The following is a 56,589-nucleotide window of genomic DNA, read 5'->3' as shown; positions in this document are numbered from 1 at the left end:
AAGCGTCCCAGGAGCAGCGGCTGCATGGAAACGGGCGGTTCAGCTACAATCTTTTGCAGGAGGCGATCCAGAACCAGGCGCTGCGCATTACGGGCATGTCCCGCGAGAGCTGGGACCAGGAGCTGCTGGCGACGCTTTTATGGAGCGACTTTCAACCGTTGCTGACATGGGAAAGCGAGGAAAATGGGACAAAAGCCTAGTTTTTGTCCCAGGCGTCTGCCTTCCTACTCTTTTGACAATTCACCCGATCCCGTATAATGGAAAAACAAGGCCATGAGGGGAAGGGTGTTTTTCTTTGCAAAAAAGATGGCAGGCAACATTATCGACAACAATCGCTTTGAGCATGCTGCTGGCAAGCTTGCCGGCAGAGGCCAGGCAGCAGCCGGGAGAGAGACGGGGACATATCGAGATCGAAGCCAAGGAAGAGCTGGCGATAGAGAAAACATCGTCGAGACGGAGCGCTTCTGACCTCGTCGTCATCCAGTTGTCCGGCCCGGTGCGCGAACAATGGAAAGAACAACTGGAAGATTTGGGTGCTACTCTGGGCGATTACATACCGGATTACGCCTTTTTGGCCAAGCTGGCTCGCGAGGAGCAACGCGCAGAAATCGAGCGGCTTTCCTTTGTGAAAAAAGTGATTCCGTATCATCCGCAGGCCAAGCTGGCTCCGCAGTTGCGATCCACCCTGGGAAAAACGAAAGCCGTAGAGGTAGCCGTAATTGGCTTCGACCAACAGGTGGACATGCTGCGCACCGTCAGCCGGCTGGCGGATGAAGCAGATATAAAAGAGATCGAGTCGCCAAAGATCGCGCCGCATATCTCCATCGTCACGATGAACGAAGACGCGATTGGACAAGTTATCGAATCGGAGGACGTCATCGCGATCGTCCCTGTCCCGGAAAATGAACTGCACAACGACATCGCAGCGACGATCATCCATGCGGACGAGCTGGCTTCTACAGGCTACACTGGCAAGGGACAGATCGTCGGCGTAGCGGATACAGGGCTGGATACGGGCGACCTGAAGTCGATGCACCCGGATTTTCAAGGCCAGGTCAAAAGCTTGTACGCCATGGGCAGAAAAGACGATGCCAGCGACAGGCACGGGCATGGCACGCACGTGGCCGGGGCTGTTCTTGGCACAGGCGAGGCATCGAACGGGCAGTACAAAGGGATGGCTCCCGACGCGAAGCTCGTCTTTCACTCGATTGAAGACCGCAGCGGCAAGCTGGTGACCGACGTGGAAACGATTTTGCAGGAAGCGTACGAGGACGGCGCCCGGATTCATTCGGATTCTTGGGGCGCCAATGACAAAGGAGACTACAGTTTAAGCTCGTTTTTGTTTGACCGATTTTTGTGGGAGCATCCGGACATGACCGCGCTGATCGCGGCGGGCAACTTTGGAGTGGCTGGCTATCAGAGCGTCGGCAGCCCGGCTACCGCCAAAAATGTGATCGCCGTTGGCGCGTCGGAAAACGTCCGCCCGAGCCTTGGCGACCACTCGGATAACAAGGACGAGGTATGGGAAGACAGCAGTCGCGGACTGACAGCGGACGGACGTTTGAAGCCGGATATCGTGGCTCCGGGCACGTCGATTTTGTCGACCCGCTCTTCGCTTGCGCCGAGCAAAAATTTTGACAAGCGCTTCAACGACTACTACGCCTATATGAGCGGCACGAGCATGGCGACACCGATTCTCGCGGGCGGCGTCGCGCAAGTCCGGCAGTATTTGGACGAGCAGGGGGAGAAGGAGCCGAGCGGTGCCCTGCTCAAAGCGATGCTGTTGACGAGCGCGGATGATCTCGGCGAAGACATGCGCAAGCAAGGCTTCGGACGGGCGAATTTGGAGCAGGCGATCCAGACGAGCTACAAAGACGTCAAGGACGGGTTGCGGACGCGCGAAAAGGCCGAGTACGCGGTCAAGGTGACAGACAGCTCGAAGCCGCTTGCGATCACGCTTGCCTGGACGGACTATCCGGCTTCGTTTGCCGCCCGGCGCACTCTGGTCAACGACTTGAATCTGAAGGTCACGACCCCGAGCGGCGAGCGCCTGAACGGAAACGACTTTTTCGAAGCGCCGTACGACGACCAGGAAGACAACCTGAACAACGTCGAGCAGATTTGGATTTTGCAGCCGGAAAAAGGGACGTACACCGTGACCGTGGAAGGCTACAACATTCCAAAAGGCCCGCAGCCGTACGCCATCGCCACGACCGGGAAATGGGCGAAGGTCAAGGATGAGGACGAAGACGGCCAGGAAGAGGATGACGACAACAGCGGCCAAGAGGGCAACGAAGACTATGAGATCAGAAGCGAATGGAAAAAAGGGACGCTGAACAAAAAGACTCCTTACAAGGAGTACGTCATCCGCAGCTTTGTAGCGGGAGAGATGAGCTTGTCGCTGGAATGGGACGAGGAAGCGGACCTGCAAGTGTACGTGTACGACAACAACAAGAAGGAGCTGGCTGTCGCGACGGGGACGGACAATCCCGAGGCGCTGTCGGTGAAGCTGCCGAAGTCCGGTCTGTACAAGGTGCGAGTGGAGCTTGCGGACGGCAAAGAAGCGAATTTTCGCATGGACTTGCGGTATCCGGGACGAACGAAAAAGCGCTAGTTACTCCCGACAGCGTGGCGAGCGCGATGAATAAACGGAAAAGACACAGCCTTTGCTCTTGACGCGAGCGAAGGGCTGTGTCTTTTTTTGTACAGATAAGAATGCATAAGCTTCTTATCCGGTATAAGGGCAAGTAAGGCAGCGCCTGGCCATTGGCGTAGCCAAGTTTTCTCATCCGCTTTCAGATGTGTGGTGGTCAAAATGCGTCTTTGCCCAAAAGGCGGCGAGAGCGTCGGCAAAAAGGGCGAATGCCTGGTTGTCCAACGTCGCTGCGCAAACGGTGAACGGCACGGGAGCTGGCCTTTTTTACGCAAGGACGCCTCCCTCTTCTTTTTGCAGCCATTCCCGCGCGCGCAGGGCGATCTCCAGACAGATGCGGCGCTCCGGGGAGGCGTAGTCGTCCCCGAGCAGCTCCGCGATTTTTTCCAGGCGGTGGTAGAGCGTCTGGCGGTGAATGAACAAGCGCTCGGCAGCCTCCTGCTTGGACAAGTTGGCGTCGAGGTAGACGCGCAGCGTGTGCACGAGGGCGGAGCCATGCTTTTGGTCGTGCGCAAGCAACGGGCCCAGATAGTCCGCGATGAAGCTCGCCAGCACAGGCTCGGTCGGGATATGAAACAGCAGGCGAAACAAGCCAAGGTCCGTGAAAAAAGGGCTCGTCGCTTCGCGCTGAAAAGCGAGGGCCTGCTCCGCTTCCGCCAAGTGTCTTCCGGCGTCAGACAACCGTTTGCCCACCCGCCCGATCCCGCAGCAAATCCTGGCGTCCGCTCCGAGCATTTGTCCGGCGATCCGCTTCATGTCTGCCCACGCCTTTTCCAGCGCCCGCCGTGCGTTCGCCGTTGTCTTTTGGTCGATCAGCAAAACGTAGAAGCGGTTGCCCGTGCAGCGGATGAACGGCCGAAAGCCTTGCCGCGTCAGCAGTGAGCGGAATATCGCCGTCAGATCGTGCGGCGGGAGGGCATCGTCTGTCTGGTCGGTGTTTTTTTCGCAAGACATGATGAGCGTGTAGTATGCAGGCGCCTTGCTGCTGCCGGACAGGCCGAGCAACGTGCGCATATGCTCCTCGGGCATCGCGCGGTTGGCGATGAGTTCGTCGAACAGACGGTTTTCCATGGCGCGCGTCTGTTCCTCGGCAAACATTTTGCGCAGGAAAAACTGGGCCATTGCCGAGACGGTGTTGTCCAGCGTCAACAGCAAATACTCGTCTGCCTCGCGCTCGTACAAGATCAGTCCGACGTAGGCCAGCAGGTGGCCCATTGCCATCACCGGCTGATAGATCAACTGCTTGGTCTGTGACAACGCGTGAAAGCGGACGCTGGCGTCGTTCGTGTCTGCTTGCGCAAAATGAGCGCGCATCAGCTCGGTCATCTCCAGTTGGACTGCGTGCGGCAAGGCCGGAACGTACTGGGCAGCGACGTCTGGCGAGTAAAACAGCACCTGGGTTTGCACTGCGGACTGGAAATGCTGGAGCAGCTTGGGGATGCCCGCCGCCTGCAGGCTGAGCTGCTGCAAGCCGCGGGAATACGCTTCGAGGTCGCGCAGCGCCTGCATTTGCCGATTGATGAGATGCTCGTGCAAATCTTGCGTAATATCGACGAAGCGCACAGGCTGATGGAAGACGATGAGCGGAAACTCGTGGTGGTTGGCCATCTCCAGCATGTCCGCCGGAATCGACGGGATGTACACTCCCAGCTCCACGCACAAGCCGGACGCTTTGCGCCGGATCAACTCGGCCAAATAGGCGAGCCGCTTTTCTTTCGCCTCGCCGAAGCCGAGTCCGGTGGAGAGAATCAGCTCGCCGCCATTTAAAAATTGGCCCGTATCGGCCGTCTCCAGAACGTGAACCCAGCGCACAGGCCGGGCCAGGCCCCGGTGGCCCGCCACGACCTCGGCGTGCCGAAACAACGGACGTTTGATCGCCTCGGCGATGGTCAGTCGCCAGTCATTGCTCATAAGCAGCCCCCTATCTGCCCGTCTTCCACAAACGATCCGAGGACGGGCAATTGACATGATGTATGATGAATCCTACCGAATGATTGTCATTTTGTCTAGTGATGAGCGGTTTTATTTTTTGATAAAATGGAATTGTCAAACAAATGATCGCAAGGAGTTGAAAGGATGAACACAGCCGCTGTTGGAAATCCATTGAAGAATTACGTAGGGGGACAATGGGTGGAATCGCAGGCAGCCCGCTTTGAGGACGTGCCCAACCCGGCGACGGGCGAACTATTGTCCCGCGTGCCGCTGTCGACGAAAGAAGACGTGGACAAGGCCGTTGCCGCTGCGAAGGAAGCTTTCGCAGGGTGGAGCGCGACTCCGGTCGTGGATCGGGCGCGCATCATGTTTCGTTTTCACAGCCTGCTGGTGAAGCACGAGGACGAGCTGGCGCGGATGATTACGCTGGAGAACGGCAAAAACCTCCCGGAAGCACAGGCAGAGCTGTTGCGCGGGCTGGAAATGGTCGAGTTTGCGTGCGGGATGCCGACGCTGCTCATGGGCGAGACGCTGCCCAATATCGCGGCGAATATCGACAGCCAGGCGATTCGCTTTCCGCTGGGCGTCGTGGCCGGGATTACCCCGTTCAATTTCCCTGTGATGGTTCCGATGTGGATGTATCCGATCGCGATTACCGCGGGCAATACGTTCGTCCTCAAGCCGTCGGAGCGCACGCCGCTGTCCTGCATTCGCATCGCGGAGCTGCTGAAGGAAGCGGGCTTGCCGGACGGGGTGTTCAATGTCGTGCACGGCGCCCACGATGTCGTCAACGGGCTGCTGGAACACCCGGATGTGAAGGCGATCTCGTTCGTAGGCTCGCAGCCTGTGGCGGAGTACGTGTACAAGACAGCCGCCGCCCATGGCAAACGGGTGCAGGCGCTGGCTGGCGCGAAAAACCACCATCTGGTCATGCCGGACACCGACCTGAAGCGGGCAGCGAAAACGATCGTCAGTTCGGCGTTTGGCTGTGCGGGCGAGCGCTGTATGGCGGCGAGCGCGGTCGTCGCTGTCGAGGACATCGCTGACGAGCTGGTGGCGCACCTGATCGAAGAATCCAACGCGCTTGTGATGGGCAACGGGCTTGAGGCAGGCGTCGATCTCGGTCCGGTCATTCGCGATTCGCATTTGGCCAAAGTGCACAGCTACATTGAAAAAGGGCTCGCATCCGGTGCTGCGCTCGTGCGCGACGGACGGGAGGATGCGAAGCAGCACGAAAAAGGCTACTTCCTCGGCCCGACGATTTTTGACCAGGCCGATGCGGAAATGGTCATCGTGCGCGACGAGATTTTCGCGCCTGTGCTCAGCGTCATGCGCGTGAAAAATTTTGAAGAGGGCCTGGAAACGATTAGCCGCTCCCGCTTTGGCAACGGTGCGACGATTTATACCAACAACGGAAAATGGGGCAGGGAGTTCGTGCAGCGCGTGGAGGCCGGCATGGTCGGCGTCAATGTGGGCGTGCCTGCGCCAATGGGCTTCTTCGCCTTCTCGGGCTGGAAAGAATCGTTTTACGGCGACCTGCATGCAAACGGCAAGGACGGCGTCCTGTTTTACACGAAGAAAAAGACGGTTACCTCCAGATGGTTCGAAGATGGCGATACGAGCATCGGCTCGCAAAAAGTGTTCGTAAAATAAAGGAGGCTTAGGCGATGGAGCAAGATCAACTGTTGCAAGAGTACGACAAGGACAGCCTGCTTGCGGCCGACCGCGAGCACATGTGGCATCACATGTCGCCCTACAACCCGAATCCGATGATCGTGACAGGCGCAAAAGGCTCCTGGATCACCGATATCGACGGCAACCGCTACCTGGACGGCATGTCCGGCCTGTGGTGCGTCAACGTCGGGTACGGTCGGCAGGAGTTGGCAGATGCCGCCTATGAGCAGTTGAAACAGCTCGCCTACTTCCCGCTGACGCAAAGTCACGTGCCGGCCATTCGCCTCGCGGAAAAAGTGAGCGAGTGGCTGGGCGAGGAGTATCGCGTCTTTTTCTCCAATAGCGGATCGGAGGCAAACGAGGTCGCGTTCAAAATCGCCCGCCAATACCACCACCAGAACGGCGAGCCGGGCCGCTACAAATTCATCTCGCGGCACCGCGCCTACCATGGCAACACGATGGGCGCGCTCGCTGCCACGGGCCAGGCTGTGCGCAAAGAAAAGTACGAGCCGCTCGCGCCAGGGTTCCTGCACGTGCCGCCGCCTTATTGCTACCGCTGTCCTGCGGGCAAGTCGTACGGCAAATGCAATCTGGAATGCGCGCAATACTTCGATCAGGTCATCAACTGGGAAGGCGAAAAAACCGTCGCCGCCGTCATCATGGAGCCGACGATTACAGGCGGGGGCGTGCTCGTGCCGTCGCCGGAATACATGCCGAAGGTGCGGGAGATTTGCGACAAGTACGGCGTGTTGATGATCGTCGACGAGGTCATTTGCGGCTTTGGCCGCTCCGGCCAAAAATTCGGCCACCAAAACTTCGGGATCAAGCCGGATATCGTCACGATGGCCAAAGGCATTACGAGCGCCTACCTGCCGCTGTCGGCCACGGCGGTGCGCGCCGAAATCGCCGACAAGTTCAACGAGCAGGGCAACAACCTGCATTTCCGCCACGTCAACACGTTTGGCGGAAATCCGGCGGCTTGTGCGCTCGCATTGAAAAACTTGGAGATCATGGAAGAGGAAAAGCTGGTGGAGCGCGCCGAGCAGTTGGGGGACGAATTGCGTGCCAAGCTCGCCTTCCTGGCCGATCACCCGAATGTAGGCGACATTCGCAGCTTCGGCTTTTTGATGGGCATCGAAATGGTCGAGGACCGCAAAACGAAAGAACCCGCCGCGCCTGCGAAGCTCACGCAGGTCATCGGCGAGTGCAAAAAGCGCGGGCTTATCATCGGCCGCAACGGCGATACCATTCCGGGCTTCAACAACGTGCTGACTCTTTCGCCGCCTTTTTCTACAACCAGCGATGACATCGACTTTATCGCCCGCGTCATGAAGGAAGCGTTTGACACGTTGGAATAGGAGTTTGAGATAGAGCCTTTTGGCAAAAAATCAGCAGACGCCCCTTGCAGGTACCTGTGTGTGACTTGCAGGCCGGGGCGTCTGCTGTCATGTTTGGCTGTTCGCGACGGCGGAGGCGAACAAACCGTTCCGTCCGCTACTCGTACCGCTTCTGCAGCTTCGCTTTGTGAGCGTCGAGAATCTCTTCAAACGGAATGTTGTACTGGTTGGCGAGCAAAATCAGGTTGCCCAGCACGTCGCCGAGCTCTTCCACCAGCTCCTGACGCGCTTCGTCCGCCTGTTTTTCCCCTTCGTCCGGCCGATCGCGCCCGATTTCGATGGCGCGCACGGCGCGGGCAAGCTCGCCGGCTTCTTCCATGAGAAAGCCTACGCGAATAAACGGCCCGTACTGCGTCCAGCCCCGCTCCTCGTAAAAATCTCCTACCCATTTCTGAAATTCCGTGATATTCACATGTATCTGTCCCTTCTAGATTTTTGTATAATTGTACTATACACCAAAAAGTGGTGACGAAAGCCACTCAACTTTAATGGATCCAGGAGGATGGCATGAAACGTATCTGTGTGTTTGCGGGTTCCAATCCAGGCGTAAATCCGGCTTATGCCCAATATGCAGAAGCGCTGGGGAGAGAACTGCTTGCAAGAGAGCTGGAACTGGTTTACGGCGGCTCCAACATGGGGCTGATGGGACGAGTGGCGAATACGGTGCTCGAAGGCGGCGGCAAAGCGATCGGTGTCATGCCGACCGGACTGTTTCGCGGCGAGATCGTACATACGGGTCTGACAGAGCTGCATGAAGTCGTCACGATGCACGAGCGCAAAGCGAAGATGAACGATTTGTCCGATGGCTTTATCGCCTTGCCCGGGGGCTACGGCACGTTTGAAGAAATTTTTGAAGTGGTGAGCTGGGGGCAGATCGGGCTTCACTCGAAACCGATCGGGTTGTTGAATGTGGACGGCTTCTATACGCCGCTGATGGAAATGGTGCAGCACGCTACAGAGGAAGGCTTCATCCCGCGGATGCAAGGAGAGCTGGTCGTGTGCGAGAGCGATCCGGCTGTTTTGCTCGACCGTCTGCGCGACTACAAGCCGCCCGTCAAAGTGAACAAATGGTCGGAGTTGACCGAGAAGTAGTTGCGTTGAAAAAAAGCAGTTCGCATTGGAAGATGGAGCGAGCTGCTTTTTTGCTTGGCGGAAGGGCGTTTTTGCGTTGAACTAGAAAGGATTGACACACAGTAAGAACAGGTGATAAGGTAGATGACAATATATCCTAGTGAACGCATAGGAATAGTAATAATATGTTTGGGCTTCATACATAAGGAGGAACCGTCATGATGAAATCGAACAAGTGGCTTCAGCTTTCCCACAAAGCGGCGCTCATCGCTGCGCTGGTTCTCCCGGCGACAGCGGGAGCAGCGGCTGCGAATCAGCCTGTGGCAGTCTTGGCCAAAGAAGCGGCGAGCGCATCGGCCGAGGCAGAGTACGGCAGCTTTTTGTTGCAGCAATACGGCATCTCGCTTGACAAGGCGGTGACGCGCGGGCAATTTTCCCAGGCACTCGCCAAGGTAGTTGCGGCTACCCAAAGTATAACGGAAAAAGAAGCGAGCGCGAAAGCCTACGTTCCCGAAGCGCAGGCGCAAGCGACGAAAATCGCAGCCTGGGAAGCCATCAGCGCGGCTGTGAAGGCAGCGGACTTGTCCGAGCTGGCTTACACGTACAGCGAGGATAAATTGGCAGCGTCGCTGAAAGCGGCGGGCATTTCCTACCAAAAGGGTGGAGCGCTCTCCCTGCAGGCCGCACAGGAAGTAGCGGTTGCCCTTGACACCGGGCTTGTGTCCGCGAGCAGGCTGGCCGCGATCAAGGCAGACGGGGACACGACCGGAGAGCTGGCTGTCCAACTATTGGGGAAAGTCGTGGAGTTCCACGGCGACTACAAAAACTACCTAGGCAGCGTGCAAGAGGCGGACATTTACGGCAAGCTCGCGCAAGCCTGGAGCGAATCGTCGATTATCAAGGCAGGAGAGCTGCAACAGATCATCGACACGGGCCTCAAGCAAAACCTGATTACCGGCTACAACCTGAAGGATGCTGCCTTCGATCCGCACTTTGATCCGGAGCGCACCATTACTTACGGACACAGCGATATCGCGCACGCCATTCAACTGATTGGCCTGTTGAAAAGCGAAGGCATCGACGCCAAAGTCCAGTTCGAGCCGAAAACATCCGCCTTCATCTATTTGAAAGAGTGGGGCGAGCCGACCGAGTCGGATGACTACCAGGTCGTGCAAATCGAAAACGGCAATTTTATCGCCTATGCAAAAGAATACGACCTGAGCTTCGAGTTTGCGAGCAAGGAGGAGAAGGAGCGCTTCCAGCCATTGGTGCTGAAATACGCGAAAAGAAACCAGGAAGACGTAACGGGGCTGTTGAAAGCGTCCTGGTGGCAGCCGCTCTACCACTCCCGCACGGAGCTGGCAGACTATCCGATCATTACGAACAACGTCATCAAGGAAGGCCGCTACATCGTCCAGTCGTTCTCCCTGAACGAAGAGTCGCCAAAAGTGGTAGCGGGCCTGAAAAAACTGAGCGACAAGCTGAACGTGGAAACGTACAAGTTCTGGGTTGACCAGCCATTCTACAACTACCTCCACGGCGAATCGAAATAAGCCTGTCCGTCAACGGAGAGGATCGGATAAATAGCGAAAAGCCTTGCTTTGCCCAAGCAGTGGGAAGCAAGGCTTTTTTCGCTCGCCCGCTGATCCGGATGGAGCACTAACGTATAACCCGCTGGCAAAAGCTTCAGGCTGTCCAGCAGTGGCCATTTTCACAAGGGACAAACAAAGAGAAAATGTTCGCAAAAATCCGGCATGTTTTGCTAAACTGGGATAGATAGACAAGGAAAGGCTGATCGGGGAGGGACTACCGTGTTCGCGAAATATGTGTTTCTTTTGCTTACGAGCTTTAGTTTGGCTGCAACCGCAACGGCAATCGGTTCGGCAGCCAGCGTGGCGACGGGCCTGCAACAGACTGCGCCGAGCCAGACCGCAACAGGTCAAGCGAATGCTGCGCAGGAGCTGGCGCAAGTTTCGCTCGTCCACGCGTTCCAGGGCGGCCAATGGCAACGGGACGCGCTGGGCAAATTTTTGGGACAAGCCGTCAAGTCGTTCGACGATTATGTGTATTATCAGGCGGGGATTGCCGTCAAGTGGGATGAAAACGGGCGAGCGTTCGGGGTGTTGGCAGAGCCTGGCTTCAAGGGAGAAATCGTTCCGGGCATTACCGTTCAGACGTCGCAGCAGGAGATTTTGCGCAAGCTGGGCACGCCAGCCTTCACAGAACAGGAGTACGGGCTGATCGGCTATTCTTACCAGGATTACTACTTGTTTGTCACGTTTGCCGAGCAAAAAGCGAAGGCGTTTTCCCTCTATCGCCGCGATCGCGTTCCCGACACGCGGGCGCTCGTCGATATGGCGCAGCATTTGCAAGCGTATGGAGAAAAGCTCGCCGAGCCGGCTGCTTCCGGGCCTTTTTCGATTTTTGCCGCCTGGGGTCAGCCTGATTTTACTTACCATCTGCACGGAATCGGCACGTATGCCTGGGAGTATCCGTCCAGAGGAATCGCCTACGACGGTGCGCCGGAAGAGGCGACATTGACGATCTACAGCAATTTTCCGGCAAAAGACGCGCTGCCTGCCTTGGCGAAGCTTCCCTATGTGAGCATCTCCCCGGAAGATGCGCTGTTTGTGGCCGAAAAGCAACGAATCGAGCAGGAAAAGGCCAATCTTTTGCAAGCGAAAAGCGAAGGGATTTTTGCGCCGGACCGAAAAACGGTGGCAGTCATCGACTCGGAAGTTCTCTACAGCTCCGCCAGCATCCGTTTTTACGATCCGAATGACAAGCCCGTCGCCCAGTTGTTTCCGGGGCATTACTTGAATAAAGCCGTCTGGCTGGACAACAACTGGATCTATTATGAAACGATGATGGGGGCTGGTGTCTACCATGTACCCACGCAAAAGGCGACTGTCATTTTGTCCTGGGACGAGCAGCAGGCGGCGCCGATCACGATGTTTGACGTCAACGAAACGCATCTCGACCTGGCGAAAAAGGAGATTGCGTTCGTGAGCGCGGACAGCCGCACGTACACCGTGCAATACCAGCTTGCCGGGGAGCGCGTCTTCCTTGCCTGGAAAAAATAAAGCCACCTCCACGTGTACTGGAGGTGACCAAACCGCTGTCTGTTCATTCGCTTTGCTCGCCTTCCTTTTCCGCCAAATACGCGCGCATGCCGCGCACGAACAGCTCGCGGATTACCTCATGCTGTGTCTTGCTGCTGACGAGCGCACGAATTTGCTCCAGTTCTGCAACCAGCTCGGAATCCAGGTGCAGGTTGACGGTCTTTCCTTTGTGGCGCGGGTGAATTTCCCCGTGTCCGCCGCTCTCGCGGATTTGTCCGTCTACAATCGTGCGCGGATCGAGCTGCGCCGGGTCCGGTATGTACAGGCAAGGCGCTTCCAAAATAATATGGGTCAGTTCTTCGCTGAAACGAATGGCGAGGGGCTGCCCCTTTTTTTTGTGAAAATCGCGAATTTGTCGGGACAACTCCTGATTGTCCGCGGTATTTTCCAGCATGATGACGGCCAGTTCCATAGTGCCTCCTTACGGGAGAAACAACTCTTCTTCCGGTACTTGAAGCACGACTTCTCCCGTTGTCTCCAATTGAACTTGGTAGAAAAAGCGCAGGTCACGGCGCGACACAGCGGTGACCAATGCCCAGTCTGCTTCCCGGCTGGCACGGCGAAGCTGCACGCGGTCCAGCACTTCGTACGCGGGGACGAGCAGTCCTTTTTCGTACAAAAACGACAGCACCGCCTCGCGTGGATACAGAAACCGTTTGTTGCCCTGTTTGCTCGCCAAAAGCGGAAAGGCTTCCCGTTCGTCCACGCCCTCGCCCAAATAGCCGTGATCCGACCATCGTTTGATCGTGGCCATGCTGCCGATGCGGACCTGCTTTTGCTCCAATAGCTCGAGAATTTCCCGCGAGGACATGTACGCTTTGCGCTGTTCCGACTGCTCGTGATAGCGTTGTTGCTCGTTTTCCAGTTCGGCAAGCAGCGCGGCAAGCTCTGCGATTTGCTGTTTGACCTGCGCGATTTTGCGGGCGTAGTCCTTCATCGTGACAGACTCCTTTGCCGACGTGGTTACTGTTAGCCTATTCGGACGTGAAATCATTCATGACTGCGAGCGGCGATTGATTTCACTGCGAACATATGGCGATAGGAAATGAAACAAGCATAAAACGGCGATGTTGCACATTGATTAATAGCAAGCATCTTATTCGAGCTGGCAAGGAGGCTGTATATGGATGAGCGTCCCGAATGACCTGCAAAAAAACTTCAGCGAAGTGGTGAGCGCCCTCAAGCCGAAGGAAGCGATCGATGAAGCGAATCGCTGTCTGTACTGCTACGACGCGCCCTGTATCAAGGCTTGTCCCACCTCGATTGACATTCCTTCGTTCATTCGCAAAATCGCGACAGGCAATCTGCTCGGCTCTGCGAGGACGATCATGGAATCCAATCCGGTTGGGGCAAGCTGCGCGCGCGTTTGTCCGACGGAGGAGCTGTGCGAGGGAGCCTGTGTGCTCAATCACGCCTCCAAACCGATCATGATCGGGCTATTGCAACGCCATGCGACAGACTGGGCGATCCGCAACAACGCGGCCTTGTTTCAAAAAGGAGATCCGAACGGCAAGCGGGTGGCGATTATCGGAGCGGGGCCAGCCGGGCTGTCGGCGGCGCGAGAGCTTGCCCGGCTCGGCTACGAGGTCACGATCTACGAGGCAAAAGAAAGAGCGGGCGGGCTGAACACATACGGCATCGTGTCTTTCCGGCTGCCGCAGGAAATATCGCTCTGGGAGGTCGAGCAGGTCGAGGCGTTGGGCGTGACGATCAAGACGAACACGCGGATCGGCGTCGACATCATGCCAGACGAGCTCGTTGCCAACTACGATTCGGTGTTGCTGGCGGTGGGGATGAGCAGCGTGCCTTCCTTGCATATTCCCGGGGAAGAGCTGGAAGGGGTACTGGATGCGATTGCCTTGGTAGAAGATACGAAAACGAAGCCGCTTACCACGGACATGGTCGGCAAAAAAGTGGTCGTGATCGGCGCCGGAAATACGGCGATTGACGCCGCGACCTGTTCGAAGCGGCTGGGGGCGGATAATGTGCAGATTTTGTACCGCAGAACGGTGCAGGAAATGAGCTGCTACCAGTTCGAATACGAGTTCGCCAAGCAGGACGGCGTGGAGTTTCGCTGGCTCGTGGCTCCGACGCGCGTTTTGGGGAACAAAGGGCGCGTGACAGGGCTGGAGCTGATCCGGATGGAGCTGGGAGAGCCGGATGCCAAAGGCCGAAAACGTCCGGTACCGATCCCGGGCAGCGAGTTTTTCATCGAGGTGGACTTTGTCGTTAAAGCGATTGGGCAAAATCGCCACCTGTCGCTGATCGACCAGCTTGGCCTGCAGCATCAAAACGGCATCGTCACCGTCGAGGACGGCACCTACCGGACGTCGCACCCGAAAGTGTTTGCCGCAGGGGACGTCATTTTTGGCGGAGGAAAAACGGACGCGATGGTCGTCGACGCGGCCAATCACGGAAAGCGTGCCGCTTATGCCATCGACAAGGCGATCCGCGACCAGAAGCAGCTTGTCTAGGGAAGTAATGTACAGAATATTCCGACTTAACTGTAGAAGCATTTTTTGCAGCACGTGAACCTAGCAGGGGAGTACGGCGTGCCCGTGGCAGCGCCAAAAAGATGGAGGAGAGCAATCATGGCCGATCTTTCTATCAATCTAGCAGGGATTACATCCCCGAATCCGTTCTGGCTGGCATCTGCGCCACCGACGAACTCGGGCTACCAGGTCCAGCGGGCTTTTGAAGCGGGCTGGGGCGGAGCTGTCTGGAAAACGCTGGGAGAGCCGATCATCAACGTCACGTCGCGGTTTGCCGGACTGACTTTTGGCGGGCAGCGGGTATTCGGGTTCAACAACATCGAGCTGATTACCGACAAACCGCTTGAGGTCAATTTGAAGGAAATGGATGAGACGAAAAAACGGTTTCCCAAGCATACGCTGATCGCCTCGCTGATGGTCGAGCACAAGCAGGAGGCGTGGCATGAGATCGTCAAAAAAGTGGAGGCGATTGGCGTCGACGGCCTGGAATTGAACTTCGGCTGTCCGCACGGCATGGCGGAGCGCGGCATGGGTTCGGCTGTCGGGCAGCACCCCGATCTCATTCGCCAGCAGGTCGAATGGGTAAAAGAAGTGGCCCAGACGCCTGTCATCGTCAAGCTTACCCCGAACATTACCGATATTCGCTTTACTGCCAGGGCGGCTTCGGCGGGCGGAGCGGACGCGATCAGCATGATTAATACGATCAACAGCCTGATGGGGGTAGACCTGGACAAATGGCTGCCGATACCGCACGTGGACGGAAAAGGAGCGCACGGCGGCTATTGCGGACCAGCGGTGAAACCGATAGCCCTGAACATGGTCGCCGAGTGTGCGCGCGATCCGTTTGTCGGCGTGCCGATTTCGGGCATCGGCGGGATTTCCAACTGGCGGGATGCCGTCGAGTTTTTGCTGATGGGTGCGACTGGCGTGCAAGTCTGTACCGCCGCGATGCACCACGGCTTTCGGATCGTCGAAGACATGATCGACGGCTTGAACAACTACCTCGACCAGCGCAAAATCGCCTCGGTCATGGACATCGTCGGCAAGGCCGTGCACACGTATTCGGACTGGGGCCATTTGAACCTCAACTACAAAGTAGTCGCCCGCATCCACGAAGAAACCTGTATCAACTGCAACAAATGCCATATCGCCTGTGAGGACACTTCGCACCAATGCATTGATATCGTCAAGGACGCCGCAACGGGAAAAGAGCGGTTGGTAGTGCGCGAGGAAGACTGCGTCGGCTGCAACCTGTGCTCGATTGTCTGTCCGGTGGAAGGAACGATCGAGATGGTGGAGATTCCGACGGGCAAGCCGCCGCTTTCCTGGAACCAGCGCCAGGCTGCTTTGGCAGGCGGGGGCAGTTGCGAGACGTAAGTTCTAGGGCCGATGGCATGAATGGGGCGTCTGCGGCATAGCATGTACGAGGAACGGGATGTCTCATTTATGCACGGCAGGGGAAAGGAGCGAGGAAGGTCATGAAAAAATGGATTCGCAACGGGACGGTTGTGACGGCGTCAGACACGTATCAGGCAGACGTGCTGATCGACGGCGAAAAAGTCGTCGCGATCGGCTCGGACCTGCAAGCAACAGATGCGGAGGTTATCGACGCAACCGGGTACTATTTGCTTCCGGGCGGCATTGATCCGCACACGCACCTCGACATGCCGTTTGGCGGCACGGTTACATCCGATAACTTTTTCACGGGCACAAAAGCCGCCGCATTCGGCGGGACGACGAGCATCGTGGACTTTTGCCTGACGAGCAAAGAGGAGTCGCTCCACTCCGCGATTGCGACCTGGCACGAAAAAGCGAGGGGCAAAGCCGTCATCGACTACGGCTTCCACCTGATGGTGTCCGATGCCAACGACCATGTGCTGGAAGAGCTGGAGTCGGTCGTGAACAACGAAGGCATTACTTCACTCAAAGTGTTCATGGCGTACAAAAACGTGCTGATGGCCGACGACGAAACTTTGTTCAAGACGCTGATCCGCGCCAAGGAGCTAGGGGCGTTGGTCCAAGTGCACGCCGAGAACGGGGACGTGCTCGATTATTTGACCAAGCAGGCGCTGGCCGAAGGAAATACCGATCCGATCTACCACGCCTACACCCGTCCGCCGGAAGCGGAGGGAGAGGCGACAGGCCGCGCGATTGCGCTCACGGCGCTCGCGGATGCCCAGTTGTACGTCGTGCACGTGTCCTGCGCCGACGCCGTTCGCCGGATCGCCGAGGCGCGCGAAAAAGGCTGGAACGTCTACGGAGAAACATGTCCGCAATATTTGGTGCTCGATATCACCGCGCTGGAAAAGCCGGACTTCGAAGGGGCGAAATACGTCTGGTCCCCGCCGCTGCGGGAAAAGTGGAACCAGGACGTACTGTGGAGCGCGCTGAAAAACGGGATTTTGCAAACAGTTGGTTCCGACCACTGTCCGTTCAACTTTTCCGGGCAAAAAGAGCTGGGCCGCGGAGATTTTACGAAAATTCCGAATGGCGGCCCGATCATTGAGGATCGCATGACCATCCTCTTTTCCGAGGGCGTGCGCAAAGGCAAAATCAGCCTGAATCAATTCGTGGACATCACCTCCACCAAAGTCGCCAAGCTGTTTGGCATGTTCCCGCAAAAAGGCACGATTGCGGTTGGCTCCGATGCGGACATCGTCTTGTTCGACCCGACTGTGCAGCGGACGATTTCGGTGGAGACGCACCATATGAATGTGGACTACAACCCGTTTGAAGGCATGCAGGTTCACGGCGACGTCATTTCTGTGCTTTCCCGCGGCGCGTTCGTCGTCCGCAACAAGCAGTTCGTCGGCCATGCGGGGGCGGGCCGCTACGTGAAGCGGTCGACGTTTGCCAGACCATAGCCAAATGCAAATGCTGGGGTGAGGAGGAGCAAGATGGCGGATAAAGTGACGATCGGGCTGATTCAGGCCAAAAATGACGTGCACGGCGACGAGCCGGTTCATCTTCACAAGGAAAAGGCGATCGAAAAGCATGTGAAAATGGTGCGGGAGGCTGCTGGCAAAGGGGCGCAGATCATCTGTCTGCAAGAAATTTTTTACGGCCCTTATTTTTGCGCGGAGCAAAGCACGAAATGGTACGAAGCGGCGGAAGAGGTGCCGAACGGCCCGACTGTGCAGCAGTTTTCCGCGCTGGGCAAGGAGCTCGGGACCGTGCTGATCTTGCCCGTGTATGAAAAGGTCGGCATCGGCACCTACTACAACACGGCGGCCGTCATTGATGCAGATGGCACGTACCTGGGCAAATACCGCAAGCAGCACATCCCGCATGTAGGGGTGGGCAGCAGCGGCTGCGGCTTCTGGGAAAAGTATTACTTCAAGCCGGGAAACTTGGGCTACCCGGTGTTCGATACGGCTTTCGCCAAAGTCGGCGTGTACATCTGCTACGACCGCCATTTTCCGGAAGGGGCGCGGCTGCTTGGCCTAGGCGGCGCCGAGATCGTCTTCAATCCTTCCGCCACCGTCGCCGGCCTGTCCGAGTATTTGTGGAAGCTCGAACAGCCCGCACACGCGGTGGCAAACGGCTACTACGTCGCCGCCATTAATCGGGTTGGGACGGAAGCGCCGTGGAACATGGGGGAATTTTACGGACAGTCATACCTGGTCGATCCGCGCGGACAGTTTGTCGCTGTCGGCAGCCGCGATCAAGACGAGGTGATTGTGGCGGAGATGGACCGCGAAAAGATCAGAGAAGTGCGGGATACGTGGCAATTTTATCGCGATCGTCGCCCGGAGACGTACGACGACATGGTGAAGTTGCTGCCGTAAGACGAGGTGAGGGAGGCGCCAGGCATGCGTCTTCCTCCTTTTCCTATGTGGGCACGATTTTGGTTTTGCGAAAAACGCCGGAAAGGAGCGGTCAGATCATGAAGCAGACCGTTTATCGCGGAGTGGAGTATCAGGAAGCGCTGCGGGTAGTCAGGGCGCAGCGCTACGAACGGGCAGAACGCCGCCAGTTTACGAATGGAGCGAGCGCAAAGGCGGTGTTCGGGTCGGGCGTCTATTTGGTGAGCAATCCGGTCGTCGCGGCACAGTACGCGATCTGCCACGCCGAGACGATCGGGGACAAAGCCGCCGTGCTTCAGCAGCAGGTGGCTTTGCCGGGGCTGTTCTGTTTGGACGAGCGCTTCGGCGAAAATGAATTGCGCAGCGAGGCGCTGCGGCACAGGCACGGGGCAGATGAGCTGGCGCGGCGCGCGGCCGGGCTTGCGCACGAGGAATGGCTGGAATGGACCGGAGATGAGGTGAGGGCCTACCTGCTCGCCTGTGGATACCGGGGGATTCGCTACTGGATCAGCCCGGAACTTACGTACTATGTTTGCTATGAGCCTGACGCACAAATCGAAGACATTTCGCTTCTCTCTGTGCTCGAAGTGTGAGAAATCACCCAAGACTATCGACGGATTCGCCAGAGTTTGGTAAGATTTGGACAGTATTCGAGCTTTTTCAACTTACTACTATGGACACGGGAGGATTACCTACAGCAATGAATCTACTACGTAACCTCAGCACTAGAGCCAAAATGTTCAGCTTGGTCGTCTTGATGGCGATCTTCTTGTGCAGCGTCGGCATCACGGGTTATTTTCACGTGAAAGTATCCGGGGAACGGATGCAGGCCATGTATGAGGAGCAACTGCTTCCAGTGAAGTGGATTAACGACTGGCGACAAGACATTCGGGCTATTGACGGGTTGATCTACAAAATGATTCTCGATCCTGCCCCTGCTGTCTTCGCGCAGTACAAGGCCGAGCTGGACCAGCGCATCGCCTCTGCCGACCAGACGTTTAGGTACCTCCAGAACTCTCGCCTGGACGAAAAAGAACAAGAGCGCGTCAGTAAGCTGAAGGAGCTTCTGGAACAGTACAGCAAAGACCAGAACGAGGTTGTCCAACTGATTAAGGAAAACAAGACCGATCAGGCTTACGCCTACTATCGGGCGACGGACAAAACGCTCAGTTGGATCAATCAGGAACAACTGGAATGGGCGAACTACAAGTCTTCCCAGGCGGATCGGATGCAGCAGCAAAACTGGGACGATTCGAAAAAAGCGGTGCTGCTTTTGCTGATCGTCGGGGGAGCTTCGATCGTCCTGGCGGGCGGACTCGGATTTTTGCTCTCCCGGATGATTGCCGATCCGCTGCGCGTCGTCGCAAGCCGCATGGAAGATTTGGCTCAGGGGAACTTGGATGTTGCTCCGGTGACTTACGTAGCAAAAGACGAGGTCGGCAAGCTCGGGATTGCCTTCAACGAGCTGGTCGCCAACTTCCGTTCCTTGATCGAGCAAGTAAAAGTCGCAGGAGAGCAAGTCGCAGCTTCCTCCGAGGAACTGTCGGCAAGCGCCCAGCAATCCGTGCGGGCCACAGAGCAGGCGATGGGAAGCGTCGAGCAGATTGCGACGACGGCCGAAGTGCAGACCCAGCGCACACAGGAAAGCGTGCGCGTCATGGAGGAAATGTCTGTTGCCATTCAACGGATTGCCGACACGTCCAGCGCCGTTTCCGAAGCATCGGTAGTGGCAGCGGATGATGCGCAGCAAGGGAATATCCAGATTCAGCAAGCGGTCTTCCAAATTGATTCTCTCTCCCAAGGCGTGAACCACGCGGCAGACCTCGTTCAGCAGCTCGGCGTCCGCTCGGAAGCGATCGGGAAAATTGTCGATGTAATCACAGGCATCGCCTCCCAGACCAATTTGTTGGCGCTGAATGCGGCGATTGAGGCAGCGCGGGCCGGAGAGCAGGGCCGGGGCTTTGCCGTGGTGGCGGATGAGGTTCGCAAGCTGGCGGAGCAATCCGAGGAATCGGCGCGGGAAATCGCCCGCCTGATCGGAGAAATCCAGCACGAGACAACCCAGGTCGTCTCCGTCATGCTGGCCGGGACCGAAGAGGCGAAAAAAGGGGCTGCCGCCGTTCAGGAGGCGGGAAAAACGTTCGAGCGCATCGTCGTTTCCTCCAAGGACGTGGCAGGCCAAATCCAGGAAGTATCCGCAGCGACCGAGCAAATGTCGGCGAGCGTGCAGCAGGTTGCTTCCGCCATGGACGAGATGAACAGGCTGTCGGAGGAAGCGGCCGTACATACGCAGTCTGTCTCGGCCGGAGCAGAGGAGCAGCTCGCTGCGATGCAGGAAATTGCCCGCTCCAGCAACAATTTGAACGAGCTGTCCCACGAATTGCAGGAATCGATCAGCCAATTCAAATGGTAGTGTGTTTTTGCGGCAACAAGCAAAAGACTGGCAACCCGTTATGGTTGTCAGTCTTTTTTTGCCGTGATGCGGATTCCGATTCAGGAAGCGCGCGACTCCTGCGCTTGTGTCGTGATCTGGTCGTACTCTTTTTGGCTCATGATCGAGGCGTCGTTTTTCATCATCCACGTGTAGATCGCAAGCGAAATCAAGAGCCCGACCGTCCAGGCGTTGTCCCAAATGATATGGAAGCCGGGGATGTACTTGCTGACAAACGGAATCGCAATCCCGATCAGCATGGCCCAGATCGCTCGCATGTTAAAGCCTGTCTTGTAGGCGTACATGCCGTTCGGTTTGTACAGCTCCGTCAGATGGATGCGTCTTTTGCGCACGAGCCAGTAGTCAGCAATCGCAATTCCGTCAATCGGGCCAAGCAACGCGCCATACGTACCGAGCCAGAGGAAGATATAATTACCGAAATTTTCCAAAATATGCCACGGCTGCATGAGCAGGGAGACGACACCGGCGATGATCGCTCCGGCCTCGTAGGAGAGACGGCGTGGCGCGAGGTTTTCCACGGCGCGGGCGGGGGCGACGATGTTGGCGGCCACATTGGTGGTCAAGGTGGCGAGAATGATGCCGATCGTGCCGAGGAAGATGGCGAGCGGCGAAAACTTCGCCAGTACGGCGGCAGGGTCCCACAGCGCTTCTCCGTAAATGACGACGGTAGCGGAGGCGACGGCTACCCCGATGAAGGAGAAGAAGCCCATGGTCGTCGGCAAGGACGAGGATTGGCCGACGATTTGCGCTTTTTGGCTTTTCGCGTAGCGACAGAAGTCCGGAATATTGAGCGCCATGGTTGCCCAGAAGGCGATCGCGCCTGTCAGTGCCGGGAAAAAGACCTTCAAAAACTCGCCGGCAGAGGTGAATGTGGATGGAGCGGAGAGCATCGGCCCCCATCCGCCTGCTTTGGTCAGCGCCCAGACGAGCAAGGCCAGGCTCATGATAATCAGGATCGGCGCTGCCCAGGCTTCCATCTTTTTGATCGCTTCCGGACCGCGATAGGCGACCCATACGTTCAGGAGCCAAAAGCCGAAAAAGGAAATCCACAGATGGCCGGGGACACTGGCCCAGTCTGTCATCGACATGAGCAGCGTATCAATGGCGGCTCCGCCGAACCAACAGTTGATGCCAAACCAGCCAGCTCCGATCAGCCCGCGAGCGACCGCTGGAATGTGAGCGCCCTTGGAGCCGAACCAGAGCCGGGCGAACACAGGGTAGGGGATGCCGAATTTCGTCCCGGCATGGGAGTTGAGAAGGATAGGGATAAGGACAATACAGTTTCCGAGAATAATGGTCAAGATCGCCTGCCACCAGTTCATGCCCAACGAGATCAGCCCGGCTGCCATCGCGTACGTGGGAAGACAGATCGACATCCCGATCCAGAGGCTGGCAAAGTTGTACGCGGTCCACGAATGCTCAGCTTTCGTCGTCGGCCGCAGCCCTTCATTGTAGAGCGAGCTGTCTTTGATAAGGTCTTCCCCTGCTTTTGTCAGGGTGACAATTCCATTTGCATCTTCCTGCGTCTTCATTTTCTTTCCCTCCTTTTTTTGACAAAATCGCTGGCATTCGGACAACCGCCCCCAGGTTGTCTCGAATACAAGTTGTAACATTATATTGGGGGAAAGAAGCCCTAAGTACAGCTTTTTCCCGGGCAAAAAAAACGTCTGGAACGATTCGTTCCAGACGTACGGCAGGTGGCAATGCTATGCTTTTGGGAAATATTCGTTCCAGCGTTTGTCGACCAATGCCGATATTTCCGGCAGCGTCTCTACTTCATCCGGGTAGAAAGGCTTCATCCGCGCATCGACGACCAGCGGCCCTTCGTAGCGGATTTTGTTGCGGACAATCGTCGACTTGGCGTACAGATCGTGAGCCGGGTCGAAACGAGTGAACACGGTCCAGAGGAAGCTGCTTTGCTTCTCGGCAATCGCCGCATCGTCCACCATGCAGATCATCGGCCAGTCTGCCAGATTTTCGTTGAGATAGGACAGCAACTCTTCGCCCAGCTCCGGCCTTTCGCTGAAGCTCGGCCCGGAAATGACCAGACATCCGGGGCAAAACGCGCGAATATCGGTTATGCTCGGAATGCCTTGTCCTTTGTACTCGCGTGGCAGCTCGCGGACGGGGTCGCCGATGCCGAGCATGATTCCTTTGGAGCCGTGGTTCAGCTTCCGTCCGGTGTAGTCGAGCGTATCGTTCGACGTATCGTTGACGATGAGCAGGTCGCGCTCCGGCTGGAAGCGAGCCAGGACGATTTCGAGGAAATGCTTGAAATTGCTCAGGTCACACGGCACATCGGTCACCATCAAAAACTTCGTCAACGTGAGCTGGCCTTCTCCCATGATGCGGAAGGCGTGCGCCATCGCTTCCTTATAGTAGCTTTCGCGCACAATCGCGCCGGCGAGCGCGTGGAAGCCTGTTTCCCCGTATGTCCAGAGCGCTTTGACACCCGGCATGACGACAGGGAAGAGAGGCGACAGCAGCCGTTGCAAATATTCCCCGATGTAATAGTCTTCCTGGCGCGGCTTCCCGACGACGGTGGCCGGATAGATCGCGTCTTTGCGGTGCCACATCTGCTTCACGTTGAACACCGGGAAGTCATGCTCCCAGGAGTAATAGCCGAAGTGGTCGCCAAAAGGCCCCTCAGGGCGTCTGATGTGCGGAGGAACTTCTCCCGCGAACACAAACTCGGCTTCCGCGACGATCCGGTGCGGATGGTTCGGCACCTCCGCCATTTTCAGCTTGTCGCCCATCAAGAGCGAGGCGAAGACCAGCTCCGGCACCATTTCCGGCAGGGGCGCGATCGCGGAGACGATCAGGGCAGGAGGGCCGCCGATCGTAAGGGTAACAGGCAGCGACTGGTTCCGTTTTTCGGCTTCGTGGTAGTGGAACCCGCCGCCTTTTTGGATTTGCCAGTGCATGCCCGTCGTGTTTTTGTCGTAAATCTGGATGCGGTACATGCCCAGGTTGTGCTCTTTTGTATCAGGGTGCTCTGTATAAACCAGCGGCAAGGTGACGAACGGACCGCCATCCAGGTGCCAGCTTGTCAAGGCAGGCAGCTTGGTCATGTCAACATCGGTTGTTGCGATTTGGGTCACAGGCGCTTGGGAGGCAGATACGGTTTTGGTGCCCGTGCGCATGACTTCCAACAGCGGCTCGCGCAGCTCCCACAAGCCGGAGAGCTTTGGCGGCAACAGCTTGTCCATCCCGTGCACCAGGTTGCGGACGACAGCCTCGGGTTTTGGCCCAAACGCCATGTCGACCCGCTCTACGGTCCCGAACAAGTTCGTGACCACGGGAAACGATTTTCCTTTGACATTGGTGAAAAGCAGAACAGGTCCGCCCTCTTCAATGACTCTGCGATGAATCTCGGCCAGCTCCAGATGGGGATCGACTGGTGCGTCGATCTCCACGACTTGTCCGGCGCGGCGCAATTGTTCTATGAACGAACGAAGGTTCGCGTGCATCTGTAGATACCTCCACATCCCCGTAATTCCCTTTTAACTGTACACGAACATAGGCGATGAAGCTACCTTTTTATCGGCCCGGGATGGTAAGATGAACCAAGAGGTGAGCGATTTGTGACTACTGCCCGAAAAGTGATGTCTCTGCAAACGAGAATGATTTTGCTCATTACGGTCGGCATTATTTTGATTATTTCGTCAGTTGGCGCCGTCTTCTCTTCCATCGTAGCCTCGTCGATCGAGGAACAGATCGGGAAAAAGGCGCTGAGCGTAGCCAAAATCGTCGCCCACGATCCCGAACTGCGCCGGGCTTTTCAAAGCAGCTCGCCGTCTGCGCTGATCCAGCCGATCGCGGAAAACGTCCGGCTGCAAACCGGAGCGGAATTTGTCGTCGTGGGCAACCGGGAAGGCATTCGCTACGCGCATCCGCTGCCTGACCGCATCGGCAAGTCGATGGTCGGCGGCGACAACGAGCCGGGGCTGACCCACGGACAGTCGTACATTTCCAAAGCGATCGGGAGCATGGGCCCTTCCTTGCGCGGCAAGGTGCCGATTCGCGACGACAATGGCGCGGTGGTCGGCATCGTGTCGGTCGGCTTTTTGCTGGAGGATATCGAAGAAGCCATTGGCGATTACCAGAAAAAAGTTCTGCTCATTACGCTGATCGCGCTCGTCTGCGGGATCGCCTTTGCCATCGGGCTGAGCCGCTATTTAAAAAGGCTGACGCTCGGACTGGAGCCGGAAGAGATCGCCGCTCTGTACGTGGAGCGCAACGCCGTGCTCGAATCCGTCCGGGAGGGGATCGTGGCGATTGACAGAAACAGCGAGATCACGATGATGAACAAGGCAGCGATCCGCATTCTCGAATTGCCGGAGGAAGACATTCACCGCAAGCACATTTTGGACGTGCTGCCGGATAGCCGCATGCCGGAGGTGCTGAAGACGGGGGAACAACAGCTCGACCGCGAGACGATCACGAGCGGCAAAGAAATCATCGTCAACCGCCTGCCGATCAAGCTCGGGGACAAGGTCGTCGGTGTCGTCAGCAGCTTTCGCCCGAAATCGGAGATCGACAAGCTCGCCTCGGAGCTGTCCCAGGTCCGGCGCTATGCGGATGTGCTGCGCGCCCAGACGCACGAGTTCCACAACTTGCTGTACACGATCTCCGGGCTGTTGCAGCTCGGCTCGGTGCAGGAGGCGATCGAGCTGATTACGAGCGAGACATCGGCGCAGGAAGAGCTGATCCTGTTTGTCGCCAGACGGATTCCGGACCCGATGATTGGCGCTCTTTTGCTCGGCATGCACAACCGGGCGAAAGAGTTGAAAGTCCAGTTTGTGATCGACCAGGACAGCCATCTCGAAGCGCTTCCCGCGCATATCAACCGCCAGCAGGTGATCGTGCTGCTCGGCAATCTGCTGCAAAACGCGCTGGAAGCGGTCAACGATGCAGCCGTCTCGCAAAAGCGCGTCGACATTTACTTGGCCGACACGGAAGAAGAACTGCTGTTTGAGATAGCCGACTCCGGGCCGGGAGTGCCTGACGCATGGCGCGAGACCATTTTTGAAGACGGGTTTTCGACGAAAGCGGGCGAGGAGCGGGGGCTTGGCTTGGCAAAAGTGCGCGGAATCATCGAAGAGATGGGCGGCTACATCGTCGTCGGAAAAAGCGACTATGGCGGCGCGCTGTTCACCGTTTCCTTGCCGCGAGAAGGGAGGACTGGCAGTGAAGAAGCTTGAAGTGCTGATCGTCGAGGACGATTTGCGGATTATTGACATTAACCGAAGATTCGTGAGCAAGATCGAGGGATTCGAAGTGATTGCCACCGCCACCAACGGCAGCGACGCCAAAGAGCTGTTCGCCGCCATACGTCCCGATCTGGTTTTGCTGGACGTGTACTTGCCCGATATGCTCGGCACAGAGCTGGTCTGGTACATCCGCCAGCATTATCGCGAGGTGGACATCATCATGATTACGGCAGCCAAGGAGATGGAGATGGTCCAGGAAGCGCTGCGCGGCGGCGTTTTTGACTACATCGTCAAGCCGCTTGTGTTCGAGCGCTTTCGCGAGCGGCTGGAGAGCTATCGCGCCCATCTGGCACGGACGCGAGAGGCGACAGAGGTCGATCAGGATGTCATCGACCAGATGCTGACCAGGCGGCCGATCCAGGCGAAAATGCGCGAGTCAGCCGTGCCAAAAGGCATTGACCAGTTGACACTGGAAAAAGTGATCGAGGCGATCAGGCAGACAGGCGACAAAGGTGTCTCGGCAGAGGAGATCGGCCGCGAGATCGGCACCAGCCGGACGACGGCTCGGCGCTACCTGGAGCATCTGGTGCAGGAAAAAAAGGCGCGAGCCGACCTGATCTACGGCAGTGTCGGCAGGCCGGAGAGAAAGTACCGTTTTTTGCAAGAGCGGGCATGAACAATATGAACAAAAAGTTTAAAATTTTCTAAATATACCTTATGCACGAAAACTATTCCCCGCAAGACCCGGCATGATACGTTAATGGCAAGCGTGGTAACGCTTACAAAAACGACGGGTTCGAGGGGGATTTTTGTTTGAAAAAGAAAAGATGCATGCTCATTACTTTGTCTGCTTTCTTTACGCTCGCGCTGGCCGCCTGTGGCGGGGCGAACAGCGGCTCGTCCGGCTCGGGCGCGCAGCCTGTGCCTACTGCATCCAACTATCCGGAAAAGCCGATCGTGTTCGTAGCTCCATCCGGGGCAGGCGGCGGCTGGGACAAGACAGCCCGCTCGCTTGGCAAAGTATTGAACGAGAGCAAGCTGGTGACCGAAGCGATTACGGTAGAAAACAAGCCAGGCGGCGGCGGGACCGTCTTCATGGCGGAATACGTCAGCAAAGACAAAGGCAACCCTTACAAGCTGTTCGTCAGCTCTCCGCCGATTCTCATCAACCATAACAAAAAAGAGGGGAACAGTCCGTTCGGTTTCCAGCATGTGACGCCACTGGCGCAAATGACGAAAGACTTTGGCGCCCTGGTCGTGCGAGCAGATTCGCCGTACAAGGATATGAAAAGCTTTTTGGACGAGCTGAAAAAAGACCCGACGAAAATGACGCTCGCAGGCGGTTCGGCTCCGGGTTCGATGGATCACCTCGTCAGCGTGTTGCCCGCCGCCAAATACGGCATGGACCCGAAAACGGTCAAGTACGTCTCCTACGACGGCGGCGGAGAAGCGATTGCGGCCCTGCTCGGCGGCAATGCCGACATGATCGCGACCGATGCCTCCGGCGTAGGAGAATATGTGAAGGCAGGCAAGGTTCGCGTGCTCGGCGTCACGTCGGAAGAGCGAATGGGCGGAGAGCTGAAGGACGTCCCGACCTTGAAAGAACAAGGAATTGATGCGACGTTTACGATCTGGCGCGGCGTATTCGGCCCGGCTGACATGCCTGCGGATGCCAAAGCGTATTGGGATACCAAGCTGAAAGAGTTGTCGGAGAGCGAAGCGTGGAAGCAGGAGCTTGCCGCAAACGGCTGGGAGAGCGAGTACAAGGACGCGGCGACCTTCACGGCGTTTTTGGAGGAGCAGGATCAGCTAGTAAAAGAGCTGTTGACCTCGCTTGGCATGGCGAAATAGGGAGAGGGCACTCCTCTCCTTTTTTTCCCCCGCTTTTTGCGGCGCGCGTCCGCTTTTCCTGGTGGAGAGAAAGACGCGTCTGCAACTCCCTTATCGAAAAAGGAGGTACGTATGAACGCAAGGTTTGATCGGTACGGCAGTATCGCTTTTGCGCTAGTGGGCGCTTTTTTCATCACGGAGAGCCAGCATATATCGACCAGTGCATACGGCAGCCAGGTCGGGCCGAACATGTTTCCGTTCGGCTTGGGCATCTTGCTTGTCCTGCTCAGCCTGCGCCTGTTTTGGGAGACATTCCAGGCGAAAAACCGTGCCGTGGCAGAAGCGCCCGAAAAACTTTTGTACAAACGGTTTCTCCTGATGCTCGTGGCGACGGTGCTGTATGTCCTGCTTTTGGAGCCAATCGGGTATGTGATCGCTACCGCTCTGTTTCTTTACGTCACGTTTCTGGTCATGGGCAGCAAAAGCCAACTGCAATCGGCGGTTGTCTCCTTGCTGTTTTCCGTCGGCGTCTACGTGGTGTACGTGCAATTGCTGAAAGGAACGCTTCCAGGACTTCCAACCTGGCTCGGCGTCTAGGGAGGGATCGGAATGAGTGCGCTGGACTATTTGGCCGATGGATTTCTCATCGCTTTTCAATGGCATAACTTGCTTTACGCGTTTATCGGGGTGCTGATCGGGACGGCTGTCGGCGTGCTGCCGGGCATCGGGCCGATGAGCGGAGTGGCGCTGCTGATGCCGGTCACAGCTTCCTTGACGGCGGGCTTGCCGCCGGAGATGGCCGCGGCGAGCGCCCTGATTTTGCTGGCAGGCGTGTACTACGGCGCGATGTACGGCGGTTCCACCACGTCGATTTTGCTGAACACGCCAGGCGAATCGTCTTCGGTCGTCACGACCTTGGACGGGTATCAGCTCGCGCGGCAGGGACGGGCGGGAGCGGCGCTGTCGATTGCGGCCATCGGCTCGTTTGTGGCCGGGATCGTGGCGCTGGTCGCGCTCGTCTTTCTCGCCGATCCGCTCTCTGACCTCGCGCTGCAGTTCGGTCCGGCCGAGTATTTTTCGCTCATGCTGCTCGGCCTGTGCGCCGTGAGCGGGCTTGGCGGCAAGTCAATGACCAAGGCGCTGCTGATGACCGTCCTCGGGCTTTTGCTGGCCACGATTGGCATCGACAACGTATCGGCAGTCGCCCGCTTCACCTACGACATCCCCGACCTGTATCAAGGGCTGGAGTTTCTGACCATCGCGGTCGGCCTGTTCGCGCTAGGAGAGGTTTTCAAAACGATTCTGGAAAACGACCAGTCCTCGCAGGAAATTATCAAGGTCGGCCGGATTCTCCCGACGAAGCAAGACCTCAAGGAGAGTGCCGCTCCGATCGCGCGCGGTTCTTTGCTCGGCTTTTTCATCGGCGTGCTGCCGGGAGCAGGCGCGACGCTGGCCTCTTTCTTTTCTTATATTTTGGAGAAAAAATGGAGCAAGCACCCGGAGCGCTTCGGAAAAGGCGAGATCGCCGGAGTAGCCGCCCCGGAATCCGCGAACAATGCCGCCTCCGGAGGGGCAATGATCCCGTTGTTGACGCTCGGAATCCCGGGATCGGGGACGACCGCGATCTTGATGGGGGCACTGCTCATGTACAACGTCCAGCCGGGGCCGCTGTTGTTCAGCGATCATCCGCAAATCGCCTGGGGACTGATCGCGAGCATGTTCATCGGAAATCTGATGCTGCTCGTGCTGAACATGCCGTTGGTCAAAGTGTTTGCCAAAATTATTGAGACGCCGCCGCATTTTTTGATTCCGATGATTATCGCCATCTCTGTTTTCGGCGTCTACGCGGTACAGATCAGCACGTTCGACCTCATCCTGCTCGTCAGTTGCGGCATTCTCGGCTACTTTTTGAGCAAAAACGACTTTCCGCTCGCCCCGCTCGTACTGGGGCTGGTGCTCGGCCCGATGATCGAAAACAACATGCGCCGCGCGCTGACGACATCCAACGGCGACTTCTCGATTTTTTACACGAAGCCGCTGTCCGCCGTCTTTCTGCTGTGCGCGCTGGCCTGGCTCGTCGTGCCGCTGCTGTTGAAGCGGCGAGGAAAACAAGTCGTGATTAACGAAGAAGCCTGATTTTCCTTCAGGCATACAGCAGGGGATCCGTCCGCAAGCTGTTCGTCTGCCGGCTCGTTTGTCGCAAAGCTTCCTATCGCTTCTTGACAACGGCTTCCTCCCCCCTTATCATAGGAAAAATTTCGGGAAACTGTACTGCCCGGACAGCCGGGCAGTACAGCAGAGGAGAGACGAAGATGCGAACAATCGAGCCTGTCACATTGGAAGGAAAGCGGGTCAGACTGGAGCCGCTGCGCCCGGCGCATGTGGACGGAATTTTTGCTGCGGGGGCCTTTCCGCCAATCTGGTCGTACATGTCGGTGGAGATTCAGACGCGCGAAGACGCGCAAGCTTTTATCGAGCAGGCGCTGAAAAACGAGGCGGAGCAAACCGAGCTGCCCTTTGCCATCGTCAACCGCGCGGACGGGCAGGTCATCGGCAGCACGAGGTTTCTCGCCATTTCCCGCAAAGATCGCGGACTGGAAATCGGTTTTACGTGGCTGACCCCCGCCGTCTGGAAAACGGCTGTCAACACTGAGTGCAAATGGCTTTTGCTGCGCCACTGCTTCGAAGAACTTGGCTGCATTCGCGTCCAGTTGAAAACCGATGCGCGCAATCTCAACTCCCAGCGCGCCATCGCCCGCATCGGCGGCATCCGCGAGGGCGTGCTTCGCAATCATATGGTGATGCGGGACGGATACATTCGCGATTCGGTTTATTTCAGCATCCTCGACAGGGAGTGGCCGGAGGTGAAGCAACGGCTGGAAATGTTGCTGTTTGGTGAATAAAGGGGCGGGGCGATTGTAGGTCCAAAGCTGCATGTGTACAATAGGGATGAACCTTGAGGAATACCTCTAGTTGCGCTTAGAAAAGAGGGTGTACATGAGACTCCGCATCTTGCCAACCGGCTGCGTCCTGCTCGCCGGGGATCTGCTCGCCTTTTTGCTGTTTGTCTACTATGGAAAGCTGGCCCACAACTTGCCAGTCACGTTTCTCGGAATAGGCGAGACGCTGGCTCCGTTTTTGATCGGCTGGATCATCGCCATCCTCGTTTTTCGCACCTATGCGGAGCGCGCCTACTCGTCCTGGGGACGGCAGTTGCTCACGATGCTGTTCACGTGGACGCTGGCGGCTCCGATTGGCCTATTGATCCGCTCCTGGTGGACGGGCGTGCCGATCACGCTCATTTTTGCCGGCGTGACCTACTTCGTGACTCTGGCCTTTCTGCTTGGCTGGCGTCTGCCCTTTGCGCTGGTCCATGCGCTGTGGAAGCGGACCCGGCACCAGACCGTTCACTAATAAACCGTGCCAAATTGGTTACGCTATCCTGTGTGTGATGACCACAGGAGGTGAATCCGTTGGGCAAAAACAACAACAGCAAAGACTTGGGGAAAAACCGCGGGAAAACGCTCGATCACAACGATCAGAACACGAACCTGCGCCAATCCCACCACAATGACCGTAACGAAGGTACCTCCAAAGACCGCTGAGCTTTCAGCGGTTTTTTTCTGCTTTTCACCAGCCTGGCCCGCACAGCAAATGGTTCGATTCCGGACGAGTTGTGTTATAATAGGTTTTGTTTTTCAAGCGAGTGGAGGGGAAAACAGTATGACGGAACCGTTGCATGACGTACAGCCGGTGACCATGTCGTCACAGGCGTTTTTGATTTTGTGCCGACTCTACGACGGATGCTACGACGAGTTGAAGCAAAACGAGCAGCTTCGCGAGCTGGTCGAATCCATCGGGGATATGCTTTTGGCCGGAGTGGAGACGCTGGAGAAGCAAGAGATCAAGCCAAAAACGATTACCTTTCCACTGACGGTGCAGCAAGCGTTTTTCGTGCGGAGGCTAGTCGTGGAGCTGCTCGCGCAAGCGCCTGCCGGCAACGACGACAAGACGACGCGATGGCTGCAGGAATGCTTGACGGCGTTGTCCGGAGGCGGTGCCAGTGCCGATGCCAAAGCAGATGCGCACTAGCCGGGAGCTTCACGTCATTACGAGCGGCAGGCAAACGCTCGAAGAGGTGCTGCGGATGGCCGAGGCGGCCTATGCCGGAGGGATGGATTACCTGCATATTCGCGAAAAGCAGCGAACCGCCAGGGAATGCATGGACTGGGTTCGGGCTTTGGCGAATGTGGTTCCGCTCGCAAGCCTGCTGGTCAACGATCGGGTCGATGTGAGTGCCGCGTCCGGCTGTGCAGGCGCCCATCTGGCGTACCACAGTCTGGAGGTCAGCGACGCGCGGCAAGTGTTGCGGCGGGAACAAAAAGTAGGTCGCTCTGTCCATTCCTTCGCGGAAGCCGAACAGGCGGTGACAGCAGGGGCAGACTATTTGATGTACGGACACATTTTTCCAAGCGGCTCGAAGCCGAATCTCGCGCCTAGAGGGACGGGCGAGCTGATGAAAATAACGGCCAGGTGGACGGTTCCCGTGATCGGGCTTGGCGGGATTACGCCGGAGCGGACTGCTGAGGTACTCGCCGCAGGCTGCGCAGGCGTTGCCGTACTATCGGGAATTACCAATGCGGCAGATGCGAAGGCAGTGGCTATGGCTTATCGCGAGGCATTGGATCGTTGGGAGGGGAATGAAAAATGAACGACAGGCAAACACTTCGGGAAAAGATGGGCGTTTATTTGGTGATCGGCACCCAGGATTGCGGATTTTCCAGCGAGAAGACAATCGAAATCGCGCGCGAGGCGCTTGCGGGCGGAGTCGGTACGTTGCAGTTGCGCGACAAAGGCAGCAAGCTGACTTCCGAGGAGCGCCACGAGCTGGGACGGCAGCTTCAGCAGCTTTGCCGCGAAGCGCAAGCGCTGTTTTTCGTCAACGACGATGTGGAACTGGCTGTTCGGCTGCAAGCGGACGGGGTACACGTCGGACAGGATGACATGCAGTTGGCCGAGGTGAGAGCAAAAGTAGGCGAAGCCATGTACATCGGCGTGTCCGCAGGGACGGTGGAGGAAGCGCTCGCCGCCAAAAGCGGTGGTGCAGACTGCATCGGGGTAGGAGCGATGTTCGCCACTTCGTCGAAGGCAGATGCGGGCGAGCCGATTGGACCTGAGGGACTGCGCGCCATCCGGGAGGCTGTCGGCAGCGACTTGCCGATCGTGGGCATCGGCGGGATCACGCTTGAGAATGCAGAGCAGGTGCTACGCGCGGGAGCCGATGGCGTCGCTGTCATCAGCGCGATCAGCCGGGCCGACTCGCCCAGGAAAGCGGCGGCAGACTTGCTGCGGATTGTACGCTCGATCTAGCACGGACAAAGAGACGAATACATATGGTAGGGTAACATTACTCATTCACGAAGGAAACCGATACTGGCGACCAAAAGGAGGTGGAACCGATGAAAAATCGGATTTACCGGATCGGATACGAATGGGTCAGCAAACGGGAGTTGCTTGAGCGACTGTACTTGAACGACTGCATCCTGATCGAGCACAAGCGGCTCCAGCCGCCTCCGGACGATCAGGATACCGAATTGCCGCCGGAAAAAGAAGTCCATGCTGTCCTGATTCGCAGTCAGCGACGTCCGGGCGAATGGGTGACGTTTAACGGGCTGTACGAGATTCAAACCCGCGAACCGATTCCGTGGATTGATTCTCCCCTGGAGTATCACCAGTTCGGAACGGAGTTGATTCCGGGCAACATCCGCCGGGAAAAAGCGCCCCAGGGCCGGATTCCGGCGAGGACGAAGCTGCAGATTGCCGCTGTTCGCCAGGATACCGTTTTTGTGACGGTGCCCGGGCATCCATCCCGGCGCTACGAGATGGCTTTGGCTCATGCGCGCTTCGCCAAAGATTTTCCGACGGAACTTGAAATGAAGCTGCAAGTGTATGCGTTTCCACCGCGCCACGACATCTTCGTCGACTGGCTTTTGAAGGAAGGGCGGAAATCGGGAATCATCACACGGCCGAATCAGGAGAGAGTGGAGCGGTCCGCTTTCCAAGTATGGGATGACTTGCGCCAGGAGTACGGGCTCAGCGTCAGCGCGGCACTACTTGCGATCAAGCAGGCGCTGATCGTGCTGGATCGGGCAGGCGTGGAAACCGATTTTCCTTATCCGGTCCAGGAGCGCTCGGACCTTTCCTTGTTCAGCGAGACGGAGCGCGACGCTTTTTACTCGTACCAGTCCGTGCGCTGCGCCATGGCGGCTGTCGCGGCTTTGCTGACGGTTGATCCAAAAGACCCGTTGCAGGACACTTTGTTGATGGATATTATGCTGGAGCAGCAGATCAACCGCAGACGTGACTGACGCGTCTGCGGTTTTTTGTTTTTCGCTGCGTCGTTGTATAATGGAAGGGCAACCCATTTAGAAAAGGACGTGGACAAGCATGTACGTATCAATGAACCGATTGAAAGTTCCTGCCGATTACCAGTCTCACCTCGAACGCGCTTTTGGCGGCGGTGGCGAGCGGATGAAGGAAGTTCCAGGGTTTTTGGAGTTTCTCTTCCTCGCGCCGACAGAAGGCGACGAGTACATCGTCTTCACGAAATGGACAGATGAACAGGCGTTCCAAAACTGGACGCAGAGCGAAGCGTTCAAGCGCGCTCACGCTGGCACAAACCAGAACAGCCCGGTCAAATCCGACTTGCGCAACTACATCGTGAAAGCTCACTCATAGGAAAAAGGAAGCATTTGTCGTTGCTGGGCAAATGCTTTTTTTCTTAATCGTTGAACAATAAACGTTTTTTTGCCAAACTCATGCATGATCGTGATATGATAGAAGTAGATAAGAGAGCGGTTTCAATTAGCTTTCTGGCAGGAAAGTTGTCTACAAACAATCGCCGGCAGACGGCATGCGCGGCAACCCTCTCACGTCAGCGGGATCGGCTGGCGATAATCTACCTGTTTGTTGGACACTCTTCTTTACATCATGTCGGTTTTGTGTCCATAATAGAATCATTATCATACATACTTGAAGGAAGGCCTCAATGAAGCAAGAAGAAGAAAAGGAGTCAGAGCGTTTTGAAAAATCGAATAAGTAAGTATCTTACTCATTTGGCCCCTGCAGCGGTGGCCAAAACGTTTTCTTTTCTTTCTGAAAAACACGACCACTCTGCTTCGCTTCTGGGAGACCGCGCACATACTGAGGCTTTGCTTGTCCAATTGCTCTTTCGCTGGGCGGAAGTTGTGGAAGAGAATGATCCAACAGCAGCAGAACAAGAAATTAACGAAATCGCTTACAAGTGTTTGCTTCAAGGATTGAATCTTGCGACGCTGGTGCAATGCCTGCGGGTGTGCCGGGACAGCATTGTCGAGCAGATGAACAACGACTCTGCCATGCTGGTGCAAAGCGAGGCGGAGCAGCTTGAGCTTTTACGGGGACAATACGCGTTTTTTCTGGCGATGGACCAGTTGATTGCCCAAGTCGTGGGCGTCTACAGCCAGGAGCATCGACCGCCGAGCCAGCAGCCACATACGGGCACGGCTCTGGAGCGGGCGCAGGGGGAACAATTCGCCCTGCTTGCCGAGCAGGAGCTGGTCCAACTGGTGCTGCATTCGAGCGACATAGCCGTTTTGATGATTGATCGCACGCTGAAAATTATCGAGGCCAACCATGCGTTGTGCCATCTGTTTGGCGTCAAACGCGAGCAAATTATCGGACAGAACATTGACGAAGCTTTCTTGCCGCACGAGAGTGAAAGGTTCGTCCAATGGGTCGTCGAACGCGGACAGTCAGGCCATTACATGGCAGAATACCGTGCAAAATGGACGACAGTCAGCACCAGTCCGATTTTTTACATGGGCGAGATGTGGGGAGCAATCGCCGTTTTTCGAAATATTACCGAGAGCAAACGATACGAGGAAGAGCTGAACAAGCGGGAAGCTTTGGCGGCTGTAGGACAACTAGCCGCAGGGATGGCGCATGAAATCCGCAATCCGCTTACTTCGATCAAAGGCTTCATCCAGTTGTTGCGCGAGCAGGGAGAGGCGGGGCGCAGCGAGTCCTACTTTTCCGTCATTTTGACGGAGATCGAACGCATCGACGGATTGTTGAACGACGTGCTGGTTTTGGCCCGGTACAGGGATGACAAAATCGTTTCCGAACGTTTTCTCGTGCTGGACGAGCTTTTTGGGGTCATTCGTTTACTGGAGCCAGAAGCCAATCGCAGGGGGATCAAGCTGGAGCTCGACATCACCCCTGGCGAATGGTACGTGTTCGGCTACCGTTCCCGCATCAAGCAGGCGATCCTGAACATCATGAAAAATGCGTTTGAAGCGCTGCTGACCAAAGGCAGCGTGGTGCGCGTCACCGTCTGCGCCTCCATCAGCCAGGTCGTCATCGTCGTCGAGGACAACGGGCCGGGACTGAGTACCGCTTGTCTGGACAATTTGTTCGTGCCGTTTTTTACGACCAAGCAGGAGGGGACAGGACTTGGCTTGTCCACGACCCAGCGCATCATTGCAGATCACGGCGGCGAAATTTTTGCCGACAACTCGCCGCGACTGAATGGAGCGCGCTTTGAAATCCGCCTGCCTCTTTCCGTATCGGAAAACACATAGAAGCTGTTTCCTTATCCAAAAAGACGGAGCAAACCATCCGTCTTTTTTTGTTGCCTTCCTCCGAAAAATGCGGCGTCTGTCCAATCCGGATTTCACGCCAAAAGGCGCAGTTCTGTGCGGGTTAATCTGTTTGAAGTAGGCATGAAGTCCTTTTAGCTCAAAAGGTTGCAAGTCTTTCGAATCAATCTCTATGTAAGATGTTGTCAAACTGTGTCGTTTGGTGGAATAATTTACAAAAAGGCTGAACGGAGTTGAACGTAGAGTGATCCGGATGTTGCATAAAAACGAAAAGAGGTGGAGCTACTGGGAAGCGTGGTATGACGAAAAAGACCGTCTGTACACGGTCCATTACGGTCAGGTAGGCGAGAGCGGCGACCACTATGCGATCGTGGCTGAGCAAATCGAAGGAAAGCCGACTCATGTGCTGCAAAACTGGGCGGAAGAAATGAAGGAAAAAGGCTATGCGGAACTGGCAAAAGAAGACTGGCAGAAGCTGGTGGTGAGCTTTCCGCACCTGTCGGAAGCAGATGTGGAGATGAGGTATGCTATCGAGGCGTTGCTCGATGAATGTCTCGGCCGGACTGGAAACGGGCATAGTGACGGAGGAGACGACAGCCGGGACGAGCTTGCCGTCATTTGCTGCGTGATCGACATGGAAAAAGCAATTGCCGCCGTCCAGGAAGCCATGTCTGCCGCCCGCCTGCACGACGGGCTGGTGATATGGCGCTTGCAGGACGACGGCACGCGTGTCTCGCTCTATCCTTCTGCCTGCTGAAACGAAAATGTTTCGTCTTACTTCACGATTTTGAGTCGAAGGGCTTTGGCGACTGCCTGGGTGCGGTCCTCGACGCCCATTTTTTGCAAAATGCGGTGCACGTGTGTTTTTACCGTGCCTTCCGAAATAAACAAATTTTGCGCGATCTGATCGTTTCGATACCCGTAGGCGATCTGTTGCAGGACGTCAAGCTCGCGGTCTGTCAGCTCATCGAGCAGGGCTGAAGGAGCAGAGGCGTGTTCGGAAACGCTGCGCTGAACTTGCAGGGCTTCCGCCAGCGCCTTGGCTGCTGTCGCGGTATGAAAAAGAGCTTCCCCCTGGGAGGCTCTGCGTATCAGGTCGAGCATCTCCTGCGAGTCGGCGTCCTTCAGCATGTAGCCGACAGCGCCTGCGCGGATTCCTTCCACGACGTAATTGTGGTTGTCAAAGGTGGTGAGAATCAATACTTTGACGGCCGGATGCATGTTCATGATCTCCCGTGTCGCTTCAATCCCCGACTTTTTCGGCATTTGCACGTCCATCAACACTACGTCTGGCACGATTTTTCCTACCAGCTCCACAGCTTCTTCCCCGTCAGAGGCTTCTCCGACGACCTCCATATCTTGCTGCATTTGTATCACGTAGCCCAACCCTTGGCGAATCATGTTTTGGTCGTCTACCAGGACCACACGAATTTTTTTGGCTTGGTCTGTCATGTTCGTATGCTCCCTTCTTTTTCCAGATGTTCCAGCGGCAATCTTACATCGAGTTTGAATCCATGCGGTTCTTTTGCCGAATAGGACAGGCTGCCGTTCAACTGCTTGATGCGCTCGGCAATCCCTGTCAGTCCAAACCCAGGCTTGATTTGATCCTGGGGAGTGATGTCACCGTCGTCCTGTATCGAGAAGTAGAGGGAGCCTTCCCGCTGCTCGATCATGACCTGAATTTCTTTTGCATTGGAGTGGCGCAGCGTATTTGTAATCGCTTCCTGTAAAATCCGGTAAAACGTGATCGTCAGCTCCTGGGACAGCGGGATATCCAGCTCGGATGAGATGAGCTCCATCTTGATCCCTGTATGCTTTTGCGCCTGCGACAGCAAAGCGCGCAGCGGAGTGAGTCCCAGCGATGTTTTGTCCATGGCGAGCGTATGCACGGAGGTGCGGATTTCTTCCAGGCTTTGCTTCGCTACGCCGAGCATGTTGCGCACGGCTTCCTGCGCGTGCTCCGGTCCGTCCTGCAGCATGTACTTCAGCGCGTGAAGCTGGACAATCAGCGAGGTAAGACTGTGACCCAGCGCGTCGTGAATGTCGCGGGCAATCCGCGTCCGTTCCTCCAGAACCGCTACCTGCAACGAGTGCAAGGCCGCTTCCTGAAGCTGGGAATGCGCTTCCTGCAGCTCGGTATGGGCTTGTTGCAGCTCCTCCAAATGGGCTTGGTTCGTTTTGTACGCCTCGCTTTGAATCCGGTATCCCCGCGCCCCGATATAGCAGCCGATGTACGTCAGGATAAACGGAATGATATGCGGAAATTGGAGGATGCCGTAAAAATACAAAAACAACGTGGTGCACGCGCCAAAAAAACTCGCGTAAGCCAGCGCACGCCGTCCTTCGATGTAAAAGCCGATAAAGACGGCGAGCGGGAGCATCATTCCGAAGCCTTCTCCTCCGGCGAACACGCTTTTTAAGAGCGCCATGGTGCCGAGCATAACCGTAGCTAGTTCAAATTGGTACGGCTTCCAGTTCCTTTTTGAAATCCAGAATACCACAATGTAACAAAAGAATAGTACAATCGTAAGAGAAAACTGTAAGGGAGTCTCGCGCATGAACGAATCTGGCAGCAAGGCCAGCACGATCAAAATGGAGAACCAGATGATTAGCAAACGTTTTTGAATCGCTTTTATACTCAGTTTCAGCAAAAAGATATCCTTCTTTCTCTGGCCGGATGCTCGTTTACTTTCATTCTAGCACGGGGTGTCGTCTATCTCCAGATAGACCCCTCGCTGACGGGAAATCAACCTGCTGATAGACTTCACTACTCATGACTATAGGTAGAATAAATCTTGGCTAATAAAAGATGTAGATGGGTCATGTGGGATAGTGAGGGAGGCTTTCATGAAAGAACTGATTCAGTTGGCTAAGCTCCTGAAAGAAGCGAGTGCCTTGTTTGCGTCCATTTCCAAAAAGGAACTGGACAGCACTGATCTGAACTGGCAGCAGGTGCTGATTTTGGAACAGCTCAGCAACGGTTCAAAAACGATGGGGGAAATTTGCAAGGCTGTCGATCTTCCGTACAGTACCACGTCAGGATTAATCAACAGGCTGGAGCAGGAAAATCTGGTGCGTCGTTTTCGAGACCAAACCGACCGCCGAATCGTGTGGGTTTCCTTAACGGAGCGCGTGTCTGAACAACGGGAATTGAAGCCGGAAGATCCTCACGCGATCTCATCTCTTCATGCGCTGCAACAATTGTTCTCCCAAAAGAAAGAAATAACAGGCTAATTGTCGCTTCCGGCAAATGGCAATGCCGAAAGTGTCACGATTAGCCATGTCAAGTTTTCCAGAAGAGGTGAGTGGATTTGAATCTGTCTGAACTCTCGATTAAACGTCCGGTCACGATGATTATGCTGACCGTGGCCATGCTGATTTTCGGTTTCGTCTCCCTGCCTCGCTTGGCGATTGACTTGATGCCGGAGCTGAATTTTCCGGTTGCCGTGGTCGTCACGTCTGTGGACGGGGGCTCACCCAGTGAGGTAGAAAAACTGGTGACAAAACCGATCGAAAATGCGCTAGGTACGGTTTCCAACCTGGACAGCATTTCATCCGTGTCTATTGAAGGGGCCTCGCAGGTCATCCTCATGTTTAACTGGGGAACGGATCTCGATCAGGCCACTCTCGATATGCGAGAGAAAGTCGATCAGGTGAGGAGCATGCTCCCTGATTCCGCGCATGCGCCGCGGGTATTGCGCATCGATCCGAACAGCCAGCCGATCATCCAGTTTGCCGTCACAGGCGAGCAGGATGTCAACAAGCTGAAAAAGCTCGCGGAAGACATGATCCAGTCGCGACTGGAGCGTATTGACGGCGTCGCGGCTGCTTCCATCAGCGGCGGTCAGGACCGAATCGTCGACGTCATCGTCGATCCGGCCAAGCTCTCCGCGTACGGACTGTCCCTGGAGCAAATCCAGCAGGCGCTCGCAAGCGGCAACCTGTCTGGCTCCGCCGGTTCCGTCCGTGAAGGGGACAGCAAGATGAACATCCGCGTCCAGGGTGAATTTGCCAACGTGGAGGAAATCGCGCTGACGCCGATTTCGGTAGGGGCCAACTCCATTCGCCTGAGCGATATTGCCGAAGTCAGAGATACGCTCGAAGACATTACGCAGCTCAGCTACGTAAATGGCAAACCGAGCCTCGGTATCTCCATTACGAAAGCTTCCGGCGGAAACACCATCGAGGTGGCCGACGAAGTAAAAGCAGAGCTGGAGAAAATCAAGGCGGATTTGCCGGAGCACGTGCAAATCACTACGACGCTTGACACTTCGACCTACATCAAAGATTCGATCTACACAACAGCGGAGCACGCGCTGCTCGGTGGACTGGTCGGGATCATCCTGCTGTTCTTCTTCCTGGGCAGCCTACAGTCGATGCTGATCGCGATTATCGTGTTGCCTGTATCCATCGTCGCGACCTTCCTGTTGATGTACATGACAGGACAGACGATCAACCTGATCTCGCTTTCCGGTTTGACGCTGGGGCTGGGGTCATTGATCGACTTTGCGGTCGTTATGCTGGAGAACATCTTCCGCCAGCGGGAGCAAGGAAAAGGCATGATGCAAGCCGCGCTCGACGGCTCCAAAGAGGTTGGAACGGCCGTTATGGCCTCCGCCTTGGCGCAAATTTGCGTATTCTTGCCGATTGCCCTGACGGAAGGGATTGCTTCCGAGCTGTTCGGACCGCTGGCTTTGACAGTCGTGTACTCGCATATTGCGGCACTCGTCTTCTCGATTTTGCTGGTGCCGATGCTCAGCTCGCGCATTTTGAAGAAAGTACCGAATCATGCGAATCACGAAAATTATCGTGGCATCAACCCGGTTACTTGGTTTAACATCGGGTTTGGCAAAGTGGAAAAAGGCTACCAAAAGCTGCTGGCATGGGCTTTGGGCCACAGAAAAACAGTCATGTTTTCTTCTGTCGTCATGATGGTCGGCTCGCTTGCCCTGACGCCGCTGATCGGGGCGGAGTTCATCCCGAGCATGGACCAGGGACAAATTTCTGTATCGGTTAAGATGCCAAACGGAACCGTTTTGGCTGAGACGGAAAAAGTCGCCAAGCAAGTAGAAGAGATTGTGAATCAAGTGCCGGAAAAAGACATTGTGGCGACGTCGATCGGCAGCAACGGTTCGCCGATTGCAAGCACGCTGTCCTCCAACCAGGCAACGATCACGCTGCTGCTCGTCGACGTGACAGAGCGCAAACGTTCCTCAAGCGACATCGCCATAGACTTGCAGCAGAAGCTGAAAAATATTCCGGGGCCGGAAATCAAGGTGAGCGCAGCAGAAGGCATGTCCATGGGCTCGCCAATCGAGCTGAATGTGCGCGGCGACGATTTGGCCGTCCTCAAAGACATCAGTGCGATCATCAAGGGCGAGGTCGAAAAAGTACCTGGCACGAGCAACGTTACAACTAGCCTGGAAGCGTCCAGACAGGAATTTGAAGTCAAGGTCGACGCGGAAAAAGCGAGCTTGTACGGCTTGTCGACAGGACAGATTCTCTCCAGCGTCCGGACGGCCTTCCAGGGGCAAACGGTCACGAAGTATCGTACAGGCGATGACGAGATTGACATTAACCTGAAGCTGCCTGAAAATTATCAAGAAGACATCAACTACTTGAACAACCTGCGGATTGCTGCGCCAGGCGGGGCACAAATCGCGCTGTCCTCGGTGGCTACCATCAGCAAAGTGGACGTGCCGCTCACGATCAACCGCTCCAACCTGACGCGCGAAGTGAAGGTTACGAGTGATCTGGCCGGGCGTGACCTGAATTCCGTCACACAGGAGATTACGGCGAAATTGAACAACCTGAATCTCCCGGACGGTTACAAAGTCGAGTTCGGCGGACAAAGCCAGGACATGGCCGAGTCGTTCGGCAGCCTCGCGCTCGCGATTCTGCTCTCCGTTGTGCTTTTGTACATGGTGATGGCGGCGCAGTTCGAGTCGTTTTACAGCCCGTTCATCATCATGTTCTCGGTTCCGCCGACGGTTACAGGGGTTCTCCTGGGACTTTTGGTTACCGGAACGACGATCAGCGTATCCGTATTGATCGGGTACATTCTCCTGATCGGTCTGGTCGTGAACAACGCGATCGTGCTGATCGACTACGTGAACCAGTTGCGGGCAAAAGGCTGGGAGCTGCGCGAAGCGATTCTCCATGCCGGACCAATCCGTCTGCGTCCGATTCTGATGACGACGCTGACGACGATCCTCGCGATTGGACCGCTGGCTTTTTCCGGCGGATCGGGTACAGAGACACAGGCACCAATGGCTATCACCGTTATTTTCGGTCTGAGCTTTGCGACACTCATTACCCTTGTTTTGGTTCCGGTCGTCACTTCGTGGTTTGACGATATCGGCAAAAAGCGTCGTGAAAGACGCATGAAACGGAAAGAAAAGAAACAAAAGAAAACCGTTCCCGCTTTGGAATCGTAAGAAGCGTTTGTGGGATGAGGAGGGACATTCATGAAACTTAGCATAAAACCCGTCATACTGGCCGTATTGGCCGTAAGCCTCGTGGCAGGTTGTTCCAGCCCGCAAGCGGAAACACCGCAGGCAGAAACGGTGGAAGCGGCAACACCTGTCCAGGTCGAAACAGTCGCCACAGGCTCCGTCACGACAGAGTCGGGCCTGACGGCGAAGCTGGCGCCGAGTGAAGAAGTACAGCTCACTCCGAAAATGGGCGGCAAGATCACTTCGCTGCCCGTGCAGCTCGGACAGTATGTGACAAAAGGCCAGGTGCTGTTTAAACTGGATGAAAAAGATTTGCAAAACAGCGTCAAACAGGCGGAAGCCGCATACGAGCTGGCCCAGGCGAGCTTGAATCAGGCTGGAAGCAGCTCGGATCAGGGACTCGTTCAAGCGCGCAACGGACTGAAGCAGGCGGAAGTCGCTTTGGCTGACGCGAAGCTGAACCAGCAGCGGATGAACCAGTTGTATACGCAGGGAGCGATCTCCGCCCAGCAAATGGAGCAGGCGAACATGCAGTTGACCAACGCGCAAACTGCTTATGACAACGCGCAGCAAAACTTGCAGGTCGCCCAGCAAAAAGCGAACGTGCAAGTGTCGGCGGCTTCGGCGAAACAGGCTGCGGTCAGCTTGCAAAACGCCCGTGAGCAACTGGCGAACGCGACCGTTACTTCGCCAATCAACGGCTTTGTCTCCAGCGTAAACGGAGCGGTCGGCCAAATGGCAGGGCAGCAGCCAGTCGTGGTAGTAGTCAACACCAACCCGCTGCTCGTAAAAGCGAACCTGTCCGAAGCGGACATCACGAAAGTCAAAGTCGGCACCGTCGTGAAAGTGAACGTGCAATCGACTGGAAAAACGATTGATGCCAAAGTAACGGCAGTCAGCCCTGTGATGGATTCCGCGCTCAAAGCGTATCCGATCGAAATTACGATCCCGAACCCATCCAATGAGCTGAAGTCCGACATGGTCGTCAATGTGACGTTCCCATCCGACGGAGCGAGCGGCGCGAAAGCTCTCGTCATCTCGCGCAAAGCAGTCTTTGACCGCGACGGCAAGCAATACGTGTTCAAGCTTGAGGGCGACATTGCGAAGCAGGTAGAAGTCACTACGGGAAAATCGTCCAGCGACAAGATCGAAGTCACAAGCGGCCTTGCAGAAGGCGACAAAATTGTCGTAACCGGAATCACGATGCTGCAGGATGGCAGCAAGGTTAGCATTCAGCAGTAAAACAGGAGATGGAAGGAAGAGGCGGAGCGATTGTCCGCCTCTTTTTTCTATGAATATGGAAAAAATCTTCGCCCAAGCCGCTGCCGCTGGGAAAAAGGGCGGAGGAATCGGTGCGTGTAGCCCATAACGGTGATAATGGTAACGTAATTGTCACGGATTTAAGACAAAGTGCCGGTTTCGCTTTTGAAGGGGAGAAAGATTCGTTACAATAAGGAATATAGTGGAGGAAACAACCATTCGGAGGTACATATGACTGGGAATCTTACGGTGTTTTTGGCGTTTGCGGCGGGGTTTCTCTCGTTTATTTCGCCTTGCTGTCTGCCGCTTTATCCGTCTTTTTTGTCCTACATCACCGGAGTGACAGTGGATGAAGTGAAAAAAGGGAAAGCCGTCTTCCAAAAGCAGGCCCTTTTACATACGCTTTTTTTCATCATCGGCTTTTCCATTATTTTTATTGCCCTGGGGCTGTCTACCTCGTGGATTGGCAATCTGTTCGTCAACCAAAAGGACCTGATCCGGCAGCTTGGCGGGATTTTGCTCGTCATTATCGGCCTTGTCATGCTGCAAGTGTTTAAAATGGACTGGATGATGCGGTCGTTCAAGATCGATTTAAAATCGCGCCCTTTGGGGTATACTGGGTCCATACTGGTGGGAATGACCTATGCTGCTGGATGGACGCCTTGTGTCGGACCGATTCTCTCCGGCATTATCGTGCTCGGAGTCACCGATCCGTCTCGGGCCTTGACGTACACGTTGGCCTATACACTCGGGTTTGCCATTCCGTTCTTCGTCATGACGTTTTTCATCAGTAAAGTGAGCGCGATCGTCAAGTATTCGGATCAATTCATGAAAGTCGGCGGCGGCGTGATGATTTTGTTCGGCGTGCTGTTGTACACGGACAAACTGACAGACATTACGCGCGTGCTCATTCAATTGTTCGGAGGCTTTACAGGATTTTAAGATCAGTCATGCAGAGGTGACGAAATGAAAAAGCTGTTGCTGGCGGTGCTGGTGATTGCGGGAGCAGGAATCGCGGTATGGGAGAAGCCGGAGTCATCAGCGTCAGTCGTAGCAGATGTTCAGAAACCGGAAGTAGGCTACATGGCGCCTCACTTTACCCTGACTGGCCTGGACAATCAGACGTACAAGGTCGAGGGAAAAAGGAACAAGCCGTTGCTGCTCAACTTTTGGGCATCCTGGTGCGGGCCATGCCGGATGGAAGCGCCGGATTTGCAGAAAATCTATGAGAAGTACGGCGGACAGATTGACATGTACGGGGTGAACGTGACGAGCAGCGACAACCCCGAAGCCGCGCAAGCTTTTGTGCAAACTTACAAGTTGACCTTTCCCATCCCGATGGACGTAAGCGGCTCGGTGTCCAACCGTTATCTCGTACAGGCTTTCCCCACGACTTACTTGATCGACGCACAGGGCATTATTCGCAAAAAAATCATCGGAATGATTGACGCAAGCACGCTGGAGCTGGAGCTTCGGCAGCTTCAGAACGAGAAAAAGTAGCGAACGAAACATCCGAACCGCTGGCGCACGCTGCCCGGCGGTTTTCTTTTGCCGTCAAAGCGAGCGTTGGCCCATTTTGCCGACAGCGATCCCGTTTTGTATGTTTGCCTAAAGAACAGGGTTGTTCTCCCTCATAGACTGGAGTGAACCAGGGCAAAGGGAGGGGATCGGATGGCCAAGGGCAAAAAGGTAAAGAAAAGAAACAGTCGGCAGCACCCCAATCAACTGAATTTGAAAATCGTGACCTCCAGCACATGCCTGGCATGCAAGCAGCAATGCGCGCGCGGCTTGGCGTATTTGGAGCGCATGTCCCAGCCTGGTGCGATTGGAAACGAGGTTCCCTGTATTCTTACCAAACCAAAGGCGTAAGCGAAAACAGGTACCCGATCGTCAGGAGATAATCCCTGCCAGAAGGCTTAAAGCAGGGGATTATCTCTTTTTGATTGGGGCAGCCCTCTCTGGCAGCTTCGGACGCCATGTATTATACTGAAAAGACCGCATTTCGCAACCGAAAGGAGCTGTTTTCATGCGTCCCTTGCAAATCTCGCCGGAAACCGCAGTGAAGCTTGCCGAAGCCTTGAATGTTCCATTGGAGCGGCTGATGCACATGCCGCAGCACATTCTTTTGCAAAAAATGATGGAGCTGGCCAAGCAGGAGCAGGAAGCGGACAAGCAAGCGCCTGGCAAATCCGAGTAAGCTAGACAAGCCAGCGTCGCGTTTGTCGACCGCACACAGCCGCATCTCCGGGCAGGAAAAACGGCGAGCCGCTTTTCGCAGAAAAAGGACTTTTGCTCCTGCTGTGGAAAAGATACTAGAACAAGTCCACATACATACATGGGAGGCAAGCACATGGCTGCAAATGTCGCACATAAGTTTCGCACGGGACTGACGCCAAAAGCGTTCGTCGAAGGCATGACCAAAAATCAGGAGGCTTTCCAAAGCTGGTCGGAAGCGTTTGCTTGGGCAGATGAGCAGGAGCGGGCGTTTTTTGCCTCGCTGCAACATCGGGATGACCTCAGATGCCTGATTCTCGCCGCAGAATGGTGCGGGGACGTGGTACGAAACTTGCCCGTCGTTCTCCACGCGCTGAAAGAAACGGACATGCCTGTCGAAATCATGGTCATGGAAGACCACCTCGACCTGATGGATGAGTTTTTGACCATGGGCGGCCGCGCGATCCCGGTCGTTATTTTCGCAGATACAGGCGGACATGTCCTGGCCAAATGGGGCCCGCGCCCAAGCCACGTCCAGGCAGTCATGACCGCATTCAAGCAGCAAAATCCCGACCGCAACGCGCCGGACTACGAAGAAAAAATCAAAGTAGCGCGCGCGGAAATGCTCAAGCAGTACGGCGAAGGAACCGGCTACCAGCAAGTCATCGTCAAGGAATTGAAAGAGCTGCTTTCCGCGATTTAGGGAAAGGCAGAAGCGAAAAGGACGAATACAGGGCGGAGTCGCGGCTCCGTCCATTTTCATGCAGAAAGGCGGAGAAAGTGCATGCACTACTATGGAAACGAAACGATCATGTCGCTGGAGCAAGTTTTGCGCTTGCAGCCCTCTGAAGTGCAAATTTTGGAGTGGGTGCGCACGTACGAGTTTTTGGAAAATCGCTTCGGCATCGACGAGTCTGTGCCGTATTTTTTGGAGATCAAATGCGAGGCAGGGCAAGTGCTCATCCGCAAAAACCGCATCCTCGAATTTCCCGACTACGCCTGTGAGGAGCAACGTCATTTTCCGGAGGTGGAGCAGGCTCTCGCCGTTTTTCAGCAGTGGGCGCAGGAAATTTTGCAGCAAACGGAAATTCATTGAGTAAAATTTATTGAAGGATCAACTTGTTCATGGTAGATTTAAAAGCGTCGTCTCTGATAGATACAAGTGAAAATCAGCAGGCGCACGCTAAGCTGGGGAGATAGTGAAGTGGCTAAACACGGCAGACTGTAAATCTGCTCCCTCCGGGTTCGGCGGTTCGAATCCGTCTCTCCCCACCATTGATTTTTTAGCGAAAATGTGCTAGTATTAAACTACAGCTTGTTTACATGCCGGTGTGGTGGAATGGCAGACACGCTTGACTCAAAATCAAGTTCTCGCGAGGGAGTGGAGGTTCGAGTCCTCTCACCGGCACCATAATCTAGGAGAATGTTCTTTAGGATTAATAACCTAAAGAATTTTTTTGTTTTTTAAAGCTGTAAACATTCGCTCATTGCATGGGCTGAAGTGATTTTCGTACTGACATCCAAATGGGCATAAATATTTGCTGTTGTTGAGAAATCGCTATGCCCCAACCATGCTTGTATTTCTTTCATGCTAACTCCATTGGCCAGAAGTAGGCTGGCGCAGCTATGCCTCAAATCGTGATAGCGAATTCGTCGCAAATTATGCCTTGAGAGTACGATGGGAAAGAGTTGCATAATATATCCTGGCTTAATTCGATGCCCTAGCTTGTCCAGATAAATGTAATCGAGGTAATCGGTGCAGTAAGAATCTTTATATAGGTATCTGTCTTGTTCTTGTTGTTTCTTTATCCGTAATAGAAGTTCTTCAAATGCTGCAACCAGCGGCAAGGAACGATGACTTGATTTATTTTTGGTACGGTCTTTCTCTACGATTATAAGTTTCCCTTCAACAGACGTTTCGATCACAGTATGTTGAATGGTTATGGTTTTATTCTTGAAGTCAATTGCATCCCACTTTAACCCGACTACTTCACTTCGACGTAAGCCATAAAATGCAGCGAGCAATACGGCTAATTCAATTGGATCGCCTTTGACCGCGTCGAATAACCTGTTCATCTCTTCTTTGTCATAAAAACTGCCGACAAATTTATTTTTTTCGGGCGTTCTACTTTATCCGCGGGATTCGATGGAATCATATCCGTTTTAAACGCATATTGAAGCGCTTTTCGGATGTTAGCGTGGTAGTGAATAACCGTATTCGCCGTAACGCTGCGGACCTCTAATTCATATTGGTAATAATCCTGAATATGCTTTGGCTGCAATTTTTTAAGCCGAATCCCTTTTTCTTTGAAATAGGGAGCTATTCTCCCTTTTATAGCGTTTGAATAAGAAGCATACGTTGTAATTTCAATACGATGTTTCATCATTTCCAGCCACTGAAGCATAAAATCAGAAAACAATGGGTTTTCTTGATCTACTTGTTGGGGAACTTCAAAATTTTTACGAGCTTCAATAAGCAATGCTTCGGCTTTCTTCTTATTGCCTTTCACAGACAAACCCGTGGAAATCCACTTATTTTTCCTCTTTCCGCATTCGTCTTTATAATTTAAGACGATGTAGAAATAACCTTTCTTCTCCTGTAGGTGGCCTGCTACCAAATCATGTCCCTCCTTGACATAGCAGCCCCAATCTCCTACCATTGACGATAATCGGCAATTCAATACACTAAAGCGTTGGAAGCTACCCGAAAACGCACTCATGCTCGTGGAACACATCGTCGGGGCAGACATGAGCAACGCCTGCTCCATACGATCCCTGACAAGCTGAAGCCCGAAGAGCTTCAGGAACTGAAGATTTGGTTAGCAGAAGATCCACATCTGGAACGACTCTACTTTGCGCTTCAAGACATAAGAACCGTGTATGCCGTTGAAACCCAAGAGGCAGGGGAGGAAGCGCTTCAGAAATGGATTGTCGACCATCTCTATTCTCCGACTCCTGCGGTTCGTTCCATTGCCAAAACGATTGTCCAGTGGCAAGAGCCCATTCAGCATTATTTTTCCTTTCGGGTAACGAATGCCAAGATTGAAGGGACACACAACAAAGTGAAGGTAATCAAACGAAGAGCCTACGGCTACCGCAATCTAGAGAGATTCAAGATTCGCATTAGACTGGAGTGTAAACCGGCTACATAACTACGAAAAACTGAGATAGAGGGAGATCAAGCACGTTTTACGGTGAAGAGCTCTTGAAACAGGTGCGCAACTTTATTATGGTTATTCCGTCTTCTTCCTTCTTTCAATTTCCATTCTTTGTATCACCTGAAGTAATCGTTGTTCTTCTTTGGGATCCGCTTCAATAAAGTCAATTCCATAAATTATTTCATTCATCAGTTCCTCTTTTCGTATAATCTTTCCTTTAAAAGTAAACTCCTCATCATCAAGCACAAAATAGAGTTGCAAAAAAACCTGTTTTCTGACAGGCAAATCAAATTCACAGCTCAATTTTATACCTGTACGGCCGATGTTCTTTATCTTCCCTTCTCCTTTTCTTTGCATCAAAGGTTCCAATAATTTATCACCAAAATCGATAAACTCAAATATGCATACCTGATCCAGAAGATTTATTCGGAAAGCCCTTCTTCTTTCCGTATCTCTCAATTTGGCTTTTAGGTCAGTCAGTGACTCTTTTAATAGATAGATTTGGTCATCCTTTCTTCTTAATTGCCTCATATAGATCCAGTGTATTAGCAAAAGTATCAGAATAATCAAAAACACAGTCAGGATACTTCCCCATATCACCTTTTCCATATCACACACTTACCCCTTCTTTTAGTGAATCTCGCTGATCGGCAAGGGTTCTCCTAATAAGTATCCTTGCCCTAAATGAACTCCCAATAACTTAGCCATTGCTAAATTGGTTGGCTCTTCAATCCCTTCCAATATCAATTTCATGTTTTTTTGCTGGCAAAGCTTCAAGAGCATCTGAATCTCGTTTTGTTTTTTAATTGAAGCGGAAAGTTTCACGGCATAATATCGATCCAATTTCACAAAGTCTGGCTCAAGTTCAATGACAGTCTGCAACGATGACTCCCCTTTACCGAAATCATCAATTGCAATGGCATACCCCTTATCCTTCAAAAGATGTACCACTTTTAGCCAGAGCATGATGAACGGAGCAAATATCCAAGTCATACAATCTGTTTTTTTCAATTGCCAAACGAAAAAACAATTCGGGATTTTTGAAAAACTTGCAACGTAACAAAGCTTCATACCCGAATACTTTCCAATTTTCCATTACATACAGCGGTTGGAAAACATGTTGAAACATTTTCTTTCGTATGATGTCCTCTAAAAGATTTCCATTTTCGTCTGACGTGGTGAAAACTCCCAATCTTTTCACTTGAATCACCAGTTATAAAAGAGAATAGCGCTAAAGGCATGGGTATTTAAACCCATTACACGACTTTATTCGCCTTTTTTCGACGTTTTTTGCAAAAAATAATACTTATACTATATCATCGTTTTATTTTTTATATCTATTGTCTCTTGGGGGAGCCTAAGACTAAAGATACAGTTACCTAAGAGGTGGTAGAATGAGTGACTTGCCAAAGCTTATTGGGGAAAGGATTCGAAAATACCGCAAAGCAAAGGGATTGAGCCAAGAGGAATTAGCCCACTTAGCCAATCTCCACACTACATATATTGGGCAATTGGAACGTGGAGAAAAAAACGCCACTTTGGGGAGTGTAGAAAAGGTGGCAAACGCCCTGGGGATTCCGTTAGAAAATCTTTTTCGGTCAATCCACTCTAATCCAGATTCTCAAGAGTATACATTGTCCCGAATCGTCACCCGCTTGCAAACAAGGAGCATTGAGGATCAAAAAATCTTCCTCAAGTTACTAGATCTATTGCTGGACTGGAAAGATCTGTGAAAAACATTCGTTTAGCAAGTATTCTTGAAATGTCAAAAAAAGGCGGAACCACATTCTCCGACCCTCTATTTCATATTGCGTATTCAACATCATTAAGTTTTGCTTGTATCTCGTCCACTGTGCTTACTGCCCCCTCCACTTCAAACTAAGTTTGAGCAAATTTACAATAATCGGAGACTAAACGGGATCCCCATGCCCTAATATTCTGTCAATTTGTACCGCCTGTTATTTCGGACAGTCTCCGCCGATTCCAGCAAACGAAATAAGTAAGAGGAAACGTTTTGCTTCCCGTTCGATCGCGTTTTCCGGATGAAGCCGGCTCATCGCGTACTCGTCGATTGTCAAGCTTTGCTGCGGCGCTGGCCGAGCGAAGATGAGCTGGAGCAATTCAAAGGGCAGATCGCTTTCCAGCAGTTGCTGTGCTCCCTGTTCGAGCAAACGCGAACGGTAGAAGAAGAGGACTCGGCGGCTGCAATCGAGCGTTCGATTGAGTATGTGCACGAGCATTACGCCGAAGAGCTGACCGTGCAGCAATTGGCGAGGCAAGCGAATCTCAGCGTTCGTCAGTTTACCCGTTTGTTCAAAAGGGCGACGGGAAAAAGCCCGATCGGTTACTTGACCGCCTACCGCATCAACCGCTCGAAGGAAGAACTGCTTAGCGGCGGCGAGCTGTTGCATACGATTTCGCGCAACAGCGGATTCAAAGACACCCATTATTTCAATCGGCGGTTCAAACAAATCGTCGGCCTTCCCCCGAAACAATATGCGCGCTTTCGGGGCTACGATACGAAAATCGTCACGCTGCACTATGTGGGCCTACGACGCGATTACGCTGGAATGGAAACTGGAGATGGTTGACCGTCTCTTATTCGATTTACCAATGACTGGGGTGGGTCCATCATGAGCAATGGCAAGAAGCAGTTGAAGCTGTCTACTTCGCTCATTACGCCGGGTTCTTCCGGCGGGGGCTGGCGGGATCAGGCGGCACAGCCGGAACGAATCCTGGACTTTGCCTTTTATCGTGAGCTGGCGCGAACGGCAGAGGAAGGCAAGCTCGACTATATTTTTCAACCGGATAAATATACGGTATCAGCGAACAGCCCCGAGGAACTGCGCCGGGGGATCAACATTTGGCCCTGACCGTTGACGTTGCTGTCTGCCCTTGCAGGTGCGACTTCGCATATCGGCTTGTCTGCGACGGTGTCGACGACCTACCATGAGCCGTTCCATGTCGCGCGCATGCTGGCGACGCTCGACCATCTGAGCGGCGGCCGTGCTTCCTGGAACGTCGTCACCTCGATTGGCGATCTGGACGCGCACAACTTTCGCAACGATCACCGCCCGCGACACGAGCAGCGGCACGCGCATTCCGAGGAATTTCTCGATGTGGTAAAAGCACTGTGGGACAGTTGGGAGGACGATGCGATCAAGATAGACCGGGAAGCGGGCGATTTCGCCGATCCTGGCAAAATTCATGCGTTGCATCACGAAGGGACGTGGTTTTCCGTGCGCGGTCCGCTGAACGTGGCAAGGCCGATTCAAGGGCATCCTGTCATTGTCCAGGCGGGGCGGTCCGATACGTTCAAGGAACGGTCGGCCCAGGGGGCAGACGTCGTGTTCACCGCTTTACGCACCTTGCCGGAAGCGCAATCGTTTTATTTCGACCTGAAACAGCGCTTGGCCAAATACGGCCGGGCTGAGTCTGATCTGCTGCTGATGCCGCCGCAATCGCTGGACGATCTCGTTCACTACGTGATCCCCGAACTGCAAAACCGCGGCATTTTTCGCACGGAATACAGCGGTAATACGCTGCGTGAACATCTCGGCTTGCCGCGCCCGTCCAATCGCTTCGTCGTCCGCTGACGGGAAAAAACGAGGGTGACGCCTTTTCCCAACCGGAGAGCCATCCAAAAGTGCCATTGGCGATGGAAAAGAGCGAGAAAATCGTCAGTTTTTCGAAACCGGGGAGCAAAAAAGGGTGCTCATCGGGGGCTGGGGGCTTTTCGCCAGTTTTCGCCGTTCTTTTAAATGCGTGCGTTATGCGTTACGATCTGCGCCTGAGAAAGAGTGCAAACGGAAAAGCCTGTCAGCTCCAAGGGGATGAGGCCCTAAGAGCTGGCAGGCTGTTTTTGCTTGCACATGTTCGGCTGTTCGGCAACGGCTTGAGACTGCGCGCTGATGTTTGGCTACTTTTTTCTCCCTTTTGGCCATCTGAACGGCGGAACGTATTTGACCATCGTCTCAAACATTACGCCCCACTGCTCCTCGCTTAAAGACTCCACCCGCAAATCCGCTGTTCCCTTCAGGTTTCGCTTTAAATGCGTGATTTGCGGAGGGGTAAAAATGCCCCGAACAGCGTCGTCGATCGCTGCCTTTGGCGCTTTCAGGATGTGTTCGGCAAGTCGGTGGAAAAGGACGTGATGTTTCAGCGGGACAAGCGGCTTTGCTTTTCGCGTAATGAAAAGCATGGCCGAATCCACCTTCGGAGGGGGAGCGAAACATTCCCTCGGCACGGTTTTTACGTAACAAATGTCAAACCACATTCTCCAGGCGGCCACATACGCATCTTTGACCGCTTTGGCTGTAAATCTTTTGGCGGCTCCTTTTTCCATAACGAGAACGCCTCTCTGAAAGCCGCTCGCCGGGTGGTTTAACAGCATTTTCATGATCGGAGTCGTGATGGAATAGGGGATGTTGGACACGACAACAAAGTTTTCTTTGGGAAGCTGCAGCTTTACGATATCTTGCTGAATGATCGTCACATTCCCGTTGTGCGCTGTTTTTAGCTTCAAAGTTTCGATCAGGCGGCCCTCTCCAATTGGAAATCACGGGCACTCTGCCTGTGATGGAGAGCAAACGGAAGAAGACCTCCGCGTACGCCAATTTACGCGTAAGTGGCCATAGCGAAACAAGATCCCCTGTGCCATACGAAAAGAAAAGGGGAAATGTGCATAACAAAAGAAAGGCAGTATGATCTACCTTTCTACACCTTGCCGTATATTTCATGCAAAATGAAGATTATTAAAAGAAGGCAGACTAATCCCGTTTACCCTGCTCACACAAGCAGAGCCTTTGAATATACAATTACTTATTCAAAGTCAGGGAACGTAGTCTCATATAATCCATCTTTTAATAATCCTCTTTCGAAATTTTTTACATACATTTACAATGTAGCATCATCTTTGCAGGGGAGTCAACACCATTTGCGTGTTTGACCCAAGAAATGGCCTCGCATGAGCTTTTAACCAGGGGGTTAAACCGCTTTTTGGGCTTGTGGTGCATGTCTATGCGGAAGAAGGAAAAGAAAAAACCTTGCATCAGCAAGGCTTTCAAAAGCTTTTGTATGGAGCGGGTGATGGGAATCGAACCCACGCCGCTAGCTTGGGAAGCTAGAGTTCTACCATTGAACTACACCCGCAAAACGTCGAGACTGGCTTGTCCTGTTTGTTACACACAGTGAAAATGTTTCATTCCTCTGTTATTTATTATAGCAGCAGCATCCTCCAAGTCAAGGAAAGGATATCCATAAAGGTTTGCTTGGGGCAAAAAAAGACGGAAAATGTTACGCCAGCCTGTTCGTCGGGCTGTTGTCGATGGGGGATGCAGGTCTGACAGGCAACGATGCGTTCCGTGTTGTCTCGGATATCCAGCATAGCTTCTATTATCAACGGCTCTGTTAAAACGGCGGTGTTGAGTTGATAGGCAAGCAAAACGAAACCCCACAGACGAATGGTGGGGTGTATGCCGTTTAAAAGCTTGTCAAAAGCTTGCGAGCGATATCCGTTCGCTTTCTCATCATGGCCCGTACGCGAAAAATTACGATAATGCTTTTATCATGTTGTACCACTTCTCTCCGGCATGTTCAGAACTGGAGAGCCCCTTGTTGACGTAACCATGCTTTTCGTAATAGCCAATTAAGTTTTCTTTGCAGGTAAGGGTGATCGTTTCACGATGTTTCTGTCTTGCTTCTTGTTCCAGGTGCATCAGCAGCTTTGCTGCGATGCCGTGCTTTTGAAACTGCGGGTGGACCGCCAGTCCCAGGATGCTTTGATGCCCGCCGGTTGCCGGGTTTTTCTTTATATGCGTAAACAAATCGTCGGTTATGTAGGCGGTTTCGATGACGGGGCCGTTAATTAACCCTACAATTTCCCCGTTTTCTTCGGCAACATAAAAGCTATCTGGAATCATCTGAATCCGCTTTGCAAACGCCGCTTTCGTTGCCGCCTCTTCTTCCGAAAAACAGAGCTGTTCAATGACGACAAGCTGCGGCAAATCTTCCATCTGGACTTTTCGAATGTGGAACACGAATACCACCCTTTGCATTTTGGTAGGAAGCAGGCTACTGGTAGAGAGATTTCTCCCTGCCAAAAGCCGACGAAAGACTCACTTTTCCAACGAATAAAAACAGTCATTCACCAGCTTTCCGGCAATTTCCGTATTCTCCGGCACGATTTTATCCAGCTTCATCCCGGCCTTTTCCAAAACGCGCCTGGAAGCGGCGTGCTCTTCCGAACAAACGGCCGTAAACACTTTGAATCCATACGTACTGGCAGCGAAGTCGAAGACGAGCTGGAGCGCTTCGGTAGCATAGCCTTTGCCTTTGTGCGCTTCTACGATGATGAAGCCTGCTTCCGCCGTGAGCGGCTCGCGCCTGCGGGTGCAGAGGCTCATCAGACCGACGTCGCTGCTGGTCGCCGCCTCGCGGATGATCCAGGTGAGCCAATGCGTCGAATCGAGGCTCCACGGAGCGAGCTCTTTTTCGAAGTTGCGGCGAATTTCTTCTTCGCTCATCGCTGCCCCGATGTGTTGCATGAGCGCCGGGTTGGAGTAAATGGAGCGGATCAGCTCCCAATCGGTTGGGGCCAGTTTGCTCAAGGTGAGGTGCGCACTGAAAAGTTGCTCGTTCATCGGATTCTCCTTTGGGGGCGGTAGAGTAGTCGACAAAGCTGCCGGCGATACGGACGCAGCTTTGTTGAATGGCTCGCAAGCTGCTCAAGGACAGGAACAGGGATGGTCTTTCGGGGAACGCCGGACACATCCAGCCAGACATCGAGCGAAGCTTCTTCCCAGGCGGCGCGGAGATATTGTGCTGGCTTGCACGAAGTTGGACAAATTGGTCAGCAAATTCGCTCGCAGAATGGATTTCTTCCATTGATTGCGTTCGGATGCGGGGACAGCAATGACAGATAAACGCTTCGCTATTGTTCTTTTCGAAAAAGACTTTTTATCGCTTCAACGCCAATCGCGAGTCCGAAGAAGGCCAGGAAGAGAACGCCTACTACGTTGAGAATGGCGAGGAGAGCCTCGACAAAGTCAATCCGATGCCTCGGTTCAAACAGGAGAAACAGGACGCCTGTCAACAATCCCGCCCCTAAATAAGCCAGTCTTTTCATAAAGAAGCCTCCTCTCTGTGGTATTATCCCCTCATGGTAGACAGTGAAAAAAGACCTCATGGTATGATGAGATCAACACTGTTGACCGGAGGGGA

The 56,589-nt window shown here is 54.5% G+C and carries 55 protein-coding genes, 3 tRNA genes and 2 pseudogenes (1 of these 60 only partly in view); 43 read left to right on the top strand and 17 right to left on the bottom strand.

The genetic code is table 11. The features are described from left to right. A protein-coding gene (locus tag AC3WQH_RS00300) for an AAA family ATPase (RefSeq protein ID WP_492331868.1) crosses the window boundary here: on the top strand, nt 1-200 show its 3' end. Its footprint begins 2,209 nt before the window's first position; only the last 200 of its 2,409 coding nucleotides appear in the window; its start codon lies beyond the left edge, outside the window; the stop codon is at nt 198-200. A gap of 143 nt (nt 201-343) precedes the next feature. Next, entirely contained in the window at nt 344-2,614 is a 2,271-nt protein-coding gene (locus AC3WQH_RS00295) for a S8 family serine peptidase (protein WP_492331879.1), read from the top strand. Between the two features lie 306 nt (nt 2,615-2,920). On the opposite strand, the gene AC3WQH_RS00290 is transcribed toward AC3WQH_RS00295, so the two are convergent. After that, nucleotides 2,921-4,564 (bottom strand): PucR family transcriptional regulator, encoded by a 1,644-nt coding sequence (locus AC3WQH_RS00290; RefSeq protein ID WP_005831009.1) that lies wholly within the window; start codon nt 4,562-4,564, stop codon nt 2,921-2,923. 165 nt (nt 4,565-4,729) lie between these two features. On the opposite strand from AC3WQH_RS00290, the gene AC3WQH_RS00285 reads away from it, so the two are divergent. After that, nucleotides 4,730-6,238 (top strand): CoA-acylating methylmalonate-semialdehyde dehydrogenase, encoded by a 1,509-nt coding sequence (locus AC3WQH_RS00285; protein ID WP_005831007.1) that lies wholly within the window; start codon nt 4,730-4,732, stop codon nt 6,236-6,238. A 14-nt stretch (nt 6,239-6,252) separates the two neighbouring features. Beyond that, complete coding sequence (locus AC3WQH_RS00280; RefSeq protein ID WP_005831005.1) at nt 6,253-7,617, top strand: aspartate aminotransferase family protein; 1,365 nt, start codon at nt 6,253-6,255, stop codon at nt 7,615-7,617. 136 nt (nt 7,618-7,753) lie between these two features. Here the strand turns inward: AC3WQH_RS00280 and AC3WQH_RS00275 are convergent, their stop codons facing one another. Beyond that, on the bottom strand, nt 7,754-8,068 hold the full coding sequence (locus AC3WQH_RS00275) for a MazG nucleotide pyrophosphohydrolase domain-containing protein (protein ID WP_007780339.1): 315 nt from the start codon (nt 8,066-8,068) through the stop codon (nt 7,754-7,756). A 95-nt stretch (nt 8,069-8,163) separates the two neighbouring features. Here AC3WQH_RS00275 and AC3WQH_RS00270 point away from each other — a divergent pair, with 95 nt between their 5' ends. The 3 genes from AC3WQH_RS00270 to AC3WQH_RS00260 all read left to right on the top strand — a co-directional run bounded on the left by AC3WQH_RS00270 (nt 8,164) and on the right by AC3WQH_RS00260 (nt 11,810). Beyond that, complete coding sequence (locus tag AC3WQH_RS00270; protein WP_005831001.1) at nt 8,164-8,748, top strand: LOG family protein; 585 nt, start codon at nt 8,164-8,166, stop codon at nt 8,746-8,748. 197 nt (nt 8,749-8,945) lie between these two features. Continuing rightward, complete coding sequence (locus tag AC3WQH_RS00265) at nt 8,946-10,280, top strand: hypothetical protein (protein WP_429781576.1); 1,335 nt, start codon at nt 8,946-8,948, stop codon at nt 10,278-10,280. Nucleotides 10,281-10,538: 258 nt separating this feature from the next. Next, nucleotides 10,539-11,810: a hypothetical protein gene (locus AC3WQH_RS00260; protein ID WP_327945182.1), complete on the top strand. Its 1,272-nt coding sequence runs from the start codon at nt 10,539-10,541 to the stop codon at nt 11,808-11,810. A 43-nt stretch (nt 11,811-11,853) separates the two neighbouring features. Here the strand turns inward: AC3WQH_RS00260 and AC3WQH_RS00255 are convergent, their stop codons facing one another. After that, complete coding sequence (locus AC3WQH_RS00255) at nt 11,854-12,261, bottom strand: hypothetical protein (protein WP_007780332.1); 408 nt, start codon at nt 12,259-12,261, stop codon at nt 11,854-11,856. A gap of 9 nt (nt 12,262-12,270) precedes the next feature. After that, nucleotides 12,271-12,786 carry a hypothetical protein gene (locus AC3WQH_RS00250; protein ID WP_005830993.1) on the bottom strand — a complete coding sequence of 172 codons (516 nt, stop codon included), beginning with the start codon at nt 12,784-12,786 and terminating at the stop codon, nt 12,271-12,273. 190 nt (nt 12,787-12,976) lie between these two features. Between AC3WQH_RS00250 and AC3WQH_RS00245 the strand changes: the two genes are divergently transcribed. From AC3WQH_RS00245 to AC3WQH_RS00220, 6 genes are all read left to right on the top strand, one after another. Continuing rightward, a complete protein-coding gene (locus AC3WQH_RS00245) occupies nt 12,977-14,323 on the top strand; it encodes an NAD(P)-dependent oxidoreductase (RefSeq protein ID WP_007780326.1) in 1,347 nt (448 codons plus the stop codon). A 117-nt stretch (nt 14,324-14,440) separates the two neighbouring features. Continuing rightward, on the top strand, nt 14,441-15,718 hold the full coding sequence (preA, locus tag AC3WQH_RS00240) for an NAD-dependent dihydropyrimidine dehydrogenase subunit PreA (protein WP_007780322.1): 1,278 nt from the start codon (nt 14,441-14,443) through the stop codon (nt 15,716-15,718). Between the two features lie 101 nt (nt 15,719-15,819). After that, nucleotides 15,820-17,205 (top strand): dihydropyrimidinase, encoded by a 1,386-nt coding sequence (gene hydA, locus AC3WQH_RS00235; RefSeq protein ID WP_290426152.1) that lies wholly within the window; start codon nt 15,820-15,822, stop codon nt 17,203-17,205. Between the two features lie 33 nt (nt 17,206-17,238). Next, complete coding sequence (locus AC3WQH_RS00230; protein ID WP_005830984.1) at nt 17,239-18,129, top strand: nitrilase-related carbon-nitrogen hydrolase; 891 nt, start codon at nt 17,239-17,241, stop codon at nt 18,127-18,129. Nucleotides 18,130-18,227: 98 nt separating this feature from the next. Then, on the top strand, nt 18,228-18,740 hold the full coding sequence (locus tag AC3WQH_RS00225; protein WP_005830982.1) for a hypothetical protein: 513 nt from the start codon (nt 18,228-18,230) through the stop codon (nt 18,738-18,740). Nucleotides 18,741-18,847: 107 nt separating this feature from the next. Next, nucleotides 18,848-20,560 (top strand): methyl-accepting chemotaxis protein, encoded by a 1,713-nt coding sequence (locus AC3WQH_RS00220; RefSeq protein ID WP_007780307.1) that lies wholly within the window; start codon nt 18,848-18,850, stop codon nt 20,558-20,560. An 80-nt stretch (nt 20,561-20,640) separates the two neighbouring features. On the opposite strand, the gene AC3WQH_RS00215 is transcribed toward AC3WQH_RS00220, so the two are convergent. Both AC3WQH_RS00215 and AC3WQH_RS00210 read right to left on the bottom strand, forming a co-directional pair. After that, complete coding sequence (locus AC3WQH_RS00215; RefSeq protein WP_025845919.1) at nt 20,641-22,131, bottom strand: NCS1 family nucleobase:cation symporter-1; 1,491 nt, start codon at nt 22,129-22,131, stop codon at nt 20,641-20,643. Between the two features lie 174 nt (nt 22,132-22,305). Next, a complete protein-coding gene (locus AC3WQH_RS00210) occupies nt 22,306-24,069 on the bottom strand; it encodes a UbiD family decarboxylase (RefSeq protein ID WP_005830976.1) in 1,764 nt (587 codons plus the stop codon). A gap of 135 nt (nt 24,070-24,204) precedes the next feature. Here AC3WQH_RS00210 and AC3WQH_RS00205 point away from each other — a divergent pair, with 135 nt between their 5' ends. The 15 genes from AC3WQH_RS00205 to AC3WQH_RS00135 all read left to right on the top strand — a co-directional run bounded on the left by AC3WQH_RS00205 (nt 24,205) and on the right by AC3WQH_RS00135 (nt 37,038). Then, nucleotides 24,205-25,803, top strand: a complete 1,599-nt coding sequence (locus tag AC3WQH_RS00205; protein ID WP_206699192.1) for an ATP-binding protein — start codon at nt 24,205-24,207, stop codon at nt 25,801-25,803. Further along, nucleotides 25,739-26,488, top strand: coding sequence for a response regulator (locus AC3WQH_RS00200; RefSeq protein WP_051353885.1), 750 nt, complete (start codon nt 25,739-25,741; stop codon nt 26,486-26,488). The genes AC3WQH_RS00205 and AC3WQH_RS00200 overlap by 65 nt, the downstream gene beginning before the upstream one ends. 137 nt (nt 26,489-26,625) lie before the next feature. Further along, nucleotides 26,626-27,663 (top strand): tripartite tricarboxylate transporter substrate binding protein, encoded by a 1,038-nt coding sequence (locus AC3WQH_RS00195; RefSeq protein WP_412677619.1) that lies wholly within the window; start codon nt 26,626-26,628, stop codon nt 27,661-27,663. 111 nt (nt 27,664-27,774) lie between these two features. Further along, the gene (locus AC3WQH_RS00190; RefSeq protein ID WP_122952728.1) at nt 27,775-28,239 is read left to right on the top strand and encodes a tripartite tricarboxylate transporter TctB family protein; all 465 of its coding nucleotides are present in this window, start codon (nt 27,775-27,777) and stop codon (nt 28,237-28,239) included. 12 nt (nt 28,240-28,251) lie between these two features. Beyond that, a complete protein-coding gene (locus AC3WQH_RS00185) occupies nt 28,252-29,778 on the top strand; it encodes a tripartite tricarboxylate transporter permease (protein ID WP_492331867.1) in 1,527 nt (508 codons plus the stop codon). 176 nt (nt 29,779-29,954) lie between these two features. Further along, on the top strand, nt 29,955-30,545 hold the full coding sequence (locus tag AC3WQH_RS00180; RefSeq protein WP_005830964.1) for a GNAT family N-acetyltransferase: 591 nt from the start codon (nt 29,955-29,957) through the stop codon (nt 30,543-30,545). Between the two features lie 94 nt (nt 30,546-30,639). After that, the gene (locus AC3WQH_RS00175) at nt 30,640-31,056 is read left to right on the top strand and encodes a DUF3054 domain-containing protein (RefSeq protein ID WP_007783927.1); all 417 of its coding nucleotides are present in this window, start codon (nt 30,640-30,642) and stop codon (nt 31,054-31,056) included. Nucleotides 31,057-31,115: 59 nt separating this feature from the next. After that, entirely contained in the window at nt 31,116-31,247 is a 132-nt protein-coding gene (locus AC3WQH_RS00170; RefSeq protein ID WP_260507540.1) for a hypothetical protein, read from the top strand. 118 nt (nt 31,248-31,365) lie between these two features. Next, nucleotides 31,366-31,734 carry a hypothetical protein gene (locus tag AC3WQH_RS00165; RefSeq protein ID WP_007783929.1) on the top strand — a complete coding sequence of 123 codons (369 nt, stop codon included), beginning with the start codon at nt 31,366-31,368 and terminating at the stop codon, nt 31,732-31,734. Next, nucleotides 31,712-32,353, top strand: coding sequence for a thiamine phosphate synthase (locus tag AC3WQH_RS00160; RefSeq protein WP_237716644.1), 642 nt, complete (start codon nt 31,712-31,714; stop codon nt 32,351-32,353). Before AC3WQH_RS00165 ends, AC3WQH_RS00160 begins: the two co-directional genes overlap by 23 nt. Then, nucleotides 32,350-33,012 (top strand): thiamine phosphate synthase, encoded by a 663-nt coding sequence (gene thiE / locus AC3WQH_RS00155; RefSeq protein WP_005830956.1) that lies wholly within the window; start codon nt 32,350-32,352, stop codon nt 33,010-33,012. The genes AC3WQH_RS00160 and thiE overlap by 4 nt, the downstream gene beginning before the upstream one ends. A gap of 89 nt (nt 33,013-33,101) precedes the next feature. Continuing rightward, complete coding sequence (locus AC3WQH_RS00150; RefSeq protein WP_005830953.1) at nt 33,102-34,010, top strand: hypothetical protein; 909 nt, start codon at nt 33,102-33,104, stop codon at nt 34,008-34,010. A 79-nt stretch (nt 34,011-34,089) separates the two neighbouring features. Continuing rightward, nucleotides 34,090-34,380, top strand: coding sequence for an antibiotic biosynthesis monooxygenase family protein (locus AC3WQH_RS00145; protein ID WP_005830951.1), 291 nt, complete (start codon nt 34,090-34,092; stop codon nt 34,378-34,380). A gap of 344 nt (nt 34,381-34,724) precedes the next feature. Further along, complete coding sequence (locus AC3WQH_RS00140) at nt 34,725-36,263, top strand: two-component system sensor histidine kinase NtrB (RefSeq protein ID WP_492331866.1); 1,539 nt, start codon at nt 34,725-34,727, stop codon at nt 36,261-36,263. A 271-nt stretch (nt 36,264-36,534) separates the two neighbouring features. Beyond that, nucleotides 36,535-37,038 (top strand): hypothetical protein, encoded by a 504-nt coding sequence (locus AC3WQH_RS00135; protein WP_206699193.1) that lies wholly within the window; start codon nt 36,535-36,537, stop codon nt 37,036-37,038. A gap of 17 nt (nt 37,039-37,055) precedes the next feature. Here AC3WQH_RS00135 and AC3WQH_RS00130 read toward each other — a convergent pair whose 3' ends face one another. After that, nucleotides 37,056-37,733: a response regulator transcription factor gene (locus tag AC3WQH_RS00130; RefSeq protein ID WP_007783939.1), complete on the bottom strand. Its 678-nt coding sequence runs from the start codon at nt 37,731-37,733 to the stop codon at nt 37,056-37,058. After that, on the bottom strand, nt 37,730-38,932 hold the full coding sequence (locus AC3WQH_RS00125; RefSeq protein ID WP_007783941.1) for a sensor histidine kinase: 1,203 nt from the start codon (nt 38,930-38,932) through the stop codon (nt 37,730-37,732). Before AC3WQH_RS00125 ends, AC3WQH_RS00130 begins: the two co-directional genes overlap by 4 nt. 196 nt (nt 38,933-39,128) lie before the next feature. On the opposite strand from AC3WQH_RS00125, the gene AC3WQH_RS00120 reads away from it, so the two are divergent. The 11 genes from AC3WQH_RS00120 (at nt 39,129) to AC3WQH_RS00070 (ending at nt 47,621) form a co-directional block, all read left to right on the top strand. Beyond that, nucleotides 39,129-39,515, top strand: coding sequence for a MarR family winged helix-turn-helix transcriptional regulator (locus AC3WQH_RS00120; RefSeq protein WP_005830943.1), 387 nt, complete (start codon nt 39,129-39,131; stop codon nt 39,513-39,515). Between the two features lie 77 nt (nt 39,516-39,592). After that, the gene (locus tag AC3WQH_RS00115) at nt 39,593-42,718 is read left to right on the top strand and encodes an efflux RND transporter permease subunit (protein ID WP_005830941.1); all 3,126 of its coding nucleotides are present in this window, start codon (nt 39,593-39,595) and stop codon (nt 42,716-42,718) included. A 30-nt stretch (nt 42,719-42,748) separates the two neighbouring features. After that, on the top strand, nt 42,749-43,978 hold the full coding sequence (locus AC3WQH_RS00110; RefSeq protein WP_005830939.1) for an efflux RND transporter periplasmic adaptor subunit: 1,230 nt from the start codon (nt 42,749-42,751) through the stop codon (nt 43,976-43,978). A 249-nt stretch (nt 43,979-44,227) separates the two neighbouring features. Then, on the top strand, nt 44,228-44,938 hold the full coding sequence (locus tag AC3WQH_RS00105) for a cytochrome c biogenesis CcdA family protein (RefSeq protein WP_005830936.1): 711 nt from the start codon (nt 44,228-44,230) through the stop codon (nt 44,936-44,938). Nucleotides 44,939-44,962: 24 nt separating this feature from the next. Beyond that, entirely contained in the window at nt 44,963-45,496 is a 534-nt protein-coding gene (locus tag AC3WQH_RS00100) for a TlpA family protein disulfide reductase (RefSeq protein WP_005830934.1), read from the top strand. 171 nt (nt 45,497-45,667) lie between these two features. Next, nucleotides 45,668-45,865: a hypothetical protein gene (locus AC3WQH_RS00095; protein WP_483072737.1), complete on the top strand. Its 198-nt coding sequence runs from the start codon at nt 45,668-45,670 to the stop codon at nt 45,863-45,865. 157 nt (nt 45,866-46,022) lie between these two features. After that, nucleotides 46,023-46,193: a YycC family protein gene (locus AC3WQH_RS00090; protein ID WP_005830931.1), complete on the top strand. Its 171-nt coding sequence runs from the start codon at nt 46,023-46,025 to the stop codon at nt 46,191-46,193. A 153-nt stretch (nt 46,194-46,346) separates the two neighbouring features. Further along, nucleotides 46,347-46,913 (top strand): thioredoxin family protein, encoded by a 567-nt coding sequence (locus AC3WQH_RS00085; RefSeq protein WP_007783950.1) that lies wholly within the window; start codon nt 46,347-46,349, stop codon nt 46,911-46,913. Between the two features lie 81 nt (nt 46,914-46,994). Beyond that, nucleotides 46,995-47,306 (top strand): hypothetical protein, encoded by a 312-nt coding sequence (locus AC3WQH_RS00080; protein ID WP_005830927.1) that lies wholly within the window; start codon nt 46,995-46,997, stop codon nt 47,304-47,306. A 94-nt stretch (nt 47,307-47,400) separates the two neighbouring features. Next, nucleotides 47,401-47,485, top strand: a tRNA-Tyr gene (locus tag AC3WQH_RS00075). A gap of 50 nt (nt 47,486-47,535) precedes the next feature. Next, nucleotides 47,536-47,621: transfer RNA gene (locus AC3WQH_RS00070), tRNA-Leu, on the top strand. A 53-nt stretch (nt 47,622-47,674) separates the two neighbouring features. Here the strand turns inward: AC3WQH_RS00070 and AC3WQH_RS00065 are convergent. Further along, nucleotides 47,675-48,286: a site-specific integrase gene (locus tag AC3WQH_RS00065; protein ID WP_007783952.1), complete on the bottom strand. Its 612-nt coding sequence runs from the start codon at nt 48,284-48,286 to the stop codon at nt 47,675-47,677. Further along, nucleotides 48,283-48,960 (bottom strand): tyrosine-type recombinase/integrase, encoded by a 678-nt coding sequence (locus AC3WQH_RS00060; protein ID WP_429788195.1) that lies wholly within the window; start codon nt 48,958-48,960, stop codon nt 48,283-48,285. The genes AC3WQH_RS00065 and AC3WQH_RS00060 overlap by 4 nt, the downstream gene beginning before the upstream one ends. Here AC3WQH_RS00060 and AC3WQH_RS00055 point away from each other — a divergent pair. Further along, nucleotides 48,904-49,362 carry a transposase gene (locus AC3WQH_RS00055; protein ID WP_242507351.1) on the top strand — a complete coding sequence of 153 codons (459 nt, stop codon included), beginning with the start codon at nt 48,904-48,906 and terminating at the stop codon, nt 49,360-49,362. The two genes, AC3WQH_RS00060 and AC3WQH_RS00055, sit on opposite strands and share 57 nt — an antisense overlap. An 81-nt stretch (nt 49,363-49,443) precedes the next feature. Here the strand turns inward: AC3WQH_RS00055 and AC3WQH_RS00050 are convergent, their stop codons facing one another. After that, entirely contained in the window at nt 49,444-49,977 is a 534-nt protein-coding gene (locus AC3WQH_RS00050) for a PilZ domain-containing protein (RefSeq protein WP_283857850.1), read from the bottom strand. Between the two features lie 21 nt (nt 49,978-49,998). After that, a complete protein-coding gene (locus AC3WQH_RS00045; RefSeq protein ID WP_007781794.1) occupies nt 49,999-50,439 on the bottom strand; it encodes an EAL domain-containing protein in 441 nt (146 codons plus the stop codon). A 323-nt stretch (nt 50,440-50,762) separates the two neighbouring features. Here AC3WQH_RS00045 and AC3WQH_RS00040 point away from each other — a divergent pair, with 323 nt between their 5' ends. From AC3WQH_RS00040 to AC3WQH_RS00030, 3 genes and pseudogenes are all read left to right on the top strand, one after another. Beyond that, nucleotides 50,763-51,101, top strand: coding sequence for a helix-turn-helix domain-containing protein (locus tag AC3WQH_RS00040; RefSeq protein ID WP_005836684.1), 339 nt, complete (start codon nt 50,763-50,765; stop codon nt 51,099-51,101). A gap of 309 nt (nt 51,102-51,410) precedes the next feature. Beyond that, on the top strand, nt 51,411-51,959 hold the full coding sequence (locus tag AC3WQH_RS00035; RefSeq protein WP_007781800.1) for a helix-turn-helix domain-containing protein: 549 nt from the start codon (nt 51,411-51,413) through the stop codon (nt 51,957-51,959). Nucleotides 51,960-52,001: 42 nt separating this feature from the next. Continuing rightward, nucleotides 52,002-52,964, top strand: a pseudogene (locus AC3WQH_RS00030) (NtaA/DmoA family FMN-dependent monooxygenase). A 323-nt stretch (nt 52,965-53,287) separates the two neighbouring features. Here the strand turns inward: AC3WQH_RS00030 and AC3WQH_RS00025 are convergent. The 5 genes and pseudogenes from AC3WQH_RS00025 to AC3WQH_RS00005 all read right to left on the bottom strand — a co-directional run. After that, a pseudogene (locus tag AC3WQH_RS00025) lies at nt 53,288-53,902 on the bottom strand (23S rRNA (adenine(2058)-N(6))-methyltransferase Erm(C)); the annotation flags it as partial. 543 nt (nt 53,903-54,445) lie between these two features. Beyond that, nucleotides 54,446-54,519: transfer RNA gene (locus AC3WQH_RS00020), tRNA-Gly, on the bottom strand. A 398-nt stretch (nt 54,520-54,917) separates the two neighbouring features. Then, nucleotides 54,918-55,406: a GNAT family N-acetyltransferase gene (locus AC3WQH_RS00015; protein ID WP_005834813.1), complete on the bottom strand. Its 489-nt coding sequence runs from the start codon at nt 55,404-55,406 to the stop codon at nt 54,918-54,920. Nucleotides 55,407-55,484: 78 nt separating this feature from the next. After that, on the bottom strand, nt 55,485-56,009 hold the full coding sequence (locus AC3WQH_RS00010; RefSeq protein ID WP_005834815.1) for a GNAT family N-acetyltransferase: 525 nt from the start codon (nt 56,007-56,009) through the stop codon (nt 55,485-55,487). Between the two features lie 290 nt (nt 56,010-56,299). Next, entirely contained in the window at nt 56,300-56,494 is a 195-nt protein-coding gene (locus AC3WQH_RS00005) for a hypothetical protein (RefSeq protein WP_005834816.1), read from the bottom strand. Nucleotides 56,495-56,589 lie beyond the last annotated feature (95 nt).

It is taken from the genome of Brevibacillus sp. FW301-21C12A, assembly GCF_058788915.1.
This window is presented reverse-complemented; position numbering and strand designations above follow the sequence as displayed.

Bases quoted from the DNA above. Each gene is read 5' to 3' on its own strand.
- AC3WQH_RS00295 (WP_492331879.1), top strand. From the start codon at position 344: ATGCTGCTGGCAAGCTTGCCGGCAGAGGCCAGGCAGCAGCCGGGAGAG.
- AC3WQH_RS00290 (WP_005831009.1), bottom strand. From the start codon at position 4,564: ATGAGCAATGACTGGCGACTGACCATCGCCGAGGCGATCAAACGTCCG.
- AC3WQH_RS00285 (WP_005831007.1), top strand. From the start codon at position 4,730: ATGAACACAGCCGCTGTTGGAAATCCATTGAAGAATTACGTAGGGGGA.
- AC3WQH_RS00280 (WP_005831005.1), top strand. From the start codon at position 6,253: ATGGAGCAAGATCAACTGTTGCAAGAGTACGACAAGGACAGCCTGCTT.
- AC3WQH_RS00270 (WP_005831001.1), top strand. From the start codon at position 8,164: ATGAAACGTATCTGTGTGTTTGCGGGTTCCAATCCAGGCGTAAATCCG.
- AC3WQH_RS00265 (WP_429781576.1), top strand. From the start codon at position 8,946: ATGATGAAATCGAACAAGTGGCTTCAGCTTTCCCACAAAGCGGCGCTC.
- AC3WQH_RS00255 (WP_007780332.1), bottom strand. From the start codon at position 12,261: ATGGAACTGGCCGTCATCATGCTGGAAAATACCGCGGACAATCAGGAG.
- AC3WQH_RS00250 (WP_005830993.1), bottom strand. From the start codon at position 12,786: ATGAAGGACTACGCCCGCAAAATCGCGCAGGTCAAACAGCAAATCGCA.
- AC3WQH_RS00245 (WP_007780326.1), top strand. From the start codon at position 12,977: ATGAGCGTCCCGAATGACCTGCAAAAAAACTTCAGCGAAGTGGTGAGC.
- preA (WP_007780322.1), top strand. From the start codon at position 14,441: ATGGCCGATCTTTCTATCAATCTAGCAGGGATTACATCCCCGAATCCG.
- hydA (WP_290426152.1), top strand. From the start codon at position 15,820: ATGAAAAAATGGATTCGCAACGGGACGGTTGTGACGGCGTCAGACACG.
- AC3WQH_RS00230 (WP_005830984.1), top strand. From the start codon at position 17,239: ATGGCGGATAAAGTGACGATCGGGCTGATTCAGGCCAAAAATGACGTG.
- AC3WQH_RS00225 (WP_005830982.1), top strand. From the start codon at position 18,228: ATGAAGCAGACCGTTTATCGCGGAGTGGAGTATCAGGAAGCGCTGCGG.
- AC3WQH_RS00220 (WP_007780307.1), top strand. From the start codon at position 18,848: ATGAATCTACTACGTAACCTCAGCACTAGAGCCAAAATGTTCAGCTTG.
- AC3WQH_RS00215 (WP_025845919.1), bottom strand. From the start codon at position 22,131: ATGAAGACGCAGGAAGATGCAAATGGAATTGTCACCCTGACAAAAGCA.
- AC3WQH_RS00210 (WP_005830976.1), bottom strand. From the start codon at position 24,069: ATGCACGCGAACCTTCGTTCGTTCATAGAACAATTGCGCCGCGCCGGA.
- AC3WQH_RS00205 (WP_206699192.1), top strand. From the start codon at position 24,205: ATGTCTCTGCAAACGAGAATGATTTTGCTCATTACGGTCGGCATTATT.
- AC3WQH_RS00200 (WP_051353885.1), top strand. From the start codon at position 25,739: ATGGCGGCGCGCTGTTCACCGTTTCCTTGCCGCGAGAAGGGAGGACTG.
- AC3WQH_RS00190 (WP_122952728.1), top strand. From the start codon at position 27,775: ATGAACGCAAGGTTTGATCGGTACGGCAGTATCGCTTTTGCGCTAGTG.
- AC3WQH_RS00185 (WP_492331867.1), top strand. From the start codon at position 28,252: ATGAGTGCGCTGGACTATTTGGCCGATGGATTTCTCATCGCTTTTCAA.
- AC3WQH_RS00180 (WP_005830964.1), top strand. From the start codon at position 29,955: ATGCGAACAATCGAGCCTGTCACATTGGAAGGAAAGCGGGTCAGACTG.
- AC3WQH_RS00175 (WP_007783927.1), top strand. From the start codon at position 30,640: ATGAGACTCCGCATCTTGCCAACCGGCTGCGTCCTGCTCGCCGGGGAT.
- AC3WQH_RS00165 (WP_007783929.1), top strand. From the start codon at position 31,366: ATGACGGAACCGTTGCATGACGTACAGCCGGTGACCATGTCGTCACAG.
- AC3WQH_RS00160 (WP_237716644.1), top strand. From the start codon at position 31,712: ATGCCAAAGCAGATGCGCACTAGCCGGGAGCTTCACGTCATTACGAGC.
- thiE (WP_005830956.1), top strand. From the start codon at position 32,350: ATGAACGACAGGCAAACACTTCGGGAAAAGATGGGCGTTTATTTGGTG.
- AC3WQH_RS00150 (WP_005830953.1), top strand. From the start codon at position 33,102: ATGAAAAATCGGATTTACCGGATCGGATACGAATGGGTCAGCAAACGG.
- AC3WQH_RS00145 (WP_005830951.1), top strand. From the start codon at position 34,090: ATGTACGTATCAATGAACCGATTGAAAGTTCCTGCCGATTACCAGTCT.
- AC3WQH_RS00135 (WP_206699193.1), top strand. From the start codon at position 36,535: ATGTTGCATAAAAACGAAAAGAGGTGGAGCTACTGGGAAGCGTGGTAT.
- AC3WQH_RS00130 (WP_007783939.1), bottom strand. From the start codon at position 37,733: ATGACAGACCAAGCCAAAAAAATTCGTGTGGTCCTGGTAGACGACCAA.
- AC3WQH_RS00120 (WP_005830943.1), top strand. From the start codon at position 39,129: ATGAAAGAACTGATTCAGTTGGCTAAGCTCCTGAAAGAAGCGAGTGCC.
- AC3WQH_RS00110 (WP_005830939.1), top strand. From the start codon at position 42,749: ATGAAACTTAGCATAAAACCCGTCATACTGGCCGTATTGGCCGTAAGC.
- AC3WQH_RS00105 (WP_005830936.1), top strand. From the start codon at position 44,228: ATGACTGGGAATCTTACGGTGTTTTTGGCGTTTGCGGCGGGGTTTCTC.
- AC3WQH_RS00100 (WP_005830934.1), top strand. From the start codon at position 44,963: ATGAAAAAGCTGTTGCTGGCGGTGCTGGTGATTGCGGGAGCAGGAATC.
- AC3WQH_RS00095 (WP_483072737.1), top strand. From the start codon at position 45,668: ATGGCCAAGGGCAAAAAGGTAAAGAAAAGAAACAGTCGGCAGCACCCC.
- AC3WQH_RS00090 (WP_005830931.1), top strand. From the start codon at position 46,023: ATGCGTCCCTTGCAAATCTCGCCGGAAACCGCAGTGAAGCTTGCCGAA.
- AC3WQH_RS00085 (WP_007783950.1), top strand. From the start codon at position 46,347: ATGGCTGCAAATGTCGCACATAAGTTTCGCACGGGACTGACGCCAAAA.
- AC3WQH_RS00080 (WP_005830927.1), top strand. From the start codon at position 46,995: ATGCACTACTATGGAAACGAAACGATCATGTCGCTGGAGCAAGTTTTG.
- AC3WQH_RS00065 (WP_007783952.1), bottom strand. From the start codon at position 48,286: ATGAACAGGTTATTCGACGCGGTCAAAGGCGATCCAATTGAATTAGCC.
- AC3WQH_RS00060 (WP_429788195.1), bottom strand. From the start codon at position 48,960: ATGTCTGCCCCGACGATGTGTTCCACGAGCATGAGTGCGTTTTCGGGT.
- AC3WQH_RS00050 (WP_283857850.1), bottom strand. From the start codon at position 49,977: ATGGAAAAGGTGATATGGGGAAGTATCCTGACTGTGTTTTTGATTATT.
- AC3WQH_RS00045 (WP_007781794.1), bottom strand. From the start codon at position 50,439: ATGAAGCTTTGTTACGTTGCAAGTTTTTCAAAAATCCCGAATTGTTTT.
- AC3WQH_RS00040 (WP_005836684.1), top strand. From the start codon at position 50,763: ATGAGTGACTTGCCAAAGCTTATTGGGGAAAGGATTCGAAAATACCGC.
- AC3WQH_RS00035 (WP_007781800.1), top strand. From the start codon at position 51,411: ATGAAGCCGGCTCATCGCGTACTCGTCGATTGTCAAGCTTTGCTGCGG.
- AC3WQH_RS00010 (WP_005834815.1), bottom strand. From the start codon at position 56,009: ATGAACGAGCAACTTTTCAGTGCGCACCTCACCTTGAGCAAACTGGCC.
- AC3WQH_RS00005 (WP_005834816.1), bottom strand. From the start codon at position 56,494: ATGAAAAGACTGGCTTATTTAGGGGCGGGATTGTTGACAGGCGTCCTG.